The 56,972-nt window shown below is 65.7% G+C and carries 52 protein-coding genes (1 of these 52 running past the window's edge); 33 read left to right on the top strand and 19 right to left on the bottom strand.

The genetic code is table 11. From position 1 onward, the window contains the following. The 5 genes in view from GTK09_RS23595 to GTK09_RS23575 are tightly spaced (at most 4 nt apart) and all read right to left on the bottom strand, a layout consistent with a single transcriptional unit that may run on beyond the window. On the bottom strand, positions 1–108 hold the 5' end (the start) of the coding sequence (locus GTK09_RS23595; RefSeq protein ID WP_163465865.1) for an MBL fold metallo-hydrolase. It extends 756 nt beyond the left edge of the window; the window shows 108 of its 864 coding nt (coding positions 1–108); it begins with the start codon at positions 106–108; its stop codon lies off the left edge, out of view. Then, a complete protein-coding gene (locus GTK09_RS23590) occupies positions 95–1,039 on the bottom strand; it encodes an NAD(P)-dependent oxidoreductase (RefSeq protein WP_163465864.1) in 945 nt (314 codons plus the stop codon). The genes GTK09_RS23595 and GTK09_RS23590 overlap by 14 nt, the downstream gene beginning before the upstream one ends. A 4-nt stretch (positions 1,040–1,043) precedes the next feature. Further along, on the bottom strand, positions 1,044–1,997 hold the full coding sequence (locus GTK09_RS23585) for a shikimate dehydrogenase family protein (protein WP_163465863.1): 954 nt from the start codon (positions 1,995–1,997) through the stop codon (positions 1,044–1,046). Continuing rightward, a complete protein-coding gene (gene eda, locus GTK09_RS23580; protein ID WP_163465862.1) occupies positions 1,994–2,638 on the bottom strand; it encodes a bifunctional 4-hydroxy-2-oxoglutarate aldolase/2-dehydro-3-deoxy-phosphogluconate aldolase in 645 nt (214 codons plus the stop codon). Before eda ends, GTK09_RS23585 begins: the two co-directional genes overlap by 4 nt. Next, on the bottom strand, positions 2,635–3,270 hold the full coding sequence (locus tag GTK09_RS23575) for a glucose-6-phosphate isomerase (protein ID WP_163465861.1): 636 nt from the start codon (positions 3,268–3,270) through the stop codon (positions 2,635–2,637). The genes eda and GTK09_RS23575 overlap by 4 nt, the downstream gene beginning before the upstream one ends. 225 nt (positions 3,271–3,495) lie before the next feature. Here GTK09_RS23575 and GTK09_RS23570 point away from each other — a divergent pair, with 225 nt between their 5' ends. The 7 genes from GTK09_RS23570 (at position 3,496) to GTK09_RS23540 (ending at position 11,183) form a co-directional block, all read left to right on the top strand. After that, entirely contained in the window at positions 3,496–4,461 is a 966-nt protein-coding gene (locus GTK09_RS23570; RefSeq protein ID WP_163465860.1) for a substrate-binding domain-containing protein, read from the top strand. A 75-nt stretch (positions 4,462–4,536) separates the two neighbouring features. Continuing rightward, entirely contained in the window at positions 4,537–6,042 is a 1,506-nt protein-coding gene (locus GTK09_RS23565; RefSeq protein ID WP_163465859.1) for a sugar ABC transporter ATP-binding protein, read from the top strand. Further along, on the top strand, positions 6,039–7,025 hold the full coding sequence (locus GTK09_RS23560) for an ABC transporter permease (protein ID WP_163465858.1): 987 nt from the start codon (positions 6,039–6,041) through the stop codon (positions 7,023–7,025). Before GTK09_RS23565 ends, GTK09_RS23560 begins: the two co-directional genes overlap by 4 nt. Beyond that, positions 7,022–8,533: a xylulokinase gene (locus GTK09_RS23555; RefSeq protein ID WP_376768048.1), complete on the top strand. Its 1,512-nt coding sequence runs from the start codon at positions 7,022–7,024 to the stop codon at positions 8,531–8,533. Before GTK09_RS23560 ends, GTK09_RS23555 begins: the two co-directional genes overlap by 4 nt. 16 nt (positions 8,534–8,549) lie before the next feature. Then, the gene (locus GTK09_RS23550; RefSeq protein WP_163465856.1) at positions 8,550–9,314 is read left to right on the top strand and encodes an SDR family NAD(P)-dependent oxidoreductase; all 765 of its coding nucleotides are present in this window, start codon (positions 8,550–8,552) and stop codon (positions 9,312–9,314) included. Between the two features lie 11 nt (positions 9,315–9,325). Then, positions 9,326–10,393, top strand: a complete 1,068-nt coding sequence (locus GTK09_RS23545) for a glycerol dehydrogenase (RefSeq protein WP_163465855.1) — start codon at positions 9,326–9,328, stop codon at positions 10,391–10,393. A 13-nt stretch (positions 10,394–10,406) separates the two neighbouring features. Next, a complete protein-coding gene (locus GTK09_RS23540; protein WP_163465854.1) occupies positions 10,407–11,183 on the top strand; it encodes an SDR family NAD(P)-dependent oxidoreductase in 777 nt (258 codons plus the stop codon). Between the two features lie 98 nt (positions 11,184–11,281). Here the strand turns inward: GTK09_RS23540 and GTK09_RS23535 are convergent, their stop codons facing one another. The 4 genes from GTK09_RS23535 to GTK09_RS23520 all read right to left on the bottom strand — a co-directional run bounded on the left by GTK09_RS23535 (position 11,282) and on the right by GTK09_RS23520 (position 15,952). Beyond that, complete coding sequence (locus GTK09_RS23535) at positions 11,282–12,304, bottom strand: ABC transporter permease (RefSeq protein WP_163465853.1); 1,023 nt, start codon at positions 12,302–12,304, stop codon at positions 11,282–11,284. A 7-nt stretch (positions 12,305–12,311) separates the two neighbouring features. After that, positions 12,312–13,298 carry an ABC transporter permease gene (locus tag GTK09_RS23530; RefSeq protein WP_163465852.1) on the bottom strand — a complete coding sequence of 329 codons (987 nt, stop codon included), beginning with the start codon at positions 13,296–13,298 and terminating at the stop codon, positions 12,312–12,314. 20 nt (positions 13,299–13,318) lie between these two features. Further along, positions 13,319–14,848, bottom strand: coding sequence for a sugar ABC transporter ATP-binding protein (locus GTK09_RS23525; RefSeq protein ID WP_163465851.1), 1,530 nt, complete (start codon positions 14,846–14,848; stop codon positions 13,319–13,321). Positions 14,849–14,935: 87 nt separating this feature from the next. Further along, entirely contained in the window at positions 14,936–15,952 is a 1,017-nt protein-coding gene (locus GTK09_RS23520) for a substrate-binding domain-containing protein (RefSeq protein WP_163465850.1), read from the bottom strand. A gap of 211 nt (positions 15,953–16,163) precedes the next feature. On the opposite strand from GTK09_RS23520, the gene GTK09_RS23515 reads away from it, so the two are divergent. The 9 genes from GTK09_RS23515 to GTK09_RS23475 all read left to right on the top strand — a co-directional run bounded on the left by GTK09_RS23515 (position 16,164) and on the right by GTK09_RS23475 (position 28,061). After that, a complete protein-coding gene (locus tag GTK09_RS23515; RefSeq protein ID WP_163465849.1) occupies positions 16,164–17,075 on the top strand; it encodes a MurR/RpiR family transcriptional regulator in 912 nt (303 codons plus the stop codon). After that, positions 17,062–18,639, top strand: a complete 1,578-nt coding sequence (locus tag GTK09_RS23510; protein WP_163465848.1) for an alcohol dehydrogenase catalytic domain-containing protein — start codon at positions 17,062–17,064, stop codon at positions 18,637–18,639. Before GTK09_RS23515 ends, GTK09_RS23510 begins: the two co-directional genes overlap by 14 nt. Positions 18,640–18,821: 182 nt before the next feature. Continuing rightward, positions 18,822–20,372 (top strand): xylulokinase, encoded by a 1,551-nt coding sequence (locus tag GTK09_RS23505; RefSeq protein WP_163465847.1) that lies wholly within the window; start codon positions 18,822–18,824, stop codon positions 20,370–20,372. Between the two features lie 111 nt (positions 20,373–20,483). Beyond that, positions 20,484–21,503 (top strand): galactitol-1-phosphate 5-dehydrogenase, encoded by a 1,020-nt coding sequence (locus tag GTK09_RS23500; protein WP_163465846.1) that lies wholly within the window; start codon positions 20,484–20,486, stop codon positions 21,501–21,503. Positions 21,504–21,534: 31 nt separating this feature from the next. Beyond that, on the top strand, positions 21,535–23,058 hold the full coding sequence (locus tag GTK09_RS23495; protein ID WP_163465845.1) for an FGGY-family carbohydrate kinase: 1,524 nt from the start codon (positions 21,535–21,537) through the stop codon (positions 23,056–23,058). Then, entirely contained in the window at positions 23,055–24,038 is a 984-nt protein-coding gene (locus tag GTK09_RS23490) for a sugar-binding transcriptional regulator (protein WP_163465844.1), read from the top strand. The genes GTK09_RS23495 and GTK09_RS23490 overlap by 4 nt, the downstream gene beginning before the upstream one ends. Next, positions 24,028–25,038: a deoxyribose-phosphate aldolase gene (deoC, locus tag GTK09_RS23485; protein WP_376768047.1), complete on the top strand. Its 1,011-nt coding sequence runs from the start codon at positions 24,028–24,030 to the stop codon at positions 25,036–25,038. Before GTK09_RS23490 ends, deoC begins: the two co-directional genes overlap by 11 nt. Positions 25,039–25,050: 12 nt before the next feature. Next, positions 25,051–27,411, top strand: a complete 2,361-nt coding sequence (locus GTK09_RS23480; RefSeq protein ID WP_163465843.1) for an aldehyde dehydrogenase family protein — start codon at positions 25,051–25,053, stop codon at positions 27,409–27,411. Further along, a complete protein-coding gene (locus GTK09_RS23475) occupies positions 27,408–28,061 on the top strand; it encodes an HAD family hydrolase (RefSeq protein ID WP_163465842.1) in 654 nt (217 codons plus the stop codon). The genes GTK09_RS23480 and GTK09_RS23475 overlap by 4 nt, the downstream gene beginning before the upstream one ends. On the opposite strand, the gene GTK09_RS23470 is transcribed toward GTK09_RS23475, so the two are convergent. Beyond that, positions 27,962–29,689, bottom strand: coding sequence for a PAS domain S-box protein (locus GTK09_RS23470; RefSeq protein ID WP_163465841.1), 1,728 nt, complete (start codon positions 29,687–29,689; stop codon positions 27,962–27,964). The two genes, GTK09_RS23475 and GTK09_RS23470, sit on opposite strands and share 100 nt — an antisense overlap. A 234-nt stretch (positions 29,690–29,923) precedes the next feature. Between GTK09_RS23470 and GTK09_RS23465 the strand changes: the two genes are divergently transcribed. Further along, positions 29,924–30,349, top strand: a complete 426-nt coding sequence (locus tag GTK09_RS23465; RefSeq protein WP_163465840.1) for a response regulator — start codon at positions 29,924–29,926, stop codon at positions 30,347–30,349. Between the two features lie 1,208 nt (positions 30,350–31,557). Here the strand turns inward: GTK09_RS23465 and GTK09_RS23460 are convergent. Then, positions 31,558–32,256: a GntR family transcriptional regulator gene (locus tag GTK09_RS23460; protein WP_312869949.1), complete on the bottom strand. Its 699-nt coding sequence runs from the start codon at positions 32,254–32,256 to the stop codon at positions 31,558–31,560. Between the two features lie 162 nt (positions 32,257–32,418). Between GTK09_RS23460 and GTK09_RS23455 the strand changes: the two genes are divergently transcribed. The 9 genes from GTK09_RS23455 (at position 32,419) to GTK09_RS23415 (ending at position 42,030) form a co-directional block, all read left to right on the top strand. After that, entirely contained in the window at positions 32,419–33,996 is a 1,578-nt protein-coding gene (locus GTK09_RS23455) for an ABC transporter substrate-binding protein (RefSeq protein ID WP_163465838.1), read from the top strand. A 116-nt stretch (positions 33,997–34,112) separates the two neighbouring features. Next, the gene (locus GTK09_RS23450; protein ID WP_163465837.1) at positions 34,113–35,285 is read left to right on the top strand and encodes a mandelate racemase/muconate lactonizing enzyme family protein; all 1,173 of its coding nucleotides are present in this window, start codon (positions 34,113–34,115) and stop codon (positions 35,283–35,285) included. A 4-nt stretch (positions 35,286–35,289) separates the two neighbouring features. Then, positions 35,290–36,354: an ABC transporter ATP-binding protein gene (locus tag GTK09_RS23445; protein WP_163465836.1), complete on the top strand. Its 1,065-nt coding sequence runs from the start codon at positions 35,290–35,292 to the stop codon at positions 36,352–36,354. Further along, entirely contained in the window at positions 36,351–37,379 is a 1,029-nt protein-coding gene (locus GTK09_RS23440) for an ABC transporter ATP-binding protein (protein ID WP_163465835.1), read from the top strand. The genes GTK09_RS23445 and GTK09_RS23440 overlap by 4 nt, the downstream gene beginning before the upstream one ends. Positions 37,380–37,382: 3 nt before the next feature. After that, positions 37,383–38,333 carry an ABC transporter permease gene (locus GTK09_RS23435; RefSeq protein ID WP_163465834.1) on the top strand — a complete coding sequence of 317 codons (951 nt, stop codon included), beginning with the start codon at positions 37,383–37,385 and terminating at the stop codon, positions 38,331–38,333. Further along, positions 38,330–39,205 carry an ABC transporter permease gene (locus tag GTK09_RS23430; protein ID WP_163465833.1) on the top strand — a complete coding sequence of 292 codons (876 nt, stop codon included), beginning with the start codon at positions 38,330–38,332 and terminating at the stop codon, positions 39,203–39,205. The genes GTK09_RS23435 and GTK09_RS23430 overlap by 4 nt, the downstream gene beginning before the upstream one ends. Positions 39,206–39,238: 33 nt before the next feature. Beyond that, positions 39,239–40,123 carry an NAD(P)-dependent oxidoreductase gene (locus GTK09_RS23425; protein WP_163465832.1) on the top strand — a complete coding sequence of 295 codons (885 nt, stop codon included), beginning with the start codon at positions 39,239–39,241 and terminating at the stop codon, positions 40,121–40,123. Positions 40,124–40,130: 7 nt separating this feature from the next. Then, positions 40,131–41,105 carry a hydroxyacid dehydrogenase gene (locus GTK09_RS23420; protein ID WP_163465831.1) on the top strand — a complete coding sequence of 325 codons (975 nt, stop codon included), beginning with the start codon at positions 40,131–40,133 and terminating at the stop codon, positions 41,103–41,105. A gap of 706 nt (positions 41,106–41,811) precedes the next feature. Continuing rightward, positions 41,812–42,030, top strand: a complete 219-nt coding sequence (locus GTK09_RS23415) for a hypothetical protein (RefSeq protein WP_163465830.1) — start codon at positions 41,812–41,814, stop codon at positions 42,028–42,030. Positions 42,031–42,178: 148 nt separating this feature from the next. Here GTK09_RS23415 and GTK09_RS23410 read toward each other — a convergent pair whose 3' ends face one another. Further along, positions 42,179–43,393, bottom strand: coding sequence for an ROK family transcriptional regulator (locus GTK09_RS23410; protein ID WP_163465829.1), 1,215 nt, complete (start codon positions 43,391–43,393; stop codon positions 42,179–42,181). Positions 43,394–43,535: 142 nt separating this feature from the next. On the opposite strand from GTK09_RS23410, the gene GTK09_RS23405 reads away from it, so the two are divergent. From GTK09_RS23405 to GTK09_RS23380, 6 genes are all read left to right on the top strand, one after another. After that, on the top strand, positions 43,536–44,777 hold the full coding sequence (locus GTK09_RS23405; RefSeq protein ID WP_163465828.1) for an extracellular solute-binding protein: 1,242 nt from the start codon (positions 43,536–43,538) through the stop codon (positions 44,775–44,777). 92 nt (positions 44,778–44,869) lie between these two features. Then, complete coding sequence (locus GTK09_RS23400) at positions 44,870–45,751, top strand: carbohydrate ABC transporter permease (RefSeq protein WP_163465827.1); 882 nt, start codon at positions 44,870–44,872, stop codon at positions 45,749–45,751. Positions 45,752–45,753: 2 nt separating this feature from the next. Next, entirely contained in the window at positions 45,754–46,599 is an 846-nt protein-coding gene (locus GTK09_RS23395; RefSeq protein WP_163465826.1) for a carbohydrate ABC transporter permease, read from the top strand. Continuing rightward, the gene (locus GTK09_RS23390; protein WP_163465825.1) at positions 46,596–47,618 is read left to right on the top strand and encodes an SIS domain-containing protein; all 1,023 of its coding nucleotides are present in this window, start codon (positions 46,596–46,598) and stop codon (positions 47,616–47,618) included. Before GTK09_RS23395 ends, GTK09_RS23390 begins: the two co-directional genes overlap by 4 nt. Before the next feature lie 6 nt (positions 47,619–47,624). After that, positions 47,625–48,548: a carbohydrate kinase family protein gene (locus GTK09_RS23385; RefSeq protein WP_163465824.1), complete on the top strand. Its 924-nt coding sequence runs from the start codon at positions 47,625–47,627 to the stop codon at positions 48,546–48,548. After that, positions 48,545–49,630 (top strand): ABC transporter ATP-binding protein, encoded by a 1,086-nt coding sequence (locus tag GTK09_RS23380; protein ID WP_163465823.1) that lies wholly within the window; start codon positions 48,545–48,547, stop codon positions 49,628–49,630. Before GTK09_RS23385 ends, GTK09_RS23380 begins: the two co-directional genes overlap by 4 nt. An 84-nt stretch (positions 49,631–49,714) precedes the next feature. Here GTK09_RS23380 and GTK09_RS23375 read toward each other — a convergent pair whose 3' ends face one another. Further along, positions 49,715–50,437, bottom strand: a complete 723-nt coding sequence (locus GTK09_RS23375; protein WP_163465822.1) for a GntR family transcriptional regulator — start codon at positions 50,435–50,437, stop codon at positions 49,715–49,717. Between the two features lie 522 nt (positions 50,438–50,959). Beyond that, complete coding sequence (locus tag GTK09_RS23370; RefSeq protein ID WP_163465821.1) at positions 50,960–52,645, bottom strand: flagellin N-terminal helical domain-containing protein; 1,686 nt, start codon at positions 52,643–52,645, stop codon at positions 50,960–50,962. 348 nt (positions 52,646–52,993) lie between these two features. On the opposite strand from GTK09_RS23370, the gene GTK09_RS23365 reads away from it, so the two are divergent. Continuing rightward, positions 52,994–53,179 (top strand): hypothetical protein, encoded by a 186-nt coding sequence (locus tag GTK09_RS23365; RefSeq protein ID WP_163465820.1) that lies wholly within the window; start codon positions 52,994–52,996, stop codon positions 53,177–53,179. 110 nt (positions 53,180–53,289) lie between these two features. Here the strand turns inward: GTK09_RS23365 and GTK09_RS23360 are convergent, their stop codons facing one another. From GTK09_RS23360 to GTK09_RS23340, 5 genes are all read right to left on the bottom strand, one after another. Beyond that, positions 53,290–53,676: a hypothetical protein gene (locus GTK09_RS23360; protein ID WP_163465819.1), complete on the bottom strand. Its 387-nt coding sequence runs from the start codon at positions 53,674–53,676 to the stop codon at positions 53,290–53,292. Further along, a complete protein-coding gene (locus GTK09_RS23355; protein ID WP_163465818.1) occupies positions 53,673–54,380 on the bottom strand; it encodes a metallophosphoesterase in 708 nt (235 codons plus the stop codon). Before GTK09_RS23355 ends, GTK09_RS23360 begins: the two co-directional genes overlap by 4 nt. Beyond that, positions 54,377–54,682 carry a hypothetical protein gene (locus tag GTK09_RS23350; RefSeq protein WP_163465817.1) on the bottom strand — a complete coding sequence of 102 codons (306 nt, stop codon included), beginning with the start codon at positions 54,680–54,682 and terminating at the stop codon, positions 54,377–54,379. Before GTK09_RS23350 ends, GTK09_RS23355 begins: the two co-directional genes overlap by 4 nt. Positions 54,683–54,701: 19 nt before the next feature. After that, complete coding sequence (locus tag GTK09_RS23345) at positions 54,702–56,231, bottom strand: AAA family ATPase (protein ID WP_163465816.1); 1,530 nt, start codon at positions 56,229–56,231, stop codon at positions 54,702–54,704. A gap of 112 nt (positions 56,232–56,343) precedes the next feature. Beyond that, positions 56,344–56,655, bottom strand: a complete 312-nt coding sequence (locus GTK09_RS23340; protein ID WP_163465815.1) for a hypothetical protein — start codon at positions 56,653–56,655, stop codon at positions 56,344–56,346. Positions 56,656–56,972 lie beyond the last annotated feature (317 nt).

Below are 56,972 nucleotides of genomic sequence, written 5' to 3'. Positions count from 1 at the left end.
GACGACGAAGCCGGCCTGCCCCAGCCAGAACAGCTGGACACGCGCGCCCGGCGGTGCCGCAAGGACCTCGCGAAGCGGTGCGTCGAGGGGGTGCTCAGCCAGCCACATGGCAGGCTTCGCCGAGATGCTGCAGCAGGCTGTCGACTGCCAGGTCCGTGGCGCGCCGGACGCTTTCGTCGGTCAGGCCGCCGATATGGCTGGTCGCAATGACCTTTGGATGGGCTGCGAGCCCACCCGCAGCCGGTGGCTCCGGCTCGAAGACGTCCGTGGCATAGGCGGCAATCCGCCCCTCGTCGAGCGCGGCGACGAGCGCGGCCTCGTCGATCAGGCCGGCCCGGGCGGTGTTGACGATGATCGCCCCCCTTTTCATGGATGCGAGCGTGGGCGCGTCGATGAGCGGCGCGCCTTCGGCGGACATCGGGCAGTGCAGGGTGACGATGTCCGCGCCATCGAAGAGCTCCGCTCTTTCGACGTAGCGGACTCGCCCGGCGAGCCGGCCAAGGTCAGGCCGAAACGGATCGAGAGCGAGGACCTTTGCGCCGAACTCGGCGAGAATGCCGGCGACCTTGCGACCGATCGCCCCGGCACCGACAACGCCGACGACCGCGCCTTCGATCTCCCGCCCCTTCGGACGCGGCCAGCCGCCGCCGCGAACGCCGTGGCAGACCTCCGGCAGATTGCGGCAGGCCGCGACGCAGAGCCCGACGGCGAGTTCGGCGACGCCCGTCGCATTTGCAGCCATCGCCCGGGCGACCCGGATGCCGCGCCGTTCGAGGTCGGCCAACGGCAGATTGTCGACGCCGGAGCCGTTGCGGCTGATGACGTGAAGCCGGTCCGCAGCGGCGATCACCGCCGGCGAGATCGGCTCGACGCCGGCGAGCCAGCCCTCGACCTGCGGCACGAGCCGAAGGAGTTCGGCTTCGTCCGGCGTCTGGCCGGCCGTCGAGAAGATGAGTTCGTGACCAGCCTGCCGCAGCCGTCCGAGTTCGGCCGGCGGCGCCGCCGTCAGCGACCGCGGGGTGATGAGGATGCGGGCCATCGCCTCAGCCCTTCGCGGCCTTGAGGGCGATGTCGGTCAGGCGGTCGATGGTTGCGGCGTCGGTGCCGATGGAGATGTCGAACACCTCCGCGATCACCTGCGTCCAGCCATGAATGAAGTAGGTCCAGCCGTCGACGATGGTGAGTCCCTGCTTTTGCGCCTGCGCCCGCGCCTGATCGAGGAAGACGAGGTCGCCGCGATAGTTCAGGTCCCACACGACTGCCTCGCGCGGGAACGCCGCGGCGTCCGTCAGCGGCGATCCCGGCGCGTCCTTGCCGAGGCCGGTGGCGTTGATCACCAGGGAACCCGGCTTCAGGGCCGGAAGGACGGCGTCGTTGTCTGCCGGCGTCGGCGCGAGGACGTAGTCGACAGGCACGTCGCTCTCGATCTGCGAATGGATGTGGCGGATCTCGTCCAGCCGCGGCTGCGAGCGGTTGGAGACGACGATGCGCGCCGGCACGTCATTGCCGCGCTCCTTGCGCATGAGATGCCAGGTCAGCGCGATGGTCGAGCCGCCGGCGCCGATCGAGAAGACCTCGGCCCCTGTGCGGGCGAAGTAGCCCTCGCCGAGAAAGCCGTCGATCGACAGGCCGGAGGAGATCGGATCCTTGGCGTGACAGACGAGCCTGCCGTCCCTCTTCGAGATGCAGGACGTCTCCTTCATCAGGACAGCGAAGGGATCGATCACGTCGAAAAGGTCGCGGCAGGCGTTGAAGAGGTCGATCTTGTGGGTGGTGACCAGCGCGCCGAGCGACAGCGGATCGTCGCGGATGAATTCCACCGCCTCGCGGTAGGCGGCGGGCTCGGCATGCAGGGGAAAGTCGATGCCTCTCATCTCGGCGTCGCCGAGGCCGAGTTCCCGCGCCCAGGCGGGAAACACCTTCATGATCGAGCTTTTGCCCGTGGTGACGCCGATGAAATAGAAGGTCGGCCTTTCGGCGGGCTGATAGCGGCTCATGGGCGCAACTCCCTAGCACGGGCGACGGCGGCACGCGCCTTGGCGGCGATCGCCTGCCAGTCGCCGGCGCGCATGTCCTCGGCCTTGGCGATCCAGGTTCCGCCCACCGCCGCGATCTCCGGCAGGGACAGCCAGTCCGCGATTGTGTCCAGCGTAACGCCGCCGGTCGGGATGAATTTTGCCTGCAGATGCGCGAAGGGGGCGCTGATGTTCTTCAGCATCGAAGGGCCTCCGGCGGGCGTTGCCGGGAAGAATTTCATCAGGCGGCAGCCGCGAGCCGTCGCGAGGGAAATGTCGGAGGGCGTCATGATGCCGGGTGCGAAGGGCAGGCTTGCCGCCTCGGCGGCTTCGACGACCGCAGGATCGAACCCCGGCGCGAGGGCGAAGGCGGCACCCGCACTCACGGCACGTTTGACCTGATCGGGGTTCAGCACCGTCCCGGCCCCGAGCAAAAGCTCCGGCCGCTTGTCGCTGAGCAGGGCCATGACGTCGGCGGCGGCTTCGGTCCTGAAGGTAATCTCGGCAACGCCGAGGCCACCTTCGAGCAGCGCGTCGGCGAGCGGCACGGCGTGGTCGATACTCTCGATAGCGATGACCGGCACGACGCCGATCTTCGCGATTTCGGCGAAAGCGTCACTCATGCGGCCATCGCCTCGCCGGAGAGGATCGCATCGACTTCCGCCGCGCTGCGCTCGCGCCAGGCCGGATTCTCCTCGGCGACATAGCCGCCCTTCCCGTCGTCCATGACGCGGACGCGCATGCCGCCGGAGCGCTCGATGATGCCGTAGTCCTGGCCGGAGTCGGCCGGGTAGGAAAAGAACATCACCAGGTCCTCGGAGCCGATATTGACCGAGCGGTGAATCCAGAAGGGCGGCACGTAGCAGACCTGCTGCGGCCCCATCTCGACCAGCCTGACCTCGCCGCCCGGGCTTTCGAGCTGCATGACCCCTCGCCCCGACAGGGTATGGTAGATCTCGGGACGGTCACCCCTGGCATGGATGTGACCGCGCGTGAGGAAGAACTCGCGCCCGACCTTGCCGGGCTCCATGCGCGTGACGCCCATGATCAGGTCGGAAGTTTTTTCTCCGGGCGTGTAGGACGTGACCTCGTAGGCGACCTTGTCCGCCTTTTCCGCGAGGATCGCCTCGAAGCCGGCTGCGTCGGCGTAAAGACCCGCCAGATCGCGATAGGTCTTCCGGTAGTGCCCATCGCCATTGACCAGCATTCCGGTCGCGACGGAGATGTCGCAGCGCCGTGGCTCGGCTACGCGCATGACCTCAATCCTCCATTTCTTGTAACTTAAATACGTTTGAAGCCGAGTTTACGCCCTTCATTCCGGCTTCCGCAACCTGTTTGGTAATTTCACTACATTTTTTGTTCGAGTCGTTGACGCGCTCGTTTTGCCGGATTAGCCTCCGATGTTGTGCCCGCCGCCACAGGTCTCCCGACACCATGTCCGGAAACTGTGCTGCCGCCGGGCCTTGATTGGGAGGTCAAAATGAAGCTCGCGATTTTCGCTGGTGCCCTTCTGGGCGCCACGGTGATGACGTCTGCCGCAATGGCACAGGAGAAGTGCTCGGTCGGCGTCTCGATGTACACGCTCGATGCGCCCTACTTCGCGGCCCAGGAAGCCGCCGCCCGTGATGCGGCCGAGGCGGCCGGCTGCGACGTACGCACCGCCGACGGCCAGAACGACATGGTCAAGCAGATCGGCGACATCGAGGACATGATCGCCGCCGGCGTCAACGTCCTGATCGTCAACCCGCGCGATCCGCTCGGCCTGGTTCCCGCGGTCAACGCGGCGACGGCCGAAGGCGTCAAGGTTGTGGCGATGGACTCGATGCTCGACGCATCCGCCAACTTCATCACCAATGTGTCAGCGTCGAACGCCGAAAATGGCAAGCTGGTCGGCCAGTGGCTGGCGACGGCAACCGGCGGCAAGCCGCTCAAGATCGCGCTGGTTTCGGGCCAGAAGGGCAATCTCGTCGGCGAGGCCCGCCGCACCGGCGTACTTTCCGGCCTGATGGAGGCCCAGCTGACCAATTACGGCCACGCCGACATCTCCGTCGTCGGTCAGGGTTGGGGCAGCTGGTCGACCGACGGCGGCCTGACCGCCATGGAAGATCTTCTGACCGCTCATCCGGACATCAACGTCGTGCTCGGCGAGAACGACTCCATGGTCATCGGCGCTCGCGAGGCCCTGAAGGCCGCTGGTCGCCTCGACGGCGTGCTTCTCGTCGCCGCCGCCGACGGCCAGAAGGAAGCCTACAAGATGATCAAGGACGGCGAATACGGCGCCACCGGCCTCAACGATCCGGCCGCCCTCGCCAAGATGGCCGTCGACATCGGCGTCAAGGCGCTGAACGGCGAGGAGCAGAACCTCGGCAAGTACACCTTTACGGACCCGGCCGCCGTGACGAAGGACAACGTCGACCAGTACTACAAGCCCGACTCGGTCTTCTGATCGTCCGGTGATCGCCGGGTTCAGGCCCGGCGATCACCGCCGTTTCGACATCGCGAAACGCAAGGGGTGCGGCCCGTGACGGCCCTGATTCAGCTTGAGAACATCACCAAGTCCTTCGCCGGCGTCCACGCGCTGACCGACGTCGACTTCGACCTTCACGCCGGCGAAGTACACGCGCTTGTCGGCGAAAACGGCGCCGGCAAGTCCACCCTGATGCGGGTTCTCGGCGGCGAGATGCGGCCGAATGCCGGTCGCACGCTGATCGAAGGCGAGGAGATCCGCCTCGCCGGCCCGACCGACGCCATAAGGCGCGGCATCTCGGTCATTCATCAGGAAATGGCGCTGGCGCCCGACCTGTCGGTCGCCGAGAACATCTTCCTCGGCGCCCTGCCGCAAGGCATCAACTGGCCGCGGCTGAACGAGCGCGCACGCGCGCTGATCGAGCGGCTCGGCTTCGACATATCCCCTCGCACGCAGGTCGCCGATCTCGCCGTCGCCCATCAGCAGGTGGTCGAGATCGCCAAGGCCCTTTCGCGCGACGTCAAGGCGATCGTCTTCGACGAACCGACGGCCGTCCTTGCCAGCGGCGACGCCGAACGGTTGCTCGAGATCATCAAGGGCCTGCGCGCCGAGGGCGTCGGCATCGTCTACATCTCCCACCGGCTCGACGAGATCTACAAGATCGCCGATCGCATCACCGTCATGAAGGACGGCCAGCGCGTCGGCACGGTCACGCCGGCCTCGACCCCCGTCGAAGAACTCATCCGCATGATGGTCGGCCGGCCGCTGTCGCAGCTGTTCGGCGACAAGCCTGAGACCGCCATCGGCGAGGAAGTGCTGCGGATCGACGGCCTCACCCTGCCGAACGGCGTCCGCGACGTCAGCTTCTCGATCCGTCGCGGCGAGGTCGTCGGTCTCGGCGGGCTCGTCGGCTCCGGCCGGACGGAGGTCGCACGGGCGATATTCGGCGCCGACCGGATCAGCGGCGGCACGATGCTGCTGAAGGGGGCCGCCTACAGCCCCCGCTCCCCCCGCCATGCCGTAAAGCAGGGCGTCGGCCTCGTGCCGGAAGACCGCAAGAGCCAGGGCGTCGTCCTGGACATGGAGATCCGCAAGAACGCCACCATGGCGAAGAGCGGGCCGATCACCCGCGCCGGTTTCTTCAAGCCGAGCGCCGAGCGCAGCGTCGTCGAGAGGCTGATCCGCTCCCTGCGCATCAAGCTCGGCTCGATGAACGATCCGGTGTCGAGCCTCTCCGGCGGCAACCAGCAGAAGGTGGTGCTCGCCAAGTGGTTCAACGCCGATCCCGACCTCATCATCCTCGACGAGCCGACACGCGGCGTCGATGTGGGTGCGAAGACCGAGATCTATTCGCTGATCCATCAGCTGGCCTCGGCGGGGAAGGCCGTCATCGTCATCTCCTCCGAACATGCCGAACTGTTCGGGCTCTGCGACCGGGTGCTGGTGATGGGCGAAGGGCGACTTCGGGGCGAGCTGCAGCCTCATGAATTCAAAGAAGAAAAGCTGCTGACGCTGTCGATGACCGGTCATCGGCAGAGCGGCACGGAGGGCCGGGCATGACGGACAACGCGGCAACCATCAACGAGACGCCGGCCCGAAGCCGATTCAACTTTGGCAAGGCGTTTCGCCAATACGGCACCGTCATCATCTTCGTCCTGCTCCTGATCGTGGCGCAGGAACAGTCCGACGCCTTCCTGACCGAGCGCAACGTCATGAACGTCCTGCGACAGATGTCGGGGATCGGCGTCATGGCGATCGGCATGCTGTTCGTCATCCTGACCCGCGGCATCGATCTTTCGGTCGGCTCCATCGCCGCCCTCGGCTCGGTCTCCGCGGCCGTTCTCATCCAGTCCTATCCTCTCCCGGTCGCCCTCCTGATGGCCATCGGAATCGGCGCCGCCTGCGGGCTGATCTCCGGCGCGCTGATCGCCTTCTTCCGCCTGCCGGCCTTTGTCATCACGCTCGCCATGATGACGGCAGCGCGCGGCTTCGCACTGATCCTGTCGAACGGCCAGCCGATCATGCCCGGCCCGGCCGGAGCGCCGCTGCAGGCGTTCGGCACGTCCTTCAGCCTCGGCTTCCCGAACCCCGCCGTCCTGATGATCGGTCTCTTCGCGCTGGCCTTCATCATCCTCAACTACAGCCGCTTCGGCCGGCTGGTGAAGGCGATCGGCTCGAACGAAGAAGCCGTCCGCCTCTCCGGCATTTCGGTGCCGTGGTACGTGCTGTCGGTCTATGTGATTTCCGGGGCCCTCGCCGCGGTGGCCGGCGTTCTGATCACCTCGCGCTCGGGCGTCGGCTCGGCCTCGGTCGGCGCCGGCAACGAGCTCGACGTCATCGCCGCCGTCGTCATCGGCGGGGCGAGCCTGATGGGCGGACGCGGCGGTGTGATCAACACCTTCATCGGCGTGATGATCCTCGGCGTCATCGGCAACATCATGAATCTCGCCGGCGTGCCGGGCTACCACCAGCAGGTCTATCTCGGTGTCATCATCGTCGTCGCCGTGCTGATTCAGAACGGCTCCACCCTCTTCCGTCGCTGATCATGGAAACGACGGTCGCAATCGACATCGGCACGGGATCGACCCGTGCCGCCCTGATGAGCCCGGACGGCAGGGTGCTGTTCGTCGCGGCCCGCGAATATCGCCAGATCGTTCCGGCCTTCGGTTGGTCCGAGCAGCGGCCAAAGGACTGGTGGGACGCCGCGAAGGCCTGTCTGGGCGAGGTCACGGACCACGCCCGCGGCGAAGGCCACACGGTGGCCGCGGTCTGCGCCTGCGGCCAGATGCACGGCACGGTGCTGGTGGATGCCGACGGCGAACCGACCCGCGACACGGTCCCACTCTGGAACGACAAGCGCACGCTTGACCATGTCCGCGCCTTCGAGGCCAAAGAAGCCCTCGCCGACTGGCTGCAGCTGACCGCCAATCCGCCGACGCCGGCCTGGCCGGCCTTCAAGCTGCAATGGCTGCGCGACAACGATCCGGAGGCCTATCGCCGGACCGCGAGCGTGATGATGCCGAAGGACTTCGTCAATCTCAAGCTGACCGGCGAGCGGGCGATGGACTGGACGGATGCGGCCTGCTCCTTCCTCGTCGATGCTTCGACCGGAACGTGGTCCAAGACGGTGTTCGATCGTCTGGGCCTCGACATTTCGATGATGGCGCCGATCCGCCTGCCGTCGGAGATCCTCGGCCGGGTGACGCGGTCGGCCGCCGCGGAGACCGGACTTGCCGAGGGAACGCCGGTACTGGTCGGCGGGGGCGACTATCCGGTCGCGCTTCTCGGCTCCGGCGTCTGCCGGCCGGGCCTCGCCTCGGAGGTCGCCGGCACCTCGTCGATCGTCACCCTCATCGCGGAGAAGCCGGTTCTCGACGCCGAGATCAGCAATGTCGGGACGCCCGAGGGCAACTGGGGCGCCTTCGTGCTGCTCGAAGCGGGCGGCGACAGCGCCCGCTGGGCCCGCCGGACCTTCCACGACGACGCGGTCGGCTATGCCGAGACGCTGGCCATGGCCGAAGCTGCGCCGGCTGGGGCCGAGGCGCTGTTCTTCCTGCCCTATCTCGTCGGCGAGCGGCTCGGCGAACACCGCAATTCGCGGGCCCAGTTCTTCGGCCTGTCAGCCCGTCACGGACTGCCGCAGATGCATCGCGCCGTGCTCGAAGGCGTCGGTTTTGCGGTCAATCGTCATCTGAAAATCATGGAGCGGGCGACGGGCACCGTGCCCGAGGTGCTGATCGCGTCCGGCGGCGGCGCGAAGGCCGACCTCTGGCTGCGGATCAAGGCCAGCATCTACGGCAAGACCATCCTCATCCCCGAAGAGGCCGAATGTGGCCTCGTCGGCTGCGCGATCCTTTCCGCCGTCGCGACCGGCGCCGATGCGGACCTCGATGCCGCAGCGGCGCGGATCGTCCGCCACACGCGCGAAGTCCGGCCGGAGCCAGCCTGGGCCGAGACCTATGCCCGGATGCAGCCGATCTTCGACCGCCTCTATGCAACGGCCCAAGATTTTTACGACGACCTCGACGCGCTCGATGCGCCAGGTGCCTGACCTCGGGAGACACTCGATGAACTACATGGACCGCTTCCGGCTGACCGGGCGCACCGCTCTGGTAACGGGCGGCGCGCGCGGCATCGGCCTTGCCACCTGCGAGGCGCTGGCGGAGGCCGGCGCCCGGGTGATCCTTACCGACCGCAACGGCGAGACGGCCGAGACTTCCGCCGCGACGCTGCGCGGCAAAGGCCACGACGTCGTCGCCGATCAGTTGGAAGTTACCTCTTCCGCGGCCGTCGAAACGCTCGCCGGCAAATACTCCTATGTCGACGTGCTGGTGAACAATGCCGGCATCGCCCGCTCGAACGTCCCTGCCGAGACGATGAGCGACGACGTCTGGCGCTCGGTGATCGACATCAACCTCAACGGCCTGTTCTGGTGCTGCCGCTCCTTCAGCAAGCAAATGCTGGAGCGCAAGGCCGGCTCCATCGTCAATATCGGCTCGATGTCCGGCTTCATCGTCAACCGCCCGCAGGAGCAGGCCCAGTACAACGCCTCGAAGGCGGCGGTGCACCAGCTGACGCGCTCGCTGGCGGCCGAATGGGCGCCGCGCGGCGTCCGGGTGAATGCGGTGGCGCCCACCTACATCGAGACCGAGATGAACGCTTACGTCTACGACGATCCGGAGCTGATGCGACACTGGGTCGGCGGGACGCCGCAAGGCCGGATGGGCCGGCCCGACGAGGTCGCCGCCGTCGTCCTCTTCCTGGCATCCGAAGCGGCGAGCCTGATGACCGGATCCATCGTCCTGGCGGACGGCGGCTACACCTGCTGGTGAGGGAGGAACACATGTACATTAAGGGAGCCCGCTTTCCGGGCCGCTATATCCAGGCGCCGGGGCTGATCGCCCGGCTCGGCGAGGAATCCAAGAGCCTTGGAACGAAGGCCCTGGTCATTCTCGACGGCAACGTCTCGTCCTTCCTCGAGCCGTCCGTGCGGGATGGCGTCCAGCCGCTCGAGACGACGCTGCTCATCCATGGCGGCGAATGTTCGGAGGCCGAAATCGGCCGGGGCGTCGAGGCCGGCAAGGCAGCCGGGGCCGATCTCGTCATCGGCATCGGCGGCGGCAAGGCGCTCGACACGGCCAAGGCGGCCGCGTTTCGCCTCGGGAGCCTGCCGACGGTGATCGTGCCGACCATCGCCGCATCCGACGCGCCCTGCTCGGCGCTTGCCGTGGTCTACACCGAGCATCACACGGTCGATTACGACTACTTCCTGCCGCGCAATCCCGATCTCGTCCTCGTCGACACCGAGATCGTCGCCAGGGCCCCGGCCCGCTTCCTAGCGGCCGGCATCGGCGATGCGCTGGCGACCTGGTACGAAGCGGAGAGTTCGCGCATCGCCGACGCGCCGAACTGCTGGGGCACGCACGGGTCGCCGCTGGCCTTCGAGATTGCGAGGTTCTGTCGTGATACCATCGTCGAACACGGCGCCAAGGCTTTGGAGGAATGCGATGCCGACACCGCTGGCCCAGCGTTCGAGAAAGTTGTCGAGGCGAACATCCTTCTTTCGGGAGCCGGCTTCGAGTCCGGCGGCGTCGCCGGCGCCCATGCCATCCATAACGGGCTCTGCGAGCTTCACGACGTGCACGGCTACCTGCATGGCGAGAAGGTGGCGATCGGCGTCCTCGGCACGCTCCTGATTCACGGCCAGCACGAAGAGTTCGCGAAGGTGCGGGATTACTGCCGCTCGGTGCGCCTGCCGACCACGCTGGCGGAGATCGGCATCACCGAAGTGACGGACGAAAAGCTCCGCAAGGTGGGGGAGCGCGCCTGCCGCCCGGGGGATCTCATGGACAACGAGCCGATCCGCATTTCGCCCGACATGGTGGCTGAAGCGCTGCGGCAATTGGCCTGAAGGGAGGCTCGGAATGGACGCAATTGCAACGGACACTTTGCTTGGCAGCTTCCGCAGCGATCTTTTCGCCGGCATGCACGTGATCTCCTCCGGTGCGACGAGCGGTATCGGCCTCGACATCGCCCGCGGTTTCGTCGCTCTCGGCGCTGACGTGACAGCCCTCGGGTCCTCGGTGGAAAAGATTGCCTCTCTCAAGCGGGAAGACCCGCGTCTGCGCTTCGAAGTGCTGGACGTGCGCGACCGGGAGGCGGTGAAGGCCTTCTGCGTCAGGCAGACGCGCTGCGACGTGCTGGTGAACGGCGCCGGCATCGCGCGCGGCGGAGCGGAGTGGGACGAGGACATCTGGCTCGACACCATGGAGGTGAACCTCAACAGCCAGTTCCGCCTGGCGATCGGCCTGAAGGACCGGCTGGCCGAGGCGAAGGGCAGCATCGTCAACATTGCCTCGATGCTGAGCTACATGGCCGATCCCGGCGTTCCGGCCTATACGGCCTCGAAGACCGGCGTCCTTGGCCTGACTCGCGCCCTTGCCCACAAATGGGGACGCGAGGGCATCCGGGTGAACGCCGTCGCGCCGGGCTACCACAAGACCGACATGACCAAGCCGATCTGGTCGGTGCCCTTCGGCGAGGAGGCTGTCTCGCGCCGCACCGCGCTCGGCCGCTGGGGCACGACGGCCGATCTCGTCGGACCCTGTCTGTTCCTCGCGTCGCCTGCGGCCGCCTATGTCACCGGCATGTGCCTCGAGGTCGACGGCGGCTTCGTCAGCGGCAACCCCTTGGAAGAATGAAGGCATCGGCTCTTCGAATGCGAAAAGGGCGGCCCCGCGGGGCCGCCCTTTTCTTTGACCGGTTCGATCTTCGGATGCTAGCAACGGCAGCCCGGCGCTCAGGTCGCTAGGCGCGACGGCCAGAGGCCGAGGATGTTGCGCCACGGCCGGCCGCGCTTGCGCAGCACCATGATACCGTCGGCGACGAGCACGAGGACGAGGACGGCGCCGATCACCACCGCCTGCCACTCCGACGGCACCAGCAGGAGATTGAAGGCGTTGGTGAGAAGCGTCACGAACAGTACCCCCGCCAGCGCGCCCACATAGGAGCCCTTGCCGCCGGCGATCGAGCCACCGCCGATCAGGCAGGCGATGAAGATCTGCATTTCCAGCCCGTCGCCCATGTAGCGGTTGGCCATGCCGACGCGGGCGGTCATCAGGACGCCGGCGAGCGCTGCCAGCCCACCCGACAGGACGAAGCACCAGAACTCGGTGCGCCGGCGGGCGATGCCCATCGCCTCCGCCGCCACCGGATTGCCTCCGAGGAACAACAGCTTCCGCCCCGGCAGCGTCAGCCGCATGAAGCCCTCGAAGCCGATGCAGAGGATCAGCGAGAACAGGAAGATACCCGACAGGCCGCCGAAGCCCCACTGGCCGAGCATGCTGAAGCCTTCGGGAAACGAGGTGAAGCCGCCGAGCTGCTGGCCGGACATCACCACCTCGATCACCCCGCGCGTCATGTAGAGGACGCCGAGCGTGACGATCAGATGATTGATGCCGAGATAGGCGACCAGGAGCCCATTGAACGCGCCGATCGCCGCGCCCGTCATGATGCCGGTCGCAAAGGCTACGGGCACCGGCATGCCCGCATCGAGCGCCATCGCCGAGGCGATGCCGGAAATGCCCATCACCGCGCCGACCGACAGGTCGAAACGGCCGATCATGAACAGCGTCATCATGCCGAGCGCCACGATCAGATTCGGCGCCACGGCCGTCTGCAGCGAGGCGAGATTGTTCGGATCGAGGAAGGCCGGCGAGATCGATGTGAGCACGAGGGCCAGAAGGATCACCACCGTGAAGGTCAGCGTCTCCTGTTCCAGCCGTGCCGAGCGCAGGAAGGACGTCTTGCGGATGCTGCTCATGGCGCCCTCACTGGCCGCGACGGTTGAGAACGGTGTCGAAGGCGACGGTCGCGATCAACAACGCGCCGATGACGAACTGCTGGAAGACGGGCTCGATGTCGTACATGATCATCCCGTTCAGGACGAGCGCCAGCAGCAGGAGCCCCAGCGCCGAGCCGCGCAGGTCGCCCCTGCCGCCGTAAAGGCTGGCGCCGCCGATGATCGCGGCGGTGACCATGACGAATTCGAGCCCCAGACCCATGCGGACGTCGGCATGGGTGATGCGCGAGGCGGTGAAGATGCCGGCGACGCCGGCCGTCATCGCGCTGGCGACGAAGGCCAGGATCTTGATCGTGCCGACCTGGATGCCGTGGACGGTCGCCGACTTCACGTTCTCGCCGATGAAGCACATCTTTCGATAGAGCGCCGCGCGCCGCTGGAAGCCCCAGGCGAGCAGCACGAGTACGATCATAACGACGATGGTGATGCGGATGTCGAAGAGGTTGGTCCGCGCCAGGCTGCGGAAGGCCCGCGGATAGGTCTGGCCGCCGAGATCGTTTGCCAGGACGTTGGAAAGGCCGCGCACGAGCAGCATCGAGCCGATCGTCAGCATCAGCGAGTTGATGTTGAAGCGGACGACGAGGAAGCCGTTGACGAAGCCGATCGCCGCGGCTGCCAGCAACGCCACACCGGCCGCCGGCCAGAAGCCCCAGCCGCCCACGAGAAGCGCGCCGGTCAGCGTGCCGGTGAAGGCGAAGACCGATCCGACGGAAAGGTCGATCTCGCGCATCACCATCACATAGGTGAAGCCGACGATCGCCAGGAAGTCGATCGACACCCCGAACAGGATCGAGTTGAGATTCTGCCAGGTGGCGAAATTTTGCCGCGTCAGTGCCAGGAAGGCGAAGATCGCGAGCGTCACCAGCGCGAGCGCCAGGATATTCGAGCCGAAGCCGTTGCCGGCGAGGAGCGGCTTGTGCTTGCGTGCGGGGGTGTCGTCCAGTCTCTGGGTCACGGTCACGATCCCCTCCCCTCTCAGCGGTTGCCGGCGGCGAGCGCCATGACGGCCGCTTCGGTCATGTCCGCCCCTCCGACCTCTCCGGCCACCCGCCGCGAGCGCATGACGACGATGCGATGGACGAGGCGCAGCAACTCCGGCAGATCGGAGGAGAAGACGAGCAGCGCCTTGCCGGCCGCCGCCTCGTTGCGCACGACGTCGTGCAGCTCGGCCTTGGCGCCGACGTCGACGCCGCGGGTCGGTTCGTTGAGGACGATCACCTCCGGCGCGTTGGCGAGGCAGGCGGAAATCGCCACCTTCTGCTGATTGCCGCCGGAAAGTTCACGCGGTCGTCCCTCCGGCCCCGGGACGCGGATCGCGAAACGGCGGATGTCGGTTCGGGCGAGTTCGTCGACCTTGCCGGCATCCACGAGGCCGAGGCGCGAGAACCGGTCGAGCACAGGCGCCGAGACGTTGTCCGCGATGGTGCGGTCCATATAGAGGCCGGCTTCCTTGCGGTTGCCGTTGAGATATCCCAATCCCCGGCGCATCAGGCCGGCGGGGGAGACGTCGCGGACCGGCTTGCCGAGCAGCGAGAGACTGCCTGACGTCGGCGGAACGATGCCGAAGAGCGCCTGCGAGAACGGTTCGGCACCCGAGCCTTCCAGGCCGAAGACGCCGACGATCTCGCCCTTGCGCACGTCGATCGTCACGTCCTCGAAGGCGCCGGAAAGGCTCATGCCCTTGACGGCCAGTGCGACCGGTGCCGCAGCGACGGACGACAGGTCCGACACCGCCACCGGGCCGAGGTCGCGTCCGACCATGCGCCTGATCAGGTCGTCCTCGCTGAGGCCCTCGTTGCGCAGCGTCTCGACGAACTGGCCGTCGCGCAGGACGGTGATGTCGTCGGCGATCTCGAGCACTTCGGGCAGCCGGTGCGAGACGTAGAGGATCGTGTGGCCGCTCTCGCGCAGGCGCTTGATCAGCGCCATCAGCGTCTCGGCCTCGCGATTGTTGAGGCCGGAGGTCGGCTCGTCGAGGATCAGCAGGCTGGCGTCGCTTTCCACCGCCCGCAGGATCTCGACGATCTGCTGCTGGCCGGGGGTCAGCTGGCCGAGGATTTCGCGGGTGTCGACCTGCACGCCGAACAGTTCGAGGAGTTCGGCGGCCCGGCGGTGCATCCTGGCGAAGTCGATCCGCCCGCCCCGGCGCGGCATCCGGCCGACGAAGATGTTCTCGGCCACCGACATGTTGGCGAAGACCGCCAGTTCCTGATGGACCATGGCGATGTCGCCCTCGGCCCGGTCGGACGCGCTGGTGACCCGGCCGGAGAGACGGATCTCTCCTTCGTCGGGCTCGATCTCGCCATGGATGATCTTCAGCGTCGTGCTCTTGCCGGCGCCGTTCTCGCCAAGAATGGCATGCACCTCGCCGCGGGCGACGTCGAAGCCGACCTCGCGCAGCGCCTGGACGGCGCCGTAGCTCTTGCTGACGCGCGACAGGCTGAGGATCGGCTGCGCCGCGACCGAACTGGTTTGGGCATGCGGCAGGGTTCCGGCGACGGACATGAAGCCTCCCGTGGAAATGCCTGCGGGCCCTTCACGAGCCCGAGGACGACGAGAGGGACCGCCCGCTTGCGGACGGTCCCGACAGGATCAGTATTTCGGCAGGTTGGCGCGGGTGAACTGGTCGACGTTGTCGCCGTCGATCACCTCGGTGCCCATGTAGATCTGGGCCGGGAAGGGATTGACGCCCGCCGCCTTGTTGTCCGCCGAGATCGGGACGTTGGCGAGGCCGATCTTCTGATCGTTGTAGGCTTCGAGCATCTGGACTGCCATGAAGGCCTGCAGCGCGGTCTTGTTGACGATCGACGCGTCGATCACGCCGTCCTGGATGCACTCCAGCACCGGATCCTCGCGATCGTGGACGATCACGGTAAGGTCGGCGATGTCCTTCTCCAGCTCTTCGGCGGCGAGGCAGATGCCGGTGCCGGAGGAGCTGTCGAGGCCGATCACCGCATTGATGTCGGGATAGGTGTTGAACATCGTCTTGGCCGCGTCGATGGCGGTCGAGGTGGTCGCCTTGTCGTCGATCCGACCGGCGAGCTTCCAGTCGCTGTTCGCCTCCAGATACTCGGTCAGGCCCTTGAACTTCGCGTCGGTGTTGGAGGCGCCCCAGTTGCCGGAGGCGACATAGCTGCCGGACTTGCCGCCGCGCTCGATCAGTTCCTTGGCGGTGTCGACGCCGGCCGCGTAGTTGTCGAGGCCGATGAAGGTCAGCGCGCCGCCGTCGTCCGGCGTCACGGCCTCGATCACCACCACCGGAATTCCCTGCTCCATGGCGCGGCGAATGCCCGGCACGGCACCCGGCTCCCAGAGCGTGGTGATGATGCCGGCGGGCTTGCGGGCGATGGCCTGCTCGACCGCCTCTGCACCGGCCACCGGATCCCAGCCCTGCGGGCCGATCCGCTCGACGGTGACGCCGAACTGCTTCTGGGCGTAGTCCATGCCGAGAAGGCTGTCGAGCAGATAGGGATGGCCCTGCAGCTGCGAGGCATAGACGTAGGTGCGCCCGGAACCGTCCTGGGCCGAGGCGCTGGCGGTCATCACCACGACCGCTCCGGCAAGCAGCGCGGCGCGGCGGATGGACGACCCGATGATGTTCTTGAACATGTCTTCTCCTCCCGAAAAGCTGAGCGGAGCTGATCCCGACCTTCCCAATCGTGGAAGGGCCTCCCGGTCCAGGTCCGATCGGAGAAGGCTAACAACATGAAAATGACATGTCCATAAAAATAATTATCTTGAAAATAACTTTCTGTGGTGGCAATTTTTGGCCAACTCGCAACTTCGCGAAAGCGCGACCGGCAGGACGATCGGCAGGCAGATGAGCGCCGCACTCGGCATTCTCGAACACATCCAGAGCCTGCGCGGCAGCCTGAAGCCGACGCTGCAGCAGGTGGCCGACGCCATCCTCGCCCGGCCCGAGACCCGCGGCATGAACATCAAGCAGCTCGCCGCCGCCTGCGATGTCTCGGAAGCCTCGATCAGCCGCTTCGTCCGCGGCATCGGCCTGCCGAACTATCGCGCCTTCCAGCTGCGCCTCGCCGAGGAGGGCGGCGCCGGCTTCACGCAAAGGGGGCAATCGCCGGAAGAGGGCCTGATCTACGAGAACATCGGCCGAAACGACACGGCGGGCTCGATCCTCACCAAGGTCGCCCATCGCAACGCGGACGTGGCGCGGGCCTGCCTGTCGACCCTCGACCCGGAGGCGCTGGAACGGGCCGCGCGGATGATCGGCAAGGCAAACGTCCTCTACTTCTTCGCCGCCGGACTTTCCGCGCTCGCCGCGGAGAACGCGCTCTTGCGCTTCGCCCGGATCGGCAAGCCGGCGATCTTCCACCGTGACCGCAACAACCAGCTCCTGATCGCCGGTTCGATGCATCCGGGCGCGCTCGCCATCGCCATCAGCGATTCCGGCCGCACCAACCAGACCGTGATGGCGCTGACCGCCGCCCGCCAGGCCGGCGCCGCGACGATCGCGCTGACCGCATTCGCCGAATCGCCGCTCGCCCGCCAGGCCGACGTCACGCTGATCACCCCGGCCGGCTACATGCCGGCGGGAGACGAGCCGATCTACGAGAGCATGGTCAGCAAGTTCGGCCAGCTCCTGGCGATCGACGTCCTCTACTCGCTGGCCGCGGTCCACGATTTCGACGCTTCGGCCGCCGCCGTCCGGCGCGGCGATCCGTTCATCCAGCAGAGCCGCAATGCAAGGCGACAGAATGAAACCGACTGAAGCCAGCCTGACCAACGGCAAGACCGACGGCACGATCAACCGCCACTGGCCCCATCGCGGCGGCTCCTTCGAGGCGCTGATGACGGCCGAGCCGGAAGACGCGCCGATGGCCGGTCCGCGGCCGGACGAGGTCATCGCCAGGGTCGAGGCCGTGTCGATCTGCTCCTCCGACATCAAGGTGGTGCGCATGGGGCCGAACCACCCACTGTTTTCCGGCACGACGGAAGCGGTGGACACGATCCTCGGCCACGAGGTGTGCCTGCGCGTGCACGCAGTCGGCGCAAATCAAACGGAGCGCTTCCGGCCCGGCCAGCGGCTCGGCCTGCAGCCGGCGATCCGAATGGCAGGCAAGCGGCGCATCATCGGCATGGATCTGCCCGGCGGCTTCGCTCAGTATCTGCGCCTTGGTCCGGAGGCGCTGGCGGACTACGTGCTCGACGTGCCGGAACACCTGTCTGCGGCGGCGATCGCATTGCTGGAGCCCTATGGCTGCGCCGAGCGCGCCTGGCGCCCCAATGCCCGGCAGGAGTGGAAGGCCGGCGGCACGGCGCTGATCGTCAGCGGCCCCGATGCCGATTTCGACCTCGCCGAACTGCCGGACTGGTCCGCGGTGACGGTCGTCGGCGAGGCGCCTGCTTTCATGAACGGCCGGCCGGCGACCCGGGCGGATGATCTCGCCCATATAGATGGGCCTTTCGACGACATCCTCGCGCTCGGCGATCTCACGGTGGCGCAGCTCTCGCGCCTCGGCGACATGCTGGCGACGGGCGGCCTCCTGCTTCAGGGCCGCCGCTCGCCCTCGCCCGGCAAGGTCAGGCTCGATCCGGCCCGCGTCCACTACGACCATCTGAGCTTCCTCGGCACCACGGAGCGCGACCTTTCCACCGCCTTCGCGCCTTCTCGGCAGCGCTTCGACGTCAGCCCCGGCGGAGTGGCGCTCGTTCACGGCGCGGGCGGCGCGATGGGGCGGATCCACGTCCATCGGCTGCTGCAGCACGAAGACGGCCCGGAGACGATCATCGCCTCGTCGCGCAAGGGCCAGCGGCTGTCGGACCTCGAACGCGACTTCGCCCCCCTCGCCCGGTCCGCCGGCCGAAACCTCGTGGTCGTCGGCAACGAGGGGCTGGCGCAGGCGATTTCCGAATACGCGCCTGATGGCCTCGACGACGTGGTCGTGGTCGCGCCGGACCCGGCCGCCGTCGCCGATGCGGCCGGCTGGCTCGCGCCGGATGGCCTGCTAGCGGTCTTCGCGGGCTTTCCCTACGGCCAGCGGCTGGAGATCGACCTTGCCGCCGTCGCCCTCACCGGCCTGCGGCTGACCGGCTCTACCGGCTGCTCGGTCGCCGACATGCGCGACGTGCTGGCGCGGGTGGAGAATGGCACCCTCGATCTGTCCGCCAACATCGCGGCGGTGGCGGGCCTCGATGCCCTGCCCCAGGCGCTGAAATCGGTGGCCGATGGCACCGTCTCCGGCAAGATCGTCATCTACCCGCAGCGCCGCGACCTGCCGCTGACCCCGGCGCCAGGCTGGAACGCGGCGAAAGAGGCGGGGCTGACGGGCTAAAGCATGATCCCGAAAAGTGGGAACCGGTTTTCGGAAACGATCATGCGCAAACAGGAAGATAGAGCGGGACGATGAGCGGGGCTCATCTCATCCCGCTCTAGCGCGCCGACGAATTGCGCGAGACGAGCCATCGGCGGTGGAGGACCCGCCGGCTCGTCGGACATTACGGGAGGAACAGGCATATGACGGACCATGTCATCGGCGTCGACATCGGCACGACCGGCACCAAGACGGGCATCTACGATCGCGACGGACGCCTGGTCGGGGAGGCCTTCGAGGAATCGATCCTGCGCTATCCGCGCGCCGGCGAGGTCGAGCAGGACCCCGAGGAAATCTTCACCTCGGTGGTCAATACCGTCCGCGAGGCGATGGCCCGTTCCGGCCTTGCGCCCGACCGCATCGCGGCGATCGCGCTCGACGGCCAGATGGCCGGCATCATGGCCGTCGACGCCGACTGGCGGCCTGTGACCCATTACGACAGCTGGCTCGACACCCGCTGCGCCCCCTGGCTCGACGAATTGCGCCCGCACGAGGACGACATCATCCGCACCTGCGGCATGGCGCTCGCCTTCAACCACGCCCCGAAGATCCTCTACTGGCGCGATCATCCCGAAACCTGGGATCGCATCGCCAGCTTCATCCAGCCGGCCGGCTACGTCGCCGGCAAGCTCGCCGGGCTGAAGGGCAAGGACGCCTTCATGGACCGGACCTACCTCGTCTTCTCCGGCTTCGGCAGCAGCGAGCATGCCGTCTGGAACGAGGAACTCCTCGCCCGCTTCGGCCTGACCACCGAGAAACTGCCGAAGATCGTCGAGCCCTGGCAGATCGTCGGCTCCGTCCTGCCCCAATGGACGGAGGCGATGGGGCTCGCTGCCGGAACGCCGATCGCCGCCGGCTGCGGCGACCAGAGTGCCAACGTCCTTGGCGGTGGTCTCGTCGATCCCGGCGTCGTCTTCGACACCTCCGGCACGGCCTCGGTCTTTGCCACCGTGATCGACCGTTTCGGCACCGACACCACCTATCGCTGCCTAATGACCTGCCCGCATGTCGTGCCGGGCCTCTATTTCCCGATGGCCTATGTCGCCGGCGGCGGGCTGAATCTTCGCTGGTTCCGCGACACGCTCTCGCCGCGCGAGAAGGCCGAATGGGAGGGCCTCGGCGTCAATCCCTATGACGAGCTCGCCAAGGCGGCAGGTTCGATCGCGCCCGGCTCGGAAAAGCTGATCTTTCTGCCGCACCTTTCCGGCCGCAACACGCCGAACGATCCCGACATGCGCGGCGCCTTTCTCGGCCTCACCTGGCGGCACGAGAAGCCGCACATGGTCCGCGCGATCATGGAGAGCATCGCCTACGAGTACGCACTCTATCTGCGGGCAGTGCGCGAGATCGCGCCCGGCTACGATCCGAAATTCGCCGTCAATATCGGCGGCGGAGCGCGGTCCGACGTGCTTCGCCAGATCAAGGCGGACACGCTCGGGCTTCAATATCGCTGCATGGACCGCGAGGAATTCGGCACGCTGGGGGCCGCCATCGTCGCCGGCCATGCGGTGGGCCTGTTCCCCGATCTGCGCGAGACCGCCCGGCGCTTTGCCGGCCAGACCCGCGTCGTCGCCGAAGCCCGGCCTGAGATCACCGCGGCCTACGAGCCTTACGTCGACAGCTACATCGATGCGCTCGAGACCCTGTCGCCGCTGTTTGAGCGGATGAACCGCCGGCTGTCGGCGGACGCATGAATCATCACGGATGTGATTTTGCGTCACATCCGGGAAAATGCACTTGCATCACCATTCGTGACGGATTATCACATCGGTGACGATCGATCACATCTGCAAGGGAGGCAAACCGTGCGCGCCATCGTTCTCCATGCCCCGAAGGACATCCGCCTCGAAGAGCGGGACAAGCCGGTCGCCGGCAAGGGCGAGGTCGTCGTCCGCGTCGCCTCGGTCGGCGTCTGCGGCTCGGACTTGCCGCGGATGCTGGTCAAGGGCGCCTGGAAGATGCCGCTGATCACCGGCCACGAATTTTCCGGCCACATCACCGAGATCGGCGACGGCGTGACAGGCTGGGAGAAGGACGAGCTGGTCGCTGTGGCGCCGCTTCTCCCCTGCTATGAATGCAACCAGTGCAAGACCGGCAACTTCTCGCGCTGCAAGGACTACGACTATTTCGGCAGCCGCCGCGACGGCGCCTATGCCGAATATGTCGCGATCCCCGTCGGCAACCTCCTGAAGGCCCCGCAGCACGTCGATCCGCGCGCCATCGCCATGACCGATCCGGCCTCGATCGCGTTGCATGCGATCTGGAAGGCCGGCGGCATGACCGTCGGCAAGATCGGCGGCGTGATGGGCTGCGGCCCGATCGGCCTCTACGCCATTCAGTGGATGCGCATCATGGGCGCGTCAGAGATCGTCGCCGTCGACGTCTCCGAGGAAAAGCTGGCGCTTGCGAGGGAGGCCGGCGCGACGACGACGGTCTTGTCGAAGGACCTCGCCGCCAACACGATGAAGGCGGATGTCGTCATCGAGGCCGTCGGCATCGACGCGACGATCAACGGCGCGGTGATGCTCGGGGCCCCTGGCGCCCACGTCGCCTTCATCGGCATCCCCGTGCCCGACGTGAAGCTCGACAACAAGACCTTCCAGTATTTCCTGCGCCAGGAAATCTCGCTGCACGGCTCGTGGAATAGCTTCGGCGCCCCCTTCCCCGGCCCGCAATGGACGACGACGCTGGAGAAGTTCGGAACGGGCGAGTTGAAGTGGAAGTTCATGATCTCCCACGATCTCGACCTGTCGGAACTGCCGGAGATCTTCCGCCGCTTCGACGCCCGGGATATCCACTTCTCGAAGGTCCTGTTCCGGCCTTGAGCCGGACGGACGTTCGGGAGAGGAGGCCCGGATGACCACCGTCCTGACACTCGACCTCGGCACCAACGGTGCGCGCGCCGGCGTCTTCGACGTCGAGAAGAAGCGCATCGTCGCCAAGGGCGAAGCGGCCTATCCGACGCGCCATCTGCCGCCGAACCGGGCCGAGCAGGATCCGGAGGACTGGTGGCGGGCGCTCGGCACCGTCGTGCCGCAGGTCCTCGCCGAAGCCGGCAACCCCGAGATCGCGGCGATCACCACGGCCACCTTCTCCTCCACCGTCGTCGTCTGCGATCGCCGGGGCAGGCCCGTCGGCCCGGCGATCCTGTGGATGGACGCGCGGGCCTCTGCCGAGGCGGCGGCGTCGCACAGCGTGACACATCCCGTCCTCGCCTATGCTGGCGGGTCGAACGCCGTTGAATGGCTGGTCCCGAAGGCGATGTGGCTGGCGCGCAACCAGCCGGAGATCTGGAGCCGCAGCGACGTCGTCTGCGAGGCGCTCGATTTCGTCAATTTCCGCCTGACCGGCGAGTGGGCCGGCTCCCTGATGAACGCCACCTGCAAATGGAACTACGACAGTAGAGTCCGCGCCTTCTGCCAAGATCTCTACGAAGCCTTCGGGGTTCCCGAACTCGCGGACAAGCTGCCCCAGCGCATCGTCGACATTGGCGGCGTCATTGCGCCGCTGGATCCCGATGTCGCTGCGCAATGGGGCCTGCGTGGCAGGCCCATCGTCGTGCAGGGCGGTATCGATGCCCATATGGGCACCTTCGGCGCCGACTGCGTCGAGCCCGGCGCCATGCTGTTCATCGGCGGCACCTCCAACGTCCACCTCACCCAGGTGCCGGACGACGGCATGCCCGTCGAAGGCGTCTGGGGGCCCTACCCCAACGCCCTGACCCAAGGGCTCCGGATGATCGAGGGCGGGCAGGTCTCGGCCGGTTCCATCCTGAAATGGCTGTCGCAGGACATCTTCGGGATGGAGGACGGCGCGCTTTCCGACCTGTTGCAGGCTGCCGAAGCGATCGAGCCGGAGATGACCGGCCTCCTCGCCCTCGACTTCTGGATGGGCAACCGCACGCCCTATCGCGATGCCCGGCTGCGCGGCGCCTTCCTCGGCCTGTCCTTGTCCCACACGCGGGCCCACATCTACCGCGCCGCCGTCACCGCCGTGGCGCTCGGCGCGGCCAACGTGGTGTTCGACCTCGAACGCCAGGGCGTTGCCGTCGACCGGATCGTCATGGCCGGCGGCATCATGCGCAATCCGGTCTGGCTGCAGGCAACGATCGACGCCATCGGCAAGCCGGTCGGCATCGCCGAGGACGACAATCTTTCCCTCTACGGCAACGCCCTCGCGGCGGCCGTCGGTCTCGGCCTTTGGCCGGATCTCACCCAGGCTGCCGCGGCGCTGCGCGCGCCCGTCCGCCACGCCGAGCCCGACCCGGCCCGCCATGCGCAATACCGCCGACTTCTTGCCCAGTATCGCGAGGCGGTCGACACGCTGACGCCCATCCTGCATGCCCTGTCCGACGGACCGTCGAAGGAGCCCGCGGAATGAAAGAGGACATCGAGCGAAGCACCAGTCGCCTTCCCTCGGACGAGAGCCGCGAGCACCTGATGGTGCAGATCGCGCGCATGACCTACCAGCAGGACAAGACCCTGACGGAGATCGCCGCCGAGACCGGGCTCAACCGCTGGCAGGTCAGCCGCCTCCTGCAGGAGGCGCGCGACCTCGGCGTGGTCCGCATCGAGATCGTCCCGCGCACGCTGCGCCATCCCGACCTCGAGACGGGCCTTGCCGAGACCTTCGGCCTGCGCGACGCCGTGGTGGTGCCCGGTCCGATCGACCAAGGCGTCGACGGCGTCGCCCAGGCGGCGGGCCAGTATCTGGCGCAGATCAAGCCGCGCCCGCAGGTGATCGGCGTCTCATGGGGCCGAACGATGGGCGCCGTCGCCCACTGGTTGCCGCCGGATTGGGCCGACGGCGTCGCCGTCGTCCAGATCAACGGCACCGTCGCCCCGGTTCCCGGCATCGCCCACCACAACGACGTCGCCGAGACCTTTGCCCGCAAGGGCAAGGGGCGGATGGTCCCGCTGCCCGTCCCGGCCATCGTCGGCGAGAAGCTGACCCGCGAGGTGCTGGAGAAGGACCGGATCGTCGCAGACGTCCTGAAGCTCGCCCGCTCGGCGCAGGTCCTCGCCTTCTCCCTCGGCGTTGCCGGCGAGCATTCGGTGCTCATGCGGTCCGGCAACATCCAGAAATCGGAAATGGCCGGCCTGCTCAGGGCCGGTGCCGTCGGCGACGTCCTCGGCCACTTCATCAACCGGCGGGGCGAGATCGTCGATCCGGAACTCGACGCCCGCACCATCGGCCTGTCGGTCGCAGATCTCCGCCAGCGCGACCGGGTGATCGGCATCGCCGCCGGCCAGGACAAGCACGAAGTGACGCTCGGCGCCCTCAAGGCCGGCCTCGTCAACATCCTCGTCACCGACGAGGCAACCGCAACCTATGCAATGGAGCACGCCCATGACCGTTGAATCCCTCCGCGCGGTGACGGTACCGGAAGCGACCGCCCATGCCGCCTCGAACCACGCCCGCAATCCCGGCATGAAGCTTTCGCCGGAGATGTTCGAAGGCCACGCGGTGAACCGCAGCGCCGCCGAGCGGCGCGCCGCCTCGCTCGGTGCGCGGCGTTCGGTCAAGAAGCAGTGGCAGGCGGCCTGGCTGCTGAATGCCATCCGCTGCATCGACCTGACGACGCTTGCCGGCGACGACACCGCCGAGCGCGTCCGCCGGCTCTGCGCCAAGGCCCGCCGTCCGCTCGCCGCCCACATCATGGACGGCCTCGGCATCTCGGGCATGACGCTGACCACCGGCGCCGTCTGCGTCTATCCGACGATGGTGCCCCATGCCGTCAAGGCGCTACGCGGCACCGACATTCCCGTCGCCTCCGTCGCCACCGGCTTTCCCGCCGGCCTGATGCCGCTGAAGCTGCGGCTCGAAGAGATCCGCTACGCCGTCGCCGAAGGCGCCGCCGAGATCGACATCGTCATCACCCGCGAGCACGTCCTCAACGGCAACTGGTCGGCGCTTTACGACGAGGTATCGGCGATGCGCGAGGCCTGCGGCGAGGCGCATCTGAAGGCGATCCTGGCAACCGGCGATCTGCAGACGCTGCGCAACGTCTATTCCGCCTCGATGATCGCAATGCAGGCCGGCGCGGACTTCATCAAGACCTCGACCGGCAAGGAAGGCGTCAACGCGACGATCCCCGTCAGCCTCGTCATGGTCCGCGCCCTGCGCGACTATCTCGACGCCACCGGCCACAGCGTCGGCTTCAAGCCCGCCGGCGGCATGCGCTCGGCCAAGGATGCCCTGAACTGGCAGTTCCTGATGAAGGAGGAACTCGGCCGCGACTGGCTTGAGCCGACCCTCTTCAGGCTCGGCGCCTCCTCGATGCTCGGCGACATCGAACGCCAGCTGGAACACAACGTCACCGGTCGCTACGCCGCCTCGTCGCGGCACGCGCTGGCCTGAGGGAAGACGGACATGGATACGATCACGGACATCATGCAGACGATGAGCTACGGTCCCGCCCCGGAAGACAGCGGCGTCGTCCGCGACTGGCTGAAGAAGCATGAGGCCGGTTTCGGACACTTCATCGACGGCGCCTTCACCGCGCCCGGCGAGACCTTCGACGTCATGAACCCGGCGACTGAGGAGGTGATCGCCAAGGTCAGCCAGGGAACCGCCGCCGACGTCGATGCGGCGGTCAAGGCCGCGCGTTCCGCGCAAAAGGACTGGGCGGCGCTTCCCGGCCATGAGCGGGCGAAGTACCTCTACGCGCTTGCCCGCCACATCCAGCAGCATGCCCGTTTCCTGGCGGTGCTGGAGACCATCGACAACGGCAAGCCGATCCGCGAGAGCCGCGACATCGACGTGCCGCTGGTGGTCCGCCATTTCTACCATCACGCCGGCTGGGCCGAGATCCTCGCCGACGAGTTTCCCGGCGCGCGGGCGCACGGCGTTTGCGGCCAGGTGATCCCGTGGAACTTCCCGCTCTTGATGCTGGCCTGGAAGGTCGCTCCGGCACTCGCCGCCGGCAATACGGTGGTGCTGAAGCCAGCCGAATATACCCCGCTCACAGCCCTTGCGCTTGCCGAGATCGTCCGTGAAATCGGCCTGCCGAAAGGCGTCTTCAACATCGTCACCGGCGACGGCGAGACCGGCGCTGCGATCACCGGCCATCCCGGCATCGACAAGGTCGCCTTTACCGGCTCGACCGAGGTCGGCCGCCTCATCCGCCGCCAGACGGCCGGCACAGGCAAGGGGCTGACGCTGGAGCTCGGCGGCAAGTCGCCCTTCATCGTCTTTGCCGACGCCGATCTCGACGCGGCGGTGGAAGGGGTCGTCGATTCGATCTGGTTCAACCAGGGCCAGGTCTGCTGCGCCGGCTCGCGCATCCTCGTCGCGGAAGCCGCGGCCAAGCGCTTCGAGGAGCTGCTGCGTCGCCGCATGCAGACCCTCGTCATCGGCGACCCGCTGGAGAAATCGACCGACGTCGGCGCGATCGTCCATCCCGTGCAGCTCGAGCGCATTCGCTCCCTCGTCGAGCAGGGCCGGGCGGAAGGCGTGACCATCCATCAGGGCGAGGCGCCCGCCGGCTGCTTCTATCCGCCGACGCTGGCAACCGAGGTCGAGCCCGCCTCGATCCTCTCCTCGGAGGAGATCTTCGGCCCGGTGGTGACGCTGACGTCCTTCCGCACGCCGGAGGACGGCGTGGCGCTCGCCAACAACACCCGCTACGGCCTCGCCGCCTCCATCTGGTCGGAAAACATCAACCTCGCCATCGACGTCGCCGCCAAGGTCAAGGCCGGCGTCGTCTGGATCAACTGCGCCAATCTCTTCGATGCCGGCGCCGGCTTCGGCGGCTACCGTGAGAGCGGCTTCGGCCGCGAGGGCGGGCGCGAGGGCATGGGAGCCTATCTCGCCCATCCCGCTCCGAAGGCGAAGCGGCCGGAAGAGAAGCCCGGCACGCTGTCGGCGACGCCGGTCGCCGAGATGGCGGCAAGTGCCATCGATCGCACAGCCAAGCTCTATGTCGGCGGCAAGCAGGCGCGACCGGACAGCGGCTATTCCTATGGCGTTTCCGGCGCCAAGGGGGCGGTCGGTCTCGCCGGCCTCGGCAACCGCAAGGACGTCCGCAATGCCGTCGAGGCCGCCCACAAGGCCGGCGGCTGGGGCGCCCAGACCGGGCACAACCGGGCACAGGTGCTGTATTATCTCGCCGAGAACCTTTCGGCCCGCGCCGCCGAGTTCGAGGACCGGCTGAAGAGCTTCGGCCAGGGCGGCGATGCCGCGAAAGCCGAGGTGGCGACGGCGATCCGGCGGATCTTCTGGTATGCCGCCCAGGCCGACAAGTTCGACGGTGCCGTCCACCAGACCAAGAGCGCCCATGTGACGCTGGCAATGCACGAGCCCCTGGGAGTCCTCGGCATCGCCTGCCCGACGGCCCTGCCGCTGCTCGGCTTCGTCTCGCTGGTCCTGCCGGCGATCGCCATGGGCAACCGCGTCGTCGCGGTGCCCTCGCAGACCCATCCGCTGGCCGCGACCGATCTCTATCAGGTGCTCGACACCTCGGACGTGCCGGGCGGCGTCGTCAACATCGTCACCGGCGAGCGGGACGTCCTCGCCAGGACGCTGGCCGAGCATGACGACGTCGATGCCGTCTGGTACTTCGGCACGGCCGCCGGCGGCCGCATGGTCGAGGAGGCTTCCTCGGGCAATCTCAAGCAGACCTGGACCGAAGACGGGGCGGCGCGCGACTGGACCTCGTCCGAGGGTCAGGGGCGGAGCTTCCTCAGCCGAGCCACCCAGGTGAAGAACATCTGGGTCCCATACGGCGAATGATCATCTTCGACTGCGACGGCGTGCTGGTCGACAGCGAGATCCTGTCGAACGACATCGATGCCGAACTGATGAGCGCGGCGGGCTATCCGATCACCGCCGCCGCGCTGATCCGTGGCTATATCGGCCGGCCGAAGGCGGAGATCTGGGCCGCCATCGCCGAAGAGCGCGGCGTGCCCTGGCCGGACGGGCTGCTGGAGAAGGCCGATGCGCTTCTGCTCGAACGGATCGAGACCGATCTGCAGCCCGTCGCCGGGGTCGCCGAAGCGCTGGCGCTGATCCCCGGGCGAAAGGCGGTCGCCTCCTCCTCGGCCCTGCCCAAGCTGCGCAAGGCGCTCGCCCGCTGCGGTCTGCTGGAGATTTTCGATCCGGCGGTGTTCTCGGCCAGCCAGGTGGCGCACGGCAAACCAGCGCCCGACGTGTTTCTCCATGCCGCCCGCGAGTGCGGAGTTCCGGCCGAGCGGTGCCTTGTCGTCGAAGATAGCGTCGCCGGAGTACATGCTGGGCTTGCCGCGGGCATGAGAGTGATCGGCTTCACCGGCGGCCTCCACAGCTATTCAGGCCATGCGGCGGCGTTGCTCGCCGCGGGTGCTGTGGAGATAGTCACGAACATGTGCGACCTTTCCGACATGGTGTCGCTGCAAAGGCCGTAAGGGCTCTTGCGCTCCAGGACAACGCAATCCCCGAGAGGGTTTCTGACGGGCGAAATCGACAGCGACACGTCGAGGATCCTTCCCGACTTGTGCAGACGAGTCGTGCGGAACGTTCTAATCTGCTCGCCCTTTTTCAGGCGAGACATGATGTCTTCAAATTCGTGGAGCCGGTCCCGCGGGATAATGAAATCCAGCTTCCTGCCGACGGCCTCCTCGGCGCCGTAGCCGTACAATTGCTCCGCGGCGGGATTCCAAGATGTGATGGTTCCATCGAGGGTCTTCGTCAGGATCGCATCGACGGAGGATCCGACGATGGCTCCGAGAAGCGCCTCGCGTTCCATGAAGCGAACAAGCGCCCGCGCCAGCGCCCCGACTTCTCCGGGCGCGTCGACGGGAAGCCGACCGACTTTCGCGGACGTGGCCGAGCCCACAGCCTTCGTCATTGCCCGGATGGGTCTAGCGAAAGACACGCTGATGGCGACGGCCAGGGCAGCCGCGAGGAGCGCGGCAAGACCTCCCACCAACAGACTGGACCCGGCAATGCCTCGCGTTTCCGCCAGAAGGACCTCAATGGGCACGACTTCCAGCATCGTCACCCGCCGAAAGCCGCCGAGTTCGACCGGCCAGGCTGCAGCGCCGTAGCGCCTTCCATCGGGAGCCTCGATCTGGCGAACGGCCGCTTCATCGGTTGCGGTCATCTCCCCGAGGGAGGGCCAGCGATCCTGGACGCGCACGGGGGCGCCGCTCTCGAACGCGAACTGGCTTTCCGGATCCTCCGGATTGATCAGATAGTTGACCACCTCGTCGACCAGCAGGAGGGTTCCGCCGGCAAGGCTGTTTACCGGAAGCGTCTTCAGAATCGGGCGCATGTCGAGATTAATGACGACAATGCCGAGAGCCTGCGATGTCTCTCCATAGACGGGCGTGGCGACGCGAACGCTCGGCACGCGCGGGATCTCCAGTTCGCCGTATTCCCTGTTGTAGTTGAGGGGCGACACGTAGATTTCGCAGGACAGAAGCCGGGCGCTCTCCGAAACATAAGGTCGGTCGCCTTTTGCCTGCAGATCCGGGCCGCGAACTCTGCGGATCGATCCGTTTGGGCCGGATCGATCCGTCCGCAGGATCTCGCGTCCCTCCGTGTCGGCGCCGACGAGACGAAGCTGCAGATAGTACGGCTTTGCGCGCAGCATGGCATCGAACTCGGCAGCGAGCTGATCCTGCAACTGCGGCAAGGGGCGGGTGTCGGGACGTATCGGCAAGCCGGCTGCCAATCGCGCGGCGCTTTCCGTTCCGGGCATGTTGCGAAGGACGAGAACGTCGGCACGCGCCGAGGCGACGTAATCGGACAGATCCGCAGCGAGAAGCCCAGCGTGCGAACGAAGGTTCGCCATGGCGAGTGGCAAAGACCCTGCGACTGCGCGCTGATAGATCAATGTGCCGACGGCCGCAGCGGTCAACATCACCAGTAACACCATGGCGATCGACATTCGAACGGCAAGACTCACGGTTGAACCGCCCCCGCAAGCGAAACGCGCTTCGATGAGTGGGGGGGGCGCCTCTGAAAACCCCTTCGCCAAACCTTGAGCAACCATTTGCCCTTGTCCTCCCGCCGGCAAACCGGCGTCCATAAAGAGACGTGGGAGCGGAGGAGCTGCCGGCTAGGCCTGTTTCAACCAGAGGAAACGAGGACTTGGCGTTCGGAGCACGCCCTTGCTAACTTCAAATACCCGTGCGTTTGATCATCTGGGAACCGCCAATAGGTAGTTGTACGTACGCACTATCCGCAATTTCGTCCATCTCTTCCAAGTGTTAGACTGAAACTCCAGGTTTGGCTGGAACCAGGCACGGAGAGATGGGACCGGATGGCGCAAGCTCTTGCAAAACATCTTCGCACATCGATCTCGGGAGTGGCTTCGCGCCACTCGGTCTTGGTGATCGAAGACGATCCTTTGATCGGGATGCTCCTCATCGACTACCTGGAGGATCTAGGATTCAGGGTCTGTGGCACCGCGTCCACAGAGGATAGGGCCGTCGAGCTGGCGACGTTGCACCAGCCGGACCTCATCACATCCGATATTCAGCTTGCGCGAGGTGACGGCGTCACGGCGATCAGGCGGATTCGCTTCGAGCGGTGGGTTCCCGTCTTGTTCGTGTCCGGGAGCCTGAACAATGAGGCCCGGATGTTTCACGACGTCGCGCGAATCGCCAAGCCTTTCGACATCGGTAGTTTGGCACTTGGCATTGCCAAGGCCACGGCTATCGATGCGTTGAACCTCAGATCTGCGTAAGGGGCGCCGGTGCATGGATATGGGATTTTGTGAACCGTTGCCGTGCGCAGCTCGAGAGAGGCTGCAACAACGCACCACTGAATCTCGGATCGCCGTCAACGCAGGCGGTGCCGACCACTGCGGAGCTCTTGCGTTGGTTCGAGGCCAACTGGTGGCGATCTTCGTCCGCTTGGACGACGAGGTTCACGGGCCGTTGCGCGGAAGGTGGCATCTCGAAGCGTTGTTCGGCGGCCGAACCGTCCTGGGCGTAGACCCTTTCGAGGATCTGGAGGCGGCGGGTCGATGGATAACCGATCAGTTGCCTGCGCCGTCTATGAAGGACGTCACCCCAGAATGGCAGTCAGCGACAACATCGGTTTAGATGACCGAAGAGAAAAGGCCCCTTCCATTGCTTTAGGCCTCTAATTCGCGGATCCCGCCACGCGACACGTCAGCATACGGCAACGTCGCTGGATGCAGTACTTTTTGCAACACTATTTTTCAATTCTGACCGGAGCCGTGGATTACGCTCGTCCCCCCAATCACATTGAGGGTGTGCATGCCAACCTTTTATTTGCGGGCGGGTGTCAGCTATCGATCAGCGCGAGAGAAGGAAGGAACATCCGCAATGGGCGCAGAGCTGCCGGCAGGATCGGGCGAAGAGCCGCCGGCGCTCGGATGAAAAGAACGCAATCTCATTATCGTTCGCTTTTCTGACCCGCAGTTTATCCACCCATCCACAAGGGTCCGATAAGCCGATGTTATCGGACCCTTTAATTACTCTAGGACCGCATCTGCGATGCCCCAAGTGAATCTCATCCGCCACTCTTCAGCATGCTCCTTTCTTGACCGCGACGAGCCCCGAGGCAAAGTTTCCCGCTGCCCGTGTGGTTCGACGCGACGCTATGACCCCGGTTCATAGTACGCTCCGCTGCCATCTCAGACGCTTACGAGCTTGCCTCCGCCCGATCGGCGTTGGACCCGGCGCCCGTTCACACTTGCGGACCCGCTGGGCCACCTCGACACGCGGATCCGGGCCAGCGCCACTCGATTTTTGAGCGCCCGACGCCGCCCGGTTTTGGCGGAGAATTCGGAAACGCGCCCTGCGAGAGCATGACCTCGAGTGGGTGCTGAACTTCGAAAAGAATGATACAAGACAGAACGATAGAGAGGGTCGATAAACCGATCTCAATTTGTCGGGCCCTAATGTTTTCCCTCAAGGCAATCGCTCATTCAACATCGAGCAAGGCCGGCGGCGGCTTCGAATCTGCCTCCGCGCGTTGCATCTGTGTCAGGAGATCGTCTCTCGCCGACTCGCAGTGAAGGCGCGTCGCCTCGATGGCCGCTGAAGTGTCGCGGGCGGTGACCGCCACCACGATCTGATGGTGCTGCGCGATGATCTCGCTGACGCGGTCGTCGCCGATGCCGAAGCGTTTGCGCAGGCTGATGACCAGATCCCAGCCCTGGTCGAGCAGATGGGCGGCTTCTTCGTTGTCCGCGACCATGGCAAGATAGCTGTGGAACTCCATGTTTGCGTTCGACATCAGCTGGAAATCGCGGGTAGAGGCTGCGGCTTCGTAGGCGAGCTGGTAATTTCGAAGTTCGTCGCACTGCGCGTCCGTGATGTTCTCCGCTGCCCGACGCGCCAGCAGGCTCTCTATCGCCGTGCGAGTGTCGTGGATATCGGCGACGAATTTTGGGGTCACGGCGCGCAGCACCGCCCCCTTGTGCGGCTCGATGACGGCAAGCCTTTCCCCGACCAACTGGAGCAGAGCCTCGCGCACTGGAATGTGACTCGCGCCGTAGCGCTTGCTGAGCTGATCCACCCGGAGCCGCGCGCCGGGCGCCAGGGCGCCTGAAACGATGTCCTGCCGCATCGCCTGGACCAGACGCCCCGAGACTGTCTCGAGATTGGCTGCACGCCTCACGGGATCACCCTACGAACTGTCATTGCGCACCCTCTGCGTCCTCTTTGGCCGGACATTACCACGGAACGGCCCTGTTGCCATTCTGTCGATATTATATATAATATTGAAGTCGCCACGGAGGACGTCTGATGAATGTGGCTGACGCGAAATGGGAGGATCTTCATGTCGCATGGAAACGACCAGCAAGGCAGTGTCTCGGCTGACCTTCGCCGACGGCAGCTTTTGAAAATGATGGGTGCGGGCACGGCAATGGCGTTGCTGCCCAACACCATCGCATCACGCGCCGTGGCGCAGGACGGAGCGACCAAAGGCGGTGTCCTTCGCCTAGCCGCACCCTTCAATCCGACCAGCCTCGACCCGGTCACCAGCGGTGCCGGCTCGGATCACATGGTCCTCTATTCCATCTACGACACGCTGGTCGATTTCGAGCCTGACACGCTGCAGCCCCGCCCCGGACTGGCGACGGCATGGGAATTCGAAACCCCGACCAGGCTCGTCTTCACGCTGCGTGAAGGCGTCAAGTTTCACGATGGGAGCGATTTCGACGCCGAGGCCGTCAAGGCCAATCTCGAGCGCGCCCTGACCCATCCGCGATCCTCGGCCAAGGGTGACCTGCAGTCCCTGAAGAGCGTCGAAGTCCTGGGGCCCCACAAAGTAGCGCTGAACACGTCACAGCCGAACACAGCCCTGCCCCTGATCCTCGCCGATCGACCGGGCATGATGGCTTCGCCCGCGGCCTTCGAGGGTGGCGACCGAAATCCGGTCGGCACCGGGGCGTTTCGTTTCAAGCGCTGGGACGACGGCGCGGTGATCGATCTCGTTCGGTTCGACGACTATTGGGACGAGGAGATCCCCTATCTCGACGGCCTCACCTATCAGGTGATCACCGACCTCAACACGGGCCTGCGCTCGGTGATCGCCGGCGAGAACCATTTCGCCTACCGTCTCAACCCGCAGCAGAAATTGGTTGCCGATCGCGTCGGCGACCGCGTGGTCGTCAGCAGCGCTCCGACGGTCGCCGTCTACCATCTGGTCTTCAACTACGGGAAAGCGCCGCTCGACGACGTCCGCGTCCGCCAGGCGATCAACTATGCGATCGACCGGCAGGCCTTCAACCAGGCAGCCCTGATGAACCTGGGCACGGTTGCACAGACCATGCTGCCACCCGACTATTGGGCCCATGACGAGGGGCTGAACGAGTTCTACACGCTCGATCAGGAAAAGGCGCGAAAACTCCTGGCGGAGGCAGGTCATGCCGATGGGCTGGATCTGGAGTTCTTCAGCTACTCCGACCAGGCCTCGCAGCAGCGCAGCGAAGTCATCATGGAACAGCTCCGCCAAGTCGGCATCAATTGCCGCCTGATCTCCGCCTCCAGTGCCGAAATGTACCAAAGGTTCATGGTCGAAGGTCAGGGCGACATGATGATGGTGCTATGGACGGGCCGCCCCGACCCGGTGCAGGGGTTCCTGTTCGTCTACGGCGAGGACGGCGCCAACAACGCCGGTCACGTCCCTCCGCCTCCGGAGCTTGCCGAGGCGATGGCGGATGCGCTGGTCGGCCAGACCCAGGAAGAGCGCAAGCCCGCGTTCGCGCGCATGGAGAAGGCCGCGCTGGAGCATGCGCTCTCAAGCGAAGTGGCATTCGTCCCGGGCATCGAGGTCTACAGCCCAAAGGTCGGTGGCTACGAGCCCAACCTCTTGGGCAAGCCGAAATTCAACCGCCTCCACCTGAAGAACTGACCCCGCGCGGTCAATTTTTCCGTCCTCTCGCCAACGGTACGGCGCCCCCCGCACGGGGCGCCTTCCTTCGGCGCGAGCCGGCACGTCTCATTCCATCGTCCCGAGGATGTCTTCCCATGAGAATCCAACGAGTGTCCGTTCTGCATGCAGATGCCGGATGGCGCGTGACGTCCTTCCTCAAGATCGAGACGGCGGACGGCATCGTCGGTTGGTCCGAGTTCAGCGAAAGCGTCGGGACGGCGGGGCTGTCGGCCACCATCCTGGCCCTCGGCGAGAAGATCATCGGCCTCGATCCGCGACGGGTCGAGTGGATCATGGCCGTCCTTTACACCACCGTCGTGCCGGCCTGGTCGGGCATCAACCAGCATGCCGTCGCCGCCATCTGCAATGCGCTGCTGGATATAAAGGCCAAGGAACTCGGCGTCCCCGTCCACGCGCTTTTCGGCGGCATGGTGCGTGACAGGCTGCCGGTCTACTGGTCCCATTGCGGCAGTTATCGCGTGCGGTATGCGGACGCTCTGGGAAAGCCGCCTCTCCGGACGATCGACGATTTTCACGAGATCGGTGCCGAAGTGGCGCGGGCCGGCTTCTCGGGACTGAAGACGAACATCATGATGATGGAGGACGGGCAGCTGTCCGCCTTCCGCCCCGGTTTCGGGACATCCGGCTTTCCGGGACTCATACCGCAGCCGAAGGTTCTCGAGACGCTCGACCGGCAGCTCACCGCCCTGCGCCACGGCGCGGGCCCGGACATGGACATCATGCTCGACGCCAACTTCCATTTCCGCACTGAGGGCTACCTGCAGCTCGCCCGCGCCCTTCGCGATCACCGCCTGACCTGGCTGGAATTGGACTGCTACGATCCGAAATCGGTGGCGCTCGTGCGCCGCGAAGCGAACCTGCCGATCGCCACGGGCGAGTCGCTCTACGGCCGACGCAGCTATCGGCCCTTCCTCGAAGCCTATTCCATGGACGTCGCGATCGTCGACGTGATCTGGAACGGCTTCCTGGAAAGCACCAAGATTGCCGCCGCCGCAGAGACATACGAAGTGAACGTCGCGCCGCACAATTTCTACGGCCACCTCGCCGACCACATCAGCGCGCACTTCGCAGCGGTGACGCCGAATTTCCGGATCATGGAAATGGACATCGAGGACGTGCCCTGGAAGGGCGAATTCGTGACCGACGCACCGGTGATCGAGAACGGCGCCTTCGTCGTTCCCGACCGGCCGGGCTGGGGAACGGACGTCGACGAGAAGGCCGTTGCGCGGCACCCCGTCACGAGGTGAAGAGATGCTCAGCCAAGCCAGTAAGCCGGGGCCGGAGGCCGCGCGGCTCGGCGCGGTGAGGGACCGGGCCGTAGCCGGTCCGGCGGAACCGTTGCTCGACATTCGCGGCCTCGGCATCTCCTTCGGGCGCGCAGCCTCGCGCACTGCCGTGACGCGCGACATTTCCTTCGCGGTCGAAAAGGGCCAGTGCGTCGGGCTCGTCGGCGAAAGCGGCTGCGGCAAGACCGTCACCGGCCTCGCCCTGATGGGCCTGCTGCCGCTGAGCGGAAGCCACTTCGACGGCGAGGTGCTGTTTCGTGGCGAGAACCTGCTGCGCCTGTCCGAGCGCCAGTGGCGAAGCAAGCGCGGGCGGCACATCGGCATGATCTTCCAGGAGCCGATGAGCGCCCTGGACCCGGTTTTCACCATCGGCGAGCAGATCAGCGAGACGCTGCGCGCCCATTTCCGCATCAACCGCAAGGAAGCGCGTGAGCGGGCCATAGACGCATTGGCCAAGGTCGGAATTCCCGATCCATCGGTGCGCTACGAGGCCTACCCGCACGAGCTCTCCGGCGGCATGCGCCAAAGGGCAATGATCGCCATGGCGATCAGTTGCGAGCCTGCATTGTTGATTGCAGACGAACCGACGACGGCGCTGGACGTCACCGTCCAGGCCCAGATCATGGACGTGTTGGCAGACCTCAACCAGCGCATGGGGATGGCCATCCTCTTCATCAGCCACGACCTCGGCCTCGTCTCGCAGGCCTGCGACCGCCTTGTCACGATGTATGCCGGCGAAGTCGTCGAGAGCGGCGCGATCGACGACGTCCTGGTCGAGCCACGCCACCCTTACACCTCCGGTCTGCTTCGTTCCCTGCCGACCTTCTCGCCGCGCAAGTCCCGCCTCCCGTCGATCCCCGGCCGCGTGCCGAAGGCCGGCGAATTTCCCCACGGTTGCCGTTTCGAGAGCCGCTGCGCCCACGCCCGCCCGCGATGCCGCGTCCCGCAACCGATCCATACCCTTCCCACCGGGGCGCATGTCCGGTGCTGCCGGCACGAGGAACTGGACCTGCCGGGAGTGACGCAATGATCATCGACGCGACCCTGCCACCGGCAGCTGCGACGCGACCCGTCGTGACGGTCGACGACGTCACCGTGCGCTTTCCCCTCGGCCAGAAGAGGTTCCTGACGGCCGTCGACGCGGTGAGCCTTGCCGTCACGCAGGGCGAGACATTCGGTCTGATCGGCGAGTCGGGCTCGGGCAAATCGACGTTGGGCCGGTCGATCGTCTGCCTGGAAAAGCCGACGACGGGTCGTGTCCTGCACGGCGAGATCGACCCTTACGGGTTGAAATCGAAGGCCCTTCGCCTGCATCGGCGCCAGTACCAGATCATCTTTCAGGATCCCTCCGCCGCCCTCGATCCGCGCATGACCATCCTGAAATCCGTGCGCGAACCGCTCGACGTCCTCGCCGAAAAGCCCCGCCGGGAACGTGACGCCATCGCCATGGAGATGCTCGAACGCGTCGGGCTCGACGGCGGTTTCGCCGATCGTTATCCGCATCAGCTGTCCGGCGGCCAGAAGCAGCGGGCCTGCATCGCCCGGGTGTTGACGCTGCAGCCCTCGTTGATCGTCTGCGACGAAGCCATCGCCGCGCTGGACGTTTCCATCCAGGCCGACATCCTCAACCTCCTGGCCGACCTGCAGACGGAATTCGGCCTCACCTATTTCTTCATCTCCCACGACATCGGCGTCGTCGAGCACATCGCCGACACGGTCGCGGTGATGTATCTCGGCCAGATCGTCGAGATCGCTCCCGCCGAGGTTCTCGCCGATGGCTATCGGCATCCCTACACGGAAGCGCTGCTCTCGGCCGAACCCGTGGCGCTCCCCAGCCACATGCGATCCGACCGCCGGATCGTGCTCGAAGGCGAACTGCCGAGCCCGGTCAAGCCGCCGTCCGGTTGTCGCTTCCGCACCCGGTGTCGCTACGCCACCGAGCGATGCGCCGCCGAAGCGCCGCCGCTGCGTGAACTGGCGCCTGGCCACCGCGCGGCCTGTCATTACGCCGAGACGTTCCGCCGAGATCTCCAACCGCAGGAAGTGGAGGCCTGATCCATGCGGATGATACGTCTGATCGGCTGGCGGCTGTTGCAGGTCGTGCCGGTCGTCCTCATGGCCACCGTGGCGATTTTCGCGCTGGTGCAGATGGTGCCGGGCGACCCTGCGGCCGTCATCGCCGGAGAATACGCCACGGCCGACAACATCGCGGCCATCCGCCAGGAACTCGGTCTCGACCGCCCCGTCTGGCTGCAATATGCGACGTGGCTCGGAGGGGCCTTCCAGGGAGATCTGTCGGACTCGCTCATCACCGGCCTGCCGGTGCTCGACGAGGTGTTGCGGCGCCTTCCCAATACGCTTCTGCTCGCCGTGCTCGCCCTCCTGATCTCGATCGTCGTCGGCGTGCCGCTCGGCATCCTCGCCGCCACCAAGTCCGAGACGGCGCTGGACAGGGCCGCGACCAGCATCGCGTCGCTCGGCGTGGCGGTGCCGAATTTCTGGCTGGGGATGATCTTCGTCGCCACGCTGTCCCTCGGCCTCGGCTGGTTCCCGACCACGGGCGCCGTTCCGATCACCCAGGACTTCTGGGGCGCCCTGCATCATGCGGCTTTGCCGGCGCTGACTCTCGCCACCGCCGGCATCGCCGAAATCACCCGGCAATTGCGCAGCGCGATGATCGAGGTCCTGTCGTCCCAATATGCGAGGACGCTGCGGGCGAAGGGGCTGTCGCGGGCCTCCATCCTGTGGAAGCACGGCTTGCGAAACGTTTCCCTGACGCTGCTGACGGTCATCGGTCTGGTCTTCAACCACACGCTCGGCGCCACCGTCGCGACCGAAGCCGTCTTCGCCATTCCCGGCGCCGGCTCGATGATCGTCTCATCGGCGGTCAGCAAGGACTTTCCGATGGTTCAGGGCATCGTCTTCGTCCTGGTGCTGATCGTGATCACGATGAACCTGATCATCGATCTGCTTTACGTCATGCTCGATCCACGGGCGGCCAAGAAATGACCGACTTCATCGCAACACCACCCTCTCGCCAAGGCCTTGCCGGCCGGATGATCGGCTGGATTTTTTCCGACCTCAGGGTGACCATCTGCCTTGGCTATCTGGCAATGCTGGTGATCGTCTCGATCTTCGCGCCGCTGCTGACGCCGTTCTCGCCCATCGAGCAGAGCATGGACATCCTCATGCCGCCCGACGCCGCGCACCCGCTCGGCACCGACGACCTCGGCCGCGACGTCTTCTCGCGCGTCGTCTACGGCGCCCCGATGTCGCTCTATGCGAGTTTTCTCGCGGTCGGCGTCGGGCTCGTCCTTGGCTTGCCCGTCGGCGTCCTCGCCGGATATCTCGGCGGCTGGGTCGACGCGGTCGTGAGCCGGATGATCGACACGCTGCTGTCCTTTCCCGGCATCATCCTCGCCGTCGCGGTCACGGGCGCCTTGGGCATCGGGCTGACCAACGCCATGATTTCCGTGGGGATCGTCTTTTCGCCCAACATCGCCCGGCTGATCCGCATCCAGACGATCGTCGTCAAGAACGAACTCTACGTCGACGCCGCGCGCACCTTCGGCATGTCGGTTCCGCGCATCATCATCCGCCACATCCTGCCGAACGCCATCCAGCCAATCATCGTCCAGGTCACCCTGATGCTGGCCGTCGCGCTTCTGGCTGAAGCCAGCCTCAGCTTCCTCGGCCTTGGTGTCCAGCCACCCCATCCGAGCTGGGGCCAGATGCTGGCGCGCGGCTACAGCTACATGGAGATCGCCCCGGAGCAGATGTACGTGCCCGGCATCGCGATCCTTCTGACCTCCCTCGCCTTCAACGGCCTCGGCGAAGCCCTCCGCTCGAAGCTCGATCCGACCCGTCGCCCTCGCGGCTGACCGTCACTCACCTATCACGACAGGAGCTGAAAAATGAAAATCGGGTTCATCGGTCTCGGCGTCATGGGACGACACATGGCGCGGCACTTGGCCGCCGCCGGCCACGACGTCACCGTCTACAACCGCACCGAGGAACGCGCCCGGCAGTGGGTCGAGGCCAATGGCGGGCAACTTGCGCCGACGCCGGCGGCCCTGGCGGAGGGGCAGGACATCGTCATGGCCTGCGTCGGTAACGACGACGACGTTCTGGCCGTCACCACCGGTCCGCAGGGCGCGTTCGCGGCGATGACGAAGGACGCGATCTTCGTCGATCACACCACCGCGTCCGCGAACGTCGCACGGCGGTTGCACGACACGGCGACGGGGCTTGGCCTCGACTTCATCGATGCGCCGGTCTCCGGCGGCGAGGCCGGCGCCGAGAAGGGCGTTCTGACGGTCATGTGTGGCGGCGACGAAGCGGCCTTCGAGCGCGCCAAGCCGGCAATCGACGCTTTCGCGCGCAGTTGCCGTCTGATGGGACCCTCTGGCGCCGGTCAGCTCACCAAAATGGCCAATCAGATCTGCATCGCCGGGCTTGTCCAGGCGCTCTCGGAAGGCATCCATTTCAGCCAGACCGCCGGGCTGGACGTCGAGGCCATGCTCGACGTCGTGTCGCAGGGAGCGGCAGGGTCGTGGCAGATGGAAAATCGCGGCCGGACGATGAACCGCGGCGAGTTCGGCTTCGGTTTCGCCGTAGAGCTCATGCGCAAGGACCTCGGCATATGCCTCGCCGAAGCCAAGCGCAGCGGTGCATCCCTGCCGGTTACGGCGCTCGTCGACCAATTCTATTCGGACGTCGAGAAAGCCGGAGGCAGCCGGTGGGATACCTCCAGCCTGATCACCCGCCTCGCACCGGACGGCACCGGCGCAAAGGGTTAGCCGTTCGATGACCCGCCGTTTCAAGATCGTCTCCACCGACCCGCTGCATCCGCAGGCGGAAGCCACGCTGCGCGAGGCGCACGACTACCGTTCGGGCGGTGACGGGACATCGCTTCACGACCTGGTGGCGGATGCCGACGCCCTGATCGTCCGGCGCAAGCTGCCCGACGACATCTTCGACCACGCGCCGAAGCTGTTAGCGTGCGTCCGGCACGGCGTCGGCCTCGACTTCGTCCCCGTCGAAGCCGCCACGAGCCGCGGCATCCCAGTCGCCAACCTCCTCGACGCCAACAAGCAGTCCGTCGTCGAATACGTGGTTGCGACGGCCTTGATGCTGGCCCGAGGTCTGGCGGGTATCGACCGAGCGCTGAAGAGCGAAGGGTGGAACGCGCGCAACGGCTATGACGGTGGCTTCGAACTCTTCGGGAAGACGTTGGGCGTCGTCGGTTGCGGGCGTATCGGTCGGGGCGTTGCAGACGCAATGCAAGCCGCCTTCGCGATGACGGTGGTGGGCCATGCCGCCCGTCCGTTTGAGCACGACTTCGTCGTCTCTATCTCTTTGGAAGATCTTTTTGCCCGCGCCGACATCGTCACGTTGCACCTGCCGTCTACACCCCAGACCAGAGGTTTGATCGGTTCCGCCCTGTTCGAACGCATGAAGCCGGGTGCGATCCTGATCAACGCAGCGCGGGGCGATGTCGTCGATGATCGGGCGCTCCTGGCTGGGCTGGAGGCCGGCCGACCGTCGGCGGCCGCGATCGACGTCTTCGAACCCGAGCCTGCACCCCGCGACCACCCGCTGCTTCGGTACGACCGCGTCTTCGCGACACCCCACATCGCCGGACTGTCCCGCGAGAGCGCCATCCGCATGAGCACGCAGGCGGTAACGGAGACGCTGAAGGTGCTTCACGGCGAGAAGCCCACCTCGCTCATAAACCCGGCCGTCTGGGAAACCCACATCGCTAGGCTGAACGGCGCTTGAACCGGCCCGAAACCAGCACCAATGAGGATCCCTCCTCGAGCGGCCGTCGGCGACTTCACCAGAGAACGGATTGGGAATCGGCAAGAGACCTCGGCGCCCATCGGCGCGGGGTCACACCTATAGCCTCCGAGATCGCGCCAAATTCTGTTGTGGATGGAGCGGCGCATCTTCGCGCAGCAGCGTCCATCTCTGGGTCATATTAGCCAGGTGAACCCGCGACACGTCGCACATCATCTGGATCGGAACCTGGGCCGGTTTCGCGGTCGTGAGCCGGAAAACCTGAACGATGTCCCGTGTTCTGCGCAGGCATTTGCCTCAGAAGCGGATTGTAATGCCGATGGCCGCCCTACGGCTCGTTGTATCCTCGTCGCAGGCGCAGTCGTAGGGAACGTGGACTGAAACCGGGTGCTGAACGCAACGCCGAGGCCTGCCCCGACGGCGAAGCAGTCCTGTGCGCCGGCCGAGACGTTGGTCAGGTCGGTCGCGCTCGCGGCGGCAATGGCGACGCTGCTCGTCTGCGATGCACCGGCGAAATCGTGCTCGTAGTACAGCGAGAACTGCGGTTTCGGACCGCGGTGCCCAGGGTGAAGCTCGTCTCCGCCTCGATGCCGATGCCGCAAGAAAGGGCGTTTGCACTGTCGCGGTCGACTGCCAGATTGAGATGCCAGCGCCTATCTCGGTGTAGCTGCCGCTCGTGGCCGCTCGAATGCTGGAACGAGACGAAGAGCTGCTTTGGGATCTCGCGGACGGCCTTGAATTGGAGGACGGCGCACTGTGGATCCACGACCTCGACGACGACAGTGCCGTCATGGGTTTTACCGACTTCAGCCTCGCCAACCTGCGCAAAATCATTTCCAATCACATCGACCGTCGGAGCCAATCATCGGCCCCTAAGCCTGCTGTCCTCGCCGGATGCGTACATTGACCTTACGTCGACCTTCGGTAGATACGGAGAGCCGGCCAGGTCGAGACGCGCCTGGCATGGCGGGCTGTCACGAGAAGCCGGGAGAGGGTAGCCACCGTTGGCCGGCTCACATTGCAGAGAGTCGTGCGTGGTCTCGCATTATCGCTCCTTAATCGGCCGCGACGAGGCCGTTTTGAATGGCCGAAAAGCGGGGATCGAAGGTGCGGGCAATGGGTTCGGCCGCTGCTCCCGTGGCCACCAGCCATGGATCCGCCCCCCCGATCGTTAGCCGTGGCAGTTCTCTTCCTGGCCTGTCGGCATGCGACGGCAGGAGCGGCTGCATGCGTTCGCGCAAGGCGTCGAGCAGTGAAGGCGGAATGGCTCCACCAAAAACGATCGTGTCGGGGTCTAGCAGCGTCTCCAGGATCTGGACCACCCATTTCAGTCGCCCCCCCGCCGCATCGAGCCATACGCCGGCCGCTCCGCTCGTCAGTGCATCGTCGATGGCCGGGAAGAGGTCGGGCATCGCCGGGTCGAGACCCAGCCAGCGACAGAGCGAAGCCAGCGAGACGCCGTGCTCGATCGGCTCACCAAGGCCCCCATCCGGCATCCAGGGCAGCGCCATGCCGATCTCGCCGGCATTGTTGTGATTGCCGGAATGGATCTCGCCGCGCACGAAGATGGCGGCGCCGAGGCCGTAGCCGAAATAGAGATAGACGAAATCGTCGATGCCTTTCGCAGCACCCGACAGCTTCTCGGCCGCCGCCGCCGCCGCCGCGTCGTTCTGCAGGGTGACCGCCAGCCCCGTCTCGGCGGCCAGTTCATCGGCGATGGCGCGGTTCTGCCAGGCCGACATCATCCATGGATCGTAGTCGCGCGGCGCCTGGCCGAAAGGCCCGGGCATCGCCAGGCCGAGGCCGACGATCCTGTCTGCGGCGCCGGGCTCCAGGGCGGCCAGCCGCTCGCGGGTGTCGGCGACGAGCCCGTAGACGACGGGCAGTCCCGTCTCCGGCCCGCCATTCGGCAGCGGCATCTCAAGGCGCATACGCTCCGCGCCGAGAAGGTCGACGGCCACCGCCCGCGTCACGTGCCGGTCGATCTGGACACCCAGCGCGAAGGCCCCGCTGCCGTTGAGCCGATAGGGACGCGCGGGCTGGCCCCGGGCGATCCGCACGGGCGCATCCGCGATGACCAGATCCTCCGCCGCAAGATCGGCAACGATGTTCGACACCGTCTGGCCGGTCAGGCGCGTCGCCCGTGCGAGCTCAGCTCGTGACAGCGTCCCGTTCAGCCGCAGCGCTTCGATGACGACGCGCCGGTTGTGGGCGTAGGCACCGCCGAGATTGGCCCCCTGCGTTGCCCGGATCCGCAGTGGTCTGGTCATCGATTGTTCACCTGTTGACAATGCCGCCCGTTCGCGCAACCATTAATCCAAATTGATTGAATTAATGCCGTACACCACTCATAACCGTGCTTCAACAAGCCGCTCATGATGGCGGCTCCGAAGCTCACCAGGGGAGTCTGTCATGCGTCATCGTCTCGCTTCAACCGCCATGGGGGCCGCCGCCATCGCGGCATTCCTCGCCTCGCCGGCCTTCGCCGAAACGACGCTCCGCGCCCTCTTCATGGCACAGGCTGCCTACAGCGAAGCCGACGTGCGGGCCATGACCGAGGCCTTCACCAAAGAAAATCCCGACCTGAAGGTCGAACTCGAATTCGTCCCCTATGAAGGCCTGCACGACAAGACGATTCTCGCCCAGGGGTCGGGCGGCGGTTACGACGTGGTGCTCTTCGACGTGATCTGGCCGGCGGAATACGCCTCCAACGACATTCTCGTCGACCAGACCGACAAGATCCTGCCGGAGATGAAGGACGGCGTCCTGCCGGGCGCCTGGACAACGGTGCAGTACGACGGCAAGACCTACGGCATGCCGTGGATCCTCGACACCAAATACCTGTTCTACAACAAGGAAATTCTCGAAAAGGCCGGAATCAAGGCTCCGCCGAAGACCTGGGAGGAACTGGCGAGCCAGGCCGCGACCATCAAGGAGAAGGGCCTCCTGGACGAGCCGATCGTCTGGAGCTGGTCGCAGGCCGAAGCCGCTGTCTGCGACTACACCACGATCCTGTCAGCCTATGGCGGTTCGTTCCTCGACAAGGACGGCAAGCCGGTCTTCCAGACAGGCGGCGGCCTCGAGGCGCTGCAATACATGGCCGGCACGATGAAGGACGGCATCACCAATCCGAATTCCAAGGAATATCTGGAAGAGGATGTTCGCAAGGTCTTCCAGAACGGCGACGCGGCCTTCGCGCTGAACTGGACCTACATGTACAACCTGGCCAACGACCCGAAAGAATCCAAGGTCGCCGGCAAGGTCGGTGTCGTTCCGGCCCCCGGCCACGCCGGCACCAGCGAGGCCTCGGCGGTCAACGGCTCGATGGGTCTCGGCGTCACGACGACGAGCCAGCACAAGGATGAGGCTTGGAACTACGTCACCTTCATGACCTCCCAGAAGGTGCAGAACGAATATGCCAAGCTGAGCCTGCCGATCTGGAAGGCATCCTATGACGACCCGGCCGTCACCAAGGGCCAGGAAGAACTCGTCGCCGCGGCCAAGCAGTCTCTTGCCGTCATGTATCCCCGCCCGACGACGCCGCGTTACCAGGAACTGTCGCAGGCCCTGCAGCTGGCGATCCAGTCGGCGATCCTCGGAATGGCAAGCCCCGAAGAGGCGCTCACAGAGGCCGCCGACAACAGCGGCCTCTGATCGTCGCTGTCCGAAAACGTCCGGCGCCGTGCATCATGCGCGGCGCCTGACGTTGCGCCCTCCCCATTTTCGTCTTCAGTCACGAGGCTGTCTTGTCGAGCGCCTGGATCACCACCCGCGCCTGGTTGCTGATGCTGCCGCTGCTGATCGTGATGATCGCGATCGTCGGCTGGCCGATGGTCGATACGGTACGCCTCTCCTTTACCGATACCCGCCTAGTCGGAACGTCCGGCGAGTATGTCGGCCTTGCCAACTACGCCAAGCTCCTGACGGGCAACGCCTTTCTCGGCGCGCTACGCACCACCGCCGTCTTCGCGGTGTTCTCGGTCGCCGCCGAAATGACGCTCGGCGTTCTGGCGGCCCTGCTTCTCGACCAGCAGTTCCGCGGCCGTTCCTTCGTGCGCGCACTGATGATTCTGCCGTGGGCCTTGCCGACCGTGGTCAACGCCATGCTCTGGCGGCTGATCTACAATCCGGAATACGGCGCCCTGAACAGCCTCCTCACCCAGCTCGGGATTCTCTCGGAATACCGTTCATGGCTTGGCGAGCCCGGCACGGCACTCTGGGCGATCGTCGCAGCCGACTGCTGGAAGAACTTCCCCCTCGTCGCGCTCATCGCCCTTGCAGCCCTGCAGGCCGTTCCCCGCGACATCAAGGCGGCCGCCGTCGTCGACGGTGCGGGCGCCTTCGCGCGGTTCCGCTTCGTCCTGTGGCCCTATCTCGCCGGGCCGCTGACCATCGCCCTCGTCCTGCGCACCATCGAGGCCTTCAAGGTCTTCGACATCATCTGGGTGATGACGCGGGGCGGTCCGGTCAATTCGACCCGAACCCTTTCGATCCTCGTCTATCAGGAGGCCTTCTCCTTCCAGCGCGCCGGCTCCGGCGCATCGCTCGCTTTGATCGTCACGCTGATCGTCACCGTCTTCGCGGGCTTCTATATCGCCCTGATGCGGCGCAGCGGATCGAGGGCCTGACGATGGAACGTCGCTCGCTCGCCGCCAGCAGCCTCGTCTACGGCGCCGCCATCGTCATGTCCGCGGTGATCCTCGCGCCGCTCGTTTGGCTCTTCCTGATGAGCATCTCGTCGGCCACCGACCTGTCGGCTCAGCCCCTGCACTGGTGGCCCGAGACGCTCGATCTGTCGCGCTACGGCACCCTCGTCTCGCTCGTCTCCAACAGCGCCGGCGAAGCGTTCCTCGGTTCGCTGCGCAACAGCCTGTTCGTTTCCGGGCTTGCGACGCTCGGCGCCATTCTCGTCGCCGTTCCGTCCGCCTGGGCTGTTTCGCGCACGCCGCAGGTGCAGTGGTCGCTCTTTGCCGTCATCGCGACCTACATGCTGCCGCCCGTCTCACTCGCGGTGCCGCTCTACATGGGACTGGCCCATTTCGGCCTCCTCAACACGATCGTCGGGCTGGCGCTCGTCTATCTGACGATCCTGGCGCCCTTCGCCACCTGGCTCCTGAAGACCGGCTTCGACACCATCCCCCAGGAGATCGAAAGCGCCGCGATGATCGACGGAGCAAGGCTCGACCAGACGATGCGCCTCGTCACCCTGCCTTTGGCGAAACCGATCGTGGCGACGACCGCCCTGTTCGCCTTCCTCCTGGCCTGGGACGAGTTCTTTTACGCATTGTTGTTCACGGCCGACCAGCGGGCCAAGACCGTCACCGTCGCGATCGCCGATCTCGCCGGCGGCCGGGTCTCCGACTACGGCCTCATCGCGACCGGCGGCATCCTTGCCGCCCTGCCGCCCGTCCTGATCGGGCTCGTCATGCAAAGGGCCGTGATATCCGGCCTCACTACCGGTGGAGTTAAGGGATGACACTTCCAGGCGATCCGACCAGCCCCCAGGGGCTGGTGGCGATCGAGCGCGAGATGGCGCGCCAGTCCGATGACGCGCTGGCGTCCTTCGAGGCAGGCAGGACCGTTGCCGAGCGCATTGCCAATTCGCTGAACGAGACCGGGCGCCTTCTCATGCTTGGCATGGGCGGCTCCCATGCCGTCGGCCGCGCAATGGAGCCTTTCTACCGGGCGCAGGGCGTCGAGGCCTTCGCGGTGCCGATGTCCGAGCAGCTCGTCTCGCCGGTTGCCGTCGATGGCCGGACCGTCCTCCTCACCTCGCAGTCCGGCGAGAGCGGCGAGGTCATCCGCTGGCTTGAGCAATCCGGAAAAACCAAGGACGTCTTCGGCCTCACACTCGAAGGCGGCTCCAGCCTGGCCAAGTCCGCCCCCAGCCTCGTCGGCGCCGGCGGCACCGAGAGGGCCTTCGCCGCGACCCGCAGCCTCACGATCACCTTTGCCCAGCATCTGGCGATCCTCGTCGCGCTCGGAGCAGACGCGGCCGGAGCGCTCGAGGCCATACGCGAGGCGGCTGACGTCTCCGCGGAACCTGCACTCGAGGCCTTCGCCGGCGTCGATACGGTCGTCACCTCCGGCCGCCTGCTGCGCGGCGTCGCCGAGGCCATCGCGCTCGGCTTCACCGAACTCACGCGCGAGCCAGCCTATGCGCTGGAAGGCGGACAGCTGCGCCACGGGCCAATGGAGATGCTGGGAGGCCGCGTCGGCCTTGTCCAGTTCTGCGCCGACGAGGCAGCCGCCGATCTCGTCCGCAGCCTGTCGAAAGCCGCCGTCGAGGCGGGCTCGCCCGTCGTCGTCTTCGACGCCTCCGGCGGCGAGCCGGTCCCCGGCACGGTGTCTTTCGGCTTGCCAAAAGCCCAGGGGCCGGCGGCGATCTTCCGGATCCTGCCGGTCGCCCAGCGCTTCATGGTGCAGCATGCCGCAAGGCGGGTGCCGGATGTCGGCACGCCGCGCCGCTCGCAGAAGATCACGGGGATCGTCTGAGGCGCAATGTCCAGGTCCCGTCCCCTCGCCGTTCTCGGCAACGTCAATGTCGATCTCATCCTCGGCCCCTGCGCGCCCTGGCCTCGGCCGGGCACCGAAGTGATGGTCGAGCATGACGATCTGCGCGTCGGCGGTGCCGCCGGCAACACCGCGCTCGCCTGGGCCGGCCTCGGCCGGTCGCACGAGATCTTCGCCAATGTCGGGTCGGACAGTTTCGGCGCGTGGCTGAAGGCGGGGTTCGGGGCTCGGGCTGAGAGTTGGGCCGTCGAGAAAACGGCGACGACCATCTCGGTCGGGATCACCCATCCCAATGGCGAGCGGACCTTCTTCACCTCGCGCGGCCATCTGCCGCAGTTTTCCTGGGCTTCGGTCCAGCGGATGCTGAATTCAGAGACGCTGTCGGGGGGCATTCTCCTCGTCTGCGGATCCTTTCTGACGGGCAGCCTGACGAGCGACTATGCCCGGCTGTTCGACTGGGCAGACCGGCACGAGGTGGAAATCGCCCTCGACACCGGCTGGCCTCTGAACGGCTGGAGCCCAGAGGTACGCGAAACCGTTCACGGCTGGTTGCCGCGTTGCCGCTACCTGCTCCTCAACGAGATCGAGACCCTCGCCCTCGCCGAAACCGACGACATCGCCGCAGGCATCGCGGGGCTCAGCGGCAAGCTTCGGCCGGATGGCATCGCCGTCGCAAAGCTCGGTGCCAACGGGGCAATGGCGCATGCACCTGACGGCGGCCTGATTCACCGATGGGCACCTGCTGTCGAGGTAATCGACACGATCGGGGCCGGCGACGTCTTCAATGCAGGATTCCTGATGGGGATCGCGACGGGCGATCCGCTGGCCGAGGCGCTCGATGCCGGCATCGCAGTCGCTTCGCGGGCGATCTCCACCACGCCCCGTCTCTACGCGCTGAAAGATCCGACATGAGCACGCTCGAAATCGCCGCCGTGACGAAGCGCTTTGGCGCGATCGACACCCTCAAGGGAATCGACATCGTCCTTGAGAACGGCGAGTTCCTCGTTCTTCTCGGCCCGTCGGGTTGCGGCAAGTCGACCTTGCTCAACATCATCGCCGGGCTTCTGGAGCCGAGCGGCGGCGACATCCTGATCGACGGCCGCTCCATGCGAAAGGTCCATCCGAAGAACCGCGACATCGCGATGGTCTTCCAGTCCTATGCGCTCTATCCGAACCTTTCGGTCGCCCGCAACATCGGCTTTGGCCTCGAGATGCGCAAGGTGCCGAAGGCCGAGCGGGAAGAGGCGGTCCGCCGTGCCGCCGAGATCCTGCAGATCGAGCCGCTGCTCGCCCGCAAGCCGGCGGAGCTGTCCGGCGGCCAGCGCCAGCGCGTCGCCATCGGCCGGGCGCTGGTACGCGATCCCAAGGTGTTCCTGTTCGACGAGCCCTTGTCGAATCTCGACGCGAAGCTTCGGACCGAGATGCGCACCGAGCTGAAACGCTTGCACCAAAAGCTGAAAGCCACCATCGTCTACGTGACCCATGACCAGGTCGAGGCGATGACGCTGGCCACCCGCATCGCGGTTATGCGCGAGGGCCGCGTAGAACAGATCGGCACGCCACGCGAAATCTACGACCACCCTGCGAGCCTCTATGTCGCCAGCTTTATGGGATCGCCCCCGATGAATCTCCTCGAGGGGCGCGTTTCGGCGAATGGCGACAGCTTCGAGGCCGAGGGCGGAAGCTGCTTCATTCCGATCCCCGCGGCTTCACGCAGCACACTCGGTCCGGGCCGCCCGGTCATCGCCGGCATCAAGCCCGAGCACCTCGCTCCGGCGAGATCTGACACGCGGTCCACCCTGTCGATGGACGTCGAGGTGGTGGAACTCACCGGCGCAGAAACTCTGGTGATTGGCCGCACCGGCGGACAGACGCTGGTCGCCAGCGTTAAACCGGACGATGCACCTGCCATCGGCACGCCTTTTGCACTAACCGCTCCGGCGGACCACGTCCGCTGGTTCGATCCTGACAGCGGCAAGGCCTTCCCGGCATGACACTCGAGTCGCCGCTGCATGACGATCGTGGGCATCGGTTAACGGTTAGGGCGGTTGGTATGACTTGGAACTGAGCCGGCAGTTTCAGCGGCGACGCAGTGACATGCGGTACTCGAACCGATCGGCCGGGTGCTGGCTGGCACTGACATAGACGATCGTGCCGGCGGAGCTGTACCGTCGGATGATATCGAGGGCAGGCGAACCGGGCACGGCGTCGAGCATGTCGGCCACAACATCGCTCAGGACCGTCGGTCGGATCACCTGGACCACTTCGTCGACGACGACGCCGTGCCGCTCCGCGATCCGGTCGGCAATCAGCCCGCGATAGCCTTCCAGGCCGTCGAGGGCGTCGGCGTAGCGCGGCTCGATGTAATTGTCCGTCCAGCAGATCGGCGGGTCGTTTGAGAGGAAATCCGAAGGCAGGGCTTTCACAAGGATCCATCGCGTCCCCGGTCGAAAGCCCAGGCGCGCCGCGAGACGATCGTCGGAAACGATTTCCTCGCGGCTCAAGATCAGCCTGTCGGTCGCGGCGCCGAAATGGACCAGCTCCTCGATCGACGTCGTCGAAGCATCGTAGCTCGAATGTCCGACGCTGGAGGCGACACGGGTCCCGACACCCTTCTGGCGCGTCACCAGGCCGAGCGTAACCAGCCGGTTCAAGGCGGCGCGCACAGTCGAACGGCTGAGCTGGCGCTCACGCGCGATCTCCACTTCCGTCGGCAGAAGCGCCCCCACTGGGAACGTCCCGTTCTGTATGCCGCAGATCAGCTCGTCAGCAAGTTCGGCGTAAATCGGGCGGAACGACATCCATGATTCTCCATGAACCGACGACCGTGTCAGGACGGTTGACTCGTCGCAAGACCCGCGTATGTTCGGACATTCCAGTTTGTTCGTACATACTGGTTGGGAGGAACACAATGTCCGACGAAAAAGCGCACGCGGTCATCGACACCGCGCTCGAGGACGCTGAAAAGTTCGATTTCGGCTCCAAGGTTCGGGATGATGGAGGATTAGGTCGGCACCGGAAACCCGGCGCGTCGTGCTATCCTCGGTTATGTTCGCCCGCCTTCTCCGCACCCTCGACGCCCGCCGCCAGCTTCGCCGCCGCGCCGTCGCCGAGGCCGGCCGCCTCCTTCTGGAGATGCCGCCCGACCATGCCTGGCTCACCGCCCGAACCCGAGGCGATGCGGAGCCGGCGGACAGAAAATTGTGGGCGCAGGTCAGGCAGGAGATCGCCCGCCAGAGCGGCTATCAAGGCCCGTCCGACACGGCGCCCCTGTATCTCGAGCGGCAGATGCTGTGGTCATGGTCCGTGAGACGCTGTTTCCATCACCGGAACAGCTGCGAGATGACAGAGGAAGACGCGTTTGCGATCGACAACGCCTGGAGGCCAAGCGACTTCTGCGTCTCCAGAGCCTTAAGCCTCGTCGACTCTTCTTCGAGATCCGCGTCGACGAGCCTGCCCACGCCGGCATCCATTCGGTCGATCGACGCGTCGATGAAGGTCGTCTGGACGTCGATGCGGTTCTGGATTGCGCCCAAGCCGGCAGCAGCGTCAGTAATCTGCTCGAGCATGTAGTCGACGCCGACGATGTAGTCGTCAATGTCGGCGCTCGACGATGTCACGTCGACGTCCGCTAGATCAAACGTCAACAAGTATCCCTCGCTCGTCCGGATGTTCCCTACGTAGACCGCCGCGGCGTTATTCCCGTAAATGTCGTACATCGCCGGGTCGCCGGTGAACTCGATCATGCTTCCGCTGGCGGTCGCAACGAGGCCAGAACCGGAAGCGGCGAATTCGATGACCTGCGCAAGTTCTGCCGCGGAAGATACCGTAGCGTCTGAGCGCCCGAGCGCGGTGTTCACGACGTCGCGATCGATCGTCTTGGTCGAGGGACCGCCGGAGCCGATCCCGACGTCAAACATCACTGTGACGTTCGAGGGCATCGTGAACGCGCTGGTGAACGACATCGTGCCGGTTGCCTGCATGTTATCGTGCTCAAAATGAGGTCCGGCTTCGAGACCGAACGCAAAGTTCGAACCGATCGTCGAGACCACGTTCGAGATCGTAATGCTCGATCCTGGATGGCCCGACGTCTCTGTGGATGAGATCTCCAGCGGACCGGAAGACCAGTGAAACCCGCCGGCCCGGGCGTCGATACCCTGCGCGGTGAATGCGCTGTCTAAGACCGCTTCCCAGTCAGAAACCGTCGAGATCGTTCCGGCAACGCCGACACCGAGGGCAGCATCGACGCGAGCCCGATCGATCACGACGGTATAGAGATCACCCGCCTCCACCGGACTGTCGTCGACTAGAATGTCGAAGGTGATCGTGTCCGAAGCCGACAATGTGCCGGGACCGGTGAAGGCGAAGTCGTCGTGGCCGTTGTGACCGGTCCCGGTGACATTGACAGTGCTGAAGCCGCCGATATCGCCCAATTCGCCCGAGTCTTTCTGCAGGAGGCCGCCGCCGCCGGTGTTGATGAGCGCGAGGGCATTCAAATCGACGGACATTGAGCCAAGCGAGATCCCGCTCGCCGTCCTCGAGATCGAAGCCGTGATCGACGTCGTCCGGTCGCCAATGTCCTTCAAACTCATCGAGAGGTCGGTCGAAAGCCAGTTCACGCCGGAAAAGCTCGCGGAATCGGCGACGCTTTCGATCTGCTTGTAGATCTGGTCGAGTTCCGTTTGGATTTTCTCGCGATCGACGCCATCGGTTTTTGCGGCAAGGAGCCTGGCTTTGTATGCGGATACCAGGTCTTTTGCCGAGGAGAGGCCCTGATAAGCCGTATCAACCATGGCACTTCCGAGGCCCAGCGTGTCTCGGACCGCAGCGGTTGTTGAGGAGTCCGAGCGCATGGTCGTCGCTATTGACCAGAATGCGGCATTATCTTCGGCGTCGGCCACGCGCAGTCCGGTTGCAACTGCACCTTGTGCCGTCTCTTCTGCAGACGAAATTGTCCTAAGCGTCTGAAGGCTAGAAATCGACGACGTGTTCGTGTGAAGGCTCAGCATGTCAGGCAGTTACCGTTGCGTAAATGTAATAAAGACAACGGATTATAATTGCAGATGAAATCGTTAATCCCGGCTAAACGGTCGCAACTTCAACCTAAAATAATTCGCACCAAGCCAACGACGCATGCTGATATGGAACATAACAAGAACATACGCTAACGTGCAGAAACGACTCAGGAGCCGCCCGATGCCACCGAAGACCGCCCCTCGGTACTGGATCGACAACCGGACCACCTCCCTCCCGCTGATGGCGCGGGATCTCGGCGTCGCCTGACGCGCCTTGGGCGGCTCTTGCGGGAGCCGCTCCGGGAGCGCCAGACGCTCGTCAACGACTAATGAGGATTCACTATGCGTGAGAAGGACATCCGCACGATAGAAATGCTCGACGGCATCCCGGGCGACGCCGGCAGCGAGGAGACTGCGACTGAGCTGCTCGTCCAAGTCGTCCGCCGGCTCGGCTACGGCGCCCTTTCCGACGCCGGACTGGAAGCGCTTGCCGCCGCTCATCGGGAGCACGACGACAACCGGAGGTGACCACCCGGTCCCTGAACGACCGAAGCCCCCGGAGTGGCGTCAGAGGGCTTTCCTATTCTCGCTTATTTGCGAAAACCGCCAATAACCCATAATAGCCCGCCCCTGCCGCCTCAGTCGCCGACCGCCTCATACGTGCCGCCCATCAAGATCCCCGCGCACCCTCCGTCCGTCCTGACCTCCAGCTTTCCGAGACCGCGATCGACGATCCCGACCAACCCGCCGCCGACCTTTCCATGCGCGATGCCGTCGATGAAGGTTCCAGCCGGCCCGCCGATCTGGGCCGAGAATTCACGCCGACAGACCGGCTTGCTGTCGCCGCGCCAGACGAACGGCTCCCAGGTAACTCGCCATCGCGTCGGTCCGGTTCGGTCGATCCGGAGGTCGCAGACATGGCGGGTGCCGCATTCGCGATTGTAGTAGCCGGAGAACCGATCGGCCGAGAGGGCCGGCGTGGCGAGGGCGGCGATCGCGAGGGTGATGAAGAGGACGCGCATCATTTGTCGTCTCCCCCATCCGGGACGCGAGCGTCGAGGATCGCCCGCATCTCGTCGTCGGAAAGATCGGCGACGCGTCTCGCGATCCGCCAGCCGGACTGATCGACGCGCTGGCCAAGGACCTCGTCGAGCGCCCGCCTCTCGGCCTCGGCCTTCGCCTGTTCGATGAACGACCGCTCCCACGCCTCGAGCGTCCTCGTCGGGATCGGCGGCGGCGTCCGGCGGGCAAGGATCTCGTCGAGGCTGACGGGCCGGAAATCCCAGTTGTCGACGCCAACATCCACGGCGCCCGCGACCTGCCGATTGCCGTGGACGTGTCCGAAGAGGTGGATCGCGTCGCGGAAAAAACCCGGCCACTCGGCGAGCGGGTAATGACATATGACGACGCGCCGGCCGTCCACGGCAATCTCATGGAGGTCGTGGACCGACTCCCAGGGCCACTCACGCACGGAAGCTCGGTCATGGTTGCCGACGACGAGGTACTTGCGGCCATTCAGCAGCCGGAAGATCTTCTCCGCGTCCACGATGGGCATCTTGTATGAGAAGTCGCCAAGGTGCCACACGGTGTCACCGGGCGCGACGACGGCGTTCCACCTGGCAACCAACTCCCTATTCATTTCGTCGATGCTCGCGAACGGCCGGCCCGACATTCGGATGACGCCTTCGTGGCCGAAGTGGTGGTCGGCAGTGAAAAAGGTTCTGATCATCGGCCTGCCTCGCGGCTGTCGTCGCGCATCGCTTCGATCGTCTTCAAGAGAATGTGGACGGCAAGTTTTTGCCCGGCCGAGCGGCAGAGAGGCTCGGCACGCAGCGTCCAGTACTGGACGGTCGATGCCGGCAGGGTCACCTCCACGGTCTCTTGATCGTCGCGGGGTGCCAAGGCATCGACGTAGACACCGACCGCCTCCTCCGCGATCTCGACGGGCAACCGGCGCTGGCTGACCACGAGCTTCGCTAGGCGCCCGTAGAATCCGGCGTCGAGTTCGATCGTGAGTTCTTGCTTCTGCATGATGGGCCTCCTTCGCCCGCTAATTCCGGATTTCGAATGCATCGCGCCCGTCGACGAGCGTCTCGACGATCCGAGACAGCTGTCGCAACGAGCCGCCCTTCCACGCCCTCCGGAGAAGCTCTTCCTCGTCCGGGGCGATCGGCGTGATCATGCCATCGAGGAGTCCGCGCCGGCGCCGGATGTCGTCGACGATCTTGCGGGCGATCGGGCCGACGTGCTCCGGACCAGGGTCAGGCATGCGGACAATGTCGAAGCGATCCCTCAGCGGCGCCGGAATGCTGAGCGTGTTCGCCGTCGCCAAGAAACTCACGTGGCTCAGGTCGATCTGGGCGTCGATCGCCGCCTCATAGTATGCTCGGGCGGTGTGCGCTTCGAGCATCGGGAGCAGCGCGTCGACGAGGCTCCCATTTTCCCAATGCCTGCCGGCCTTTTCCAACTCGTCGAGCACAATCACGGGATTCGCGACGCCGTGCTGCCGGATCGCTTCACCAGGCGTCGAAAGCTGCGAGCTATGCCACCTCGCGGGCGTCCCGCCAAAGCTGTTGTCGCCGCTGCTTGCACACGGAAAGATCACGTGCGGGACGTCGAGGATCTCGCAGATCGCCTGGAGGAGGCTCGTCTTGCCGGTGCCGGGCGCGCCGACGAGGAGGGTCGGCTTCAGCCTCACGACCTCGCCGAAACGGACCGTCGCCAAGAGCTTCCGGACGACGTCGGCGGCATGCGGCCACTCATCGACGAGAGCGGCGGTCGGATCGGTGATCGCGGTGACGAGAGGCAGGTCGCGGCCGGCAATCGCACCGCAAGCCTGCCACATGGCCTTCGTCGCCGTGGTCGCGGGGGCGTCGGCGGCCGGCGCCTGCAGGACGCGGACGACAGGATCGTTGTGGTCGGATTCCTCTCGCCGGGGCTCCGGGGCCTCCGCCTCGGCGTTGCTGCCCTGCCGATCGGCATCGTCGATGAGGATGCGAAGGATCTCGATCGCGTCTCCGGCGCTCCGCCCCTGCTCGATCGCGAGGTCGATCATCCGGCAATCGATCTCCGTCGCAACGAGATCCGCCGGCCACCGGACGTCGGAAGCACTGAAACGCCGGCGGAGGATCTCGGTCATGATGGGCTCGCCGATATCCCTCGCGTCGATCTCGACGTCGACGAGGCGGCGGAGGATTTCCGGGATTTCGTCGTCGTCGCAGACGCGGAGAAGTGCGTCGTTTTGAGCGAGAGCCGAGATCACCGCCGCCGGCTCGAGAGGACTCGGGCTGCCGTCGATTTTCCGCGTCGCGAACTCGCCGGGCCGCGACATCATCAGCGTCGTCGCAATCCTCCGCGCAGCCAGCGCCCACGCATCGCCGGCGCGGATAACGACGAGGCGGGACCGTTCGACGTCGACGCGGTCGGGGAGCCCGGGATTCGCGAGATGGATGGCACGGTCACTCGCATGCGAAACGCGAGCGAGAGCGTCCTGATGGAGGACGTCGAGCATGTCGATGTCGTCGGGATCGACGGGCTGGGGCCGGCGCTTGCCGACGATTCGGCCGATCTTGTTGTTCATGGGGAAAGCCTCCAGATTGGCGACGACTGGGCCTGCATCGCCCGGGCTCGTCTGGATGCTCTAGTGGTAGCAGACGCCGGTTAAGACGGCTTTAGGGATTTCACGAGGATCCTCAGATTTCGTCGATTTGCTCGAATTCCCCGGACGCCGCGAGTTCGAGAATCGCGGACCTGGCGGCCTGTCGAGTCAATCCCTCGTCGCGCATCTCTTCATAGAGCGAGCGGATCTCGTCGGAGAACTCAGATCGCAGCTTTCGCTGTTCCTCGAGCTTGCCGAGCAGCTTCGGGGGAATTCGAGAATCGCCGCTGATCCATCGGGTGACGGTTCGCATCGGGACGCCCGTGCTTTGTTGCAGGAGTTCTGCGGTCGAGCGGGGGAAGACGGCTTTGACGAGCGCGATCGCCGCCGCGGCGTCGTAGGGCACGAAGCCAAGCTTTTCGGGATTTTGGTCGTCTGTCATGTCGAGGGGCCTCCGTTCGCCCGGGATTTAAGATCATCGCACGATGATAGACGACGGTTTCGTGAGGCTGAACCGGCGCTTCACATGCCCTATGACGACCAACACCTGTCGCCGCACCTGTCGCCGTGGGAAATAGGGGTCTCCGGAAACCCTTGTGCCCGACCTGAGACATAGGTGACACTTCGTACCGGAGACATGGGTAACACTTTTCGCTTTGCGGGAGGTGTTGATGCCGTGGATGGAAAGGTCCGTCATGGACGAACGTCTGCGCTTCGTGGCCC

The sequence above is a fragment of the Jiella pacifica genome (genome assembly GCF_010500815.1).
GTDB lineage: Bacteria > Pseudomonadota > Alphaproteobacteria > Rhizobiales > Rhizobiaceae > Jiella > Jiella pacifica.
Note: the sequence above shows the minus strand (reverse complement) of the source record. Positions and strands in the feature narration are given on the sequence as shown.

Excerpts from the sequence above, each read along its gene's own strand:
- GTK09_RS23590 (WP_163465864.1), bottom strand. The coding sequence starts at position 1,039 with ATGGCCCGCATCCTCATCACCCCGCGGTCGCTGACGGCGGCGCCGCCG.
- GTK09_RS23585 (WP_163465863.1), bottom strand. The coding sequence starts at position 1,997 with ATGAGCCGCTATCAGCCCGCCGAAAGGCCGACCTTCTATTTCATCGGC.
- eda (WP_163465862.1), bottom strand. The coding sequence starts at position 2,638 with ATGAGTGACGCTTTCGCCGAAATCGCGAAGATCGGCGTCGTGCCGGTC.
- GTK09_RS23575 (WP_163465861.1), bottom strand. The coding sequence starts at position 3,270 with ATGCGCGTAGCCGAGCCACGGCGCTGCGACATCTCCGTCGCGACCGGA.
- GTK09_RS23570 (WP_163465860.1), top strand. The coding sequence starts at position 3,496 with ATGAAGCTCGCGATTTTCGCTGGTGCCCTTCTGGGCGCCACGGTGATG.
- GTK09_RS23560 (WP_163465858.1), top strand. The coding sequence starts at position 6,039 with ATGACGGACAACGCGGCAACCATCAACGAGACGCCGGCCCGAAGCCGA.
- GTK09_RS23550 (WP_163465856.1), top strand. The coding sequence starts at position 8,550 with ATGAACTACATGGACCGCTTCCGGCTGACCGGGCGCACCGCTCTGGTA.
- GTK09_RS23545 (WP_163465855.1), top strand. The coding sequence starts at position 9,326 with ATGTACATTAAGGGAGCCCGCTTTCCGGGCCGCTATATCCAGGCGCCG.
- GTK09_RS23540 (WP_163465854.1), top strand. The coding sequence starts at position 10,407 with ATGGACGCAATTGCAACGGACACTTTGCTTGGCAGCTTCCGCAGCGAT.
- GTK09_RS23535 (WP_163465853.1), bottom strand. The coding sequence starts at position 12,304 with ATGAGCAGCATCCGCAAGACGTCCTTCCTGCGCTCGGCACGGCTGGAA.
- GTK09_RS23525 (WP_163465851.1), bottom strand. The coding sequence starts at position 14,848 with ATGTCCGTCGCCGGAACCCTGCCGCATGCCCAAACCAGTTCGGTCGCG.
- GTK09_RS23520 (WP_163465850.1), bottom strand. The coding sequence starts at position 15,952 with ATGTTCAAGAACATCATCGGGTCGTCCATCCGCCGCGCCGCGCTGCTT.
- GTK09_RS23515 (WP_163465849.1), top strand. The coding sequence starts at position 16,164 with ATGAGCGCCGCACTCGGCATTCTCGAACACATCCAGAGCCTGCGCGGC.
- GTK09_RS23510 (WP_163465848.1), top strand. The coding sequence starts at position 17,062 with ATGAAACCGACTGAAGCCAGCCTGACCAACGGCAAGACCGACGGCACG.
- GTK09_RS23505 (WP_163465847.1), top strand. The coding sequence starts at position 18,822 with ATGACGGACCATGTCATCGGCGTCGACATCGGCACGACCGGCACCAAG.
- GTK09_RS23495 (WP_163465845.1), top strand. The coding sequence starts at position 21,535 with ATGACCACCGTCCTGACACTCGACCTCGGCACCAACGGTGCGCGCGCC.
- GTK09_RS23490 (WP_163465844.1), top strand. The coding sequence starts at position 23,055 with ATGAAAGAGGACATCGAGCGAAGCACCAGTCGCCTTCCCTCGGACGAG.
- deoC (WP_376768047.1), top strand. The coding sequence starts at position 24,028 with ATGACCGTTGAATCCCTCCGCGCGGTGACGGTACCGGAAGCGACCGCC.
- GTK09_RS23480 (WP_163465843.1), top strand. The coding sequence starts at position 25,051 with ATGGATACGATCACGGACATCATGCAGACGATGAGCTACGGTCCCGCC.
- GTK09_RS23475 (WP_163465842.1), top strand. The coding sequence starts at position 27,408 with ATGATCATCTTCGACTGCGACGGCGTGCTGGTCGACAGCGAGATCCTG.
- GTK09_RS23470 (WP_163465841.1), bottom strand. The coding sequence starts at position 29,689 with ATGGACGCCGGTTTGCCGGCGGGAGGACAAGGGCAAATGGTTGCTCAA.
- GTK09_RS23465 (WP_163465840.1), top strand. The coding sequence starts at position 29,924 with ATGGCGCAAGCTCTTGCAAAACATCTTCGCACATCGATCTCGGGAGTG.
- GTK09_RS23455 (WP_163465838.1), top strand. The coding sequence starts at position 32,419 with ATGTCGCATGGAAACGACCAGCAAGGCAGTGTCTCGGCTGACCTTCGC.
- GTK09_RS23450 (WP_163465837.1), top strand. The coding sequence starts at position 34,113 with ATGAGAATCCAACGAGTGTCCGTTCTGCATGCAGATGCCGGATGGCGC.
- GTK09_RS23445 (WP_163465836.1), top strand. The coding sequence starts at position 35,290 with ATGCTCAGCCAAGCCAGTAAGCCGGGGCCGGAGGCCGCGCGGCTCGGC.
- GTK09_RS23440 (WP_163465835.1), top strand. The coding sequence starts at position 36,351 with ATGATCATCGACGCGACCCTGCCACCGGCAGCTGCGACGCGACCCGTC.
- GTK09_RS23435 (WP_163465834.1), top strand. The coding sequence starts at position 37,383 with ATGCGGATGATACGTCTGATCGGCTGGCGGCTGTTGCAGGTCGTGCCG.
- GTK09_RS23430 (WP_163465833.1), top strand. The coding sequence starts at position 38,330 with ATGACCGACTTCATCGCAACACCACCCTCTCGCCAAGGCCTTGCCGGC.
- GTK09_RS23425 (WP_163465832.1), top strand. The coding sequence starts at position 39,239 with ATGAAAATCGGGTTCATCGGTCTCGGCGTCATGGGACGACACATGGCG.
- GTK09_RS23420 (WP_163465831.1), top strand. The coding sequence starts at position 40,131 with ATGACCCGCCGTTTCAAGATCGTCTCCACCGACCCGCTGCATCCGCAG.
- GTK09_RS23415 (WP_163465830.1), top strand. The coding sequence starts at position 41,812 with ATGCTGGAACGAGACGAAGAGCTGCTTTGGGATCTCGCGGACGGCCTT.
- GTK09_RS23410 (WP_163465829.1), bottom strand. The coding sequence starts at position 43,393 with ATGACCAGACCACTGCGGATCCGGGCAACGCAGGGGGCCAATCTCGGC.
- GTK09_RS23405 (WP_163465828.1), top strand. The coding sequence starts at position 43,536 with ATGCGTCATCGTCTCGCTTCAACCGCCATGGGGGCCGCCGCCATCGCG.
- GTK09_RS23395 (WP_163465826.1), top strand. The coding sequence starts at position 45,754 with ATGGAACGTCGCTCGCTCGCCGCCAGCAGCCTCGTCTACGGCGCCGCC.
- GTK09_RS23390 (WP_163465825.1), top strand. The coding sequence starts at position 46,596 with ATGACACTTCCAGGCGATCCGACCAGCCCCCAGGGGCTGGTGGCGATC.
- GTK09_RS23385 (WP_163465824.1), top strand. The coding sequence starts at position 47,625 with ATGTCCAGGTCCCGTCCCCTCGCCGTTCTCGGCAACGTCAATGTCGAT.
- GTK09_RS23380 (WP_163465823.1), top strand. The coding sequence starts at position 48,545 with ATGAGCACGCTCGAAATCGCCGCCGTGACGAAGCGCTTTGGCGCGATC.
- GTK09_RS23375 (WP_163465822.1), bottom strand. The coding sequence starts at position 50,437 with ATGTCGTTCCGCCCGATTTACGCCGAACTTGCTGACGAGCTGATCTGC.
- GTK09_RS23370 (WP_163465821.1), bottom strand. The coding sequence starts at position 52,645 with ATGCTGAGCCTTCACACGAACACGTCGTCGATTTCTAGCCTTCAGACG.
- GTK09_RS23365 (WP_163465820.1), top strand. The coding sequence starts at position 52,994 with ATGCGTGAGAAGGACATCCGCACGATAGAAATGCTCGACGGCATCCCG.
- GTK09_RS23360 (WP_163465819.1), bottom strand. The coding sequence starts at position 53,676 with ATGATGCGCGTCCTCTTCATCACCCTCGCGATCGCCGCCCTCGCCACG.
- GTK09_RS23355 (WP_163465818.1), bottom strand. The coding sequence starts at position 54,380 with ATGATCAGAACCTTTTTCACTGCCGACCACCACTTCGGCCACGAAGGC.
- GTK09_RS23350 (WP_163465817.1), bottom strand. The coding sequence starts at position 54,682 with ATGCAGAAGCAAGAACTCACGATCGAACTCGACGCCGGATTCTACGGG.
- GTK09_RS23345 (WP_163465816.1), bottom strand. The coding sequence starts at position 56,231 with ATGAACAACAAGATCGGCCGAATCGTCGGCAAGCGCCGGCCCCAGCCC.